61 protein-coding genes and 1 riboswitch (2 of these 62 running past the window's edge) are annotated in these 55540 nt (G+C 54.8%); of the genes, 33 read left to right on the forward strand and 28 right to left on the reverse strand.

Annotated elements, in window-relative coordinates; all coding sequences use genetic code 11:
- A protein-coding gene (locus tag OC597_RS07890; RefSeq protein ID WP_261284822.1) for a glycosylasparaginase crosses the window boundary here: on the forward strand, positions 1-369 show its final stretch. 558 nt of this gene lie to the left of the window's left edge; only the last 369 of its 927 coding nucleotides appear in the window; its start codon lies beyond the left edge, outside the window; the stop codon is at positions 367-369.
- Positions 370-378: 9 nt separating this feature from the next.
- On the opposite strand, the gene OC597_RS07895 is transcribed toward OC597_RS07890, so the two are convergent.
- From OC597_RS07895 to OC597_RS07920, 6 genes are all read right to left on the reverse strand, one after another.
- Positions 379-1371, reverse strand: coding sequence for a LacI family DNA-binding transcriptional regulator (locus OC597_RS07895; RefSeq protein ID WP_261424193.1), 993 nt, complete (start codon positions 1369-1371; stop codon positions 379-381).
- Positions 1372-1432: 61 nt separating this feature from the next.
- Positions 1433-2566: an ABC transporter ATP-binding protein gene (locus OC597_RS07900; RefSeq protein WP_262208288.1), complete on the reverse strand. Its 1134-nt coding sequence runs from the start codon at positions 2564-2566 to the stop codon at positions 1433-1435.
- Complete coding sequence (locus OC597_RS07905) at positions 2566-3975, reverse strand: leucyl aminopeptidase family protein (protein WP_261424191.1); 1410 nt, start codon at positions 3973-3975, stop codon at positions 2566-2568. Before OC597_RS07905 ends, OC597_RS07900 begins: the two co-directional genes overlap by 1 nt.
- Positions 3976-3978: 3 nt before the next feature.
- On the reverse strand, positions 3979-4812 hold the full coding sequence (locus tag OC597_RS07910; RefSeq protein ID WP_085117215.1) for a carbohydrate ABC transporter permease: 834 nt from the start codon (positions 4810-4812) through the stop codon (positions 3979-3981).
- The gene (locus OC597_RS07915; protein ID WP_099064317.1) at positions 4802-5743 is read right to left on the reverse strand and encodes a carbohydrate ABC transporter permease; all 942 of its coding nucleotides are present in this window, start codon (positions 5741-5743) and stop codon (positions 4802-4804) included. Before OC597_RS07915 ends, OC597_RS07910 begins: the two co-directional genes overlap by 11 nt.
- Before the next feature lie 60 nt (positions 5744-5803).
- Entirely contained in the window at positions 5804-7126 is a 1323-nt protein-coding gene (locus OC597_RS07920) for an ABC transporter substrate-binding protein (protein ID WP_262208291.1), read from the reverse strand.
- A 692-nt stretch (positions 7127-7818) separates the two neighbouring features.
- Here OC597_RS07920 and OC597_RS07925 point away from each other — a divergent pair.
- From OC597_RS07925 to ompC, 6 genes are all read left to right on the forward strand, one after another.
- Positions 7819-9033: an aspartate aminotransferase family protein gene (locus tag OC597_RS07925; RefSeq protein WP_207979064.1), complete on the forward strand. Its 1215-nt coding sequence runs from the start codon at positions 7819-7821 to the stop codon at positions 9031-9033.
- Positions 9034-9085: 52 nt separating this feature from the next.
- Positions 9086-10120 (forward strand): arginine N-succinyltransferase, encoded by a 1035-nt coding sequence (astA, locus tag OC597_RS07930; RefSeq protein WP_099064315.1) that lies wholly within the window; start codon positions 9086-9088, stop codon positions 10118-10120.
- Positions 10120-11592 (forward strand): succinylglutamate-semialdehyde dehydrogenase, encoded by a 1473-nt coding sequence (gene astD / locus OC597_RS07935; RefSeq protein WP_261424189.1) that lies wholly within the window; start codon positions 10120-10122, stop codon positions 11590-11592. The genes astA and astD overlap by 1 nt, the downstream gene beginning before the upstream one ends.
- Before the next feature lie 83 nt (positions 11593-11675).
- Positions 11676-13016, forward strand: coding sequence for an N-succinylarginine dihydrolase (gene astB / locus OC597_RS07940; RefSeq protein ID WP_262208296.1), 1341 nt, complete (start codon positions 11676-11678; stop codon positions 13014-13016).
- 11 nt (positions 13017-13027) lie between these two features.
- Positions 13028-14026, forward strand: coding sequence for a succinylglutamate desuccinylase (gene astE, locus OC597_RS07945; protein WP_261424188.1), 999 nt, complete (start codon positions 13028-13030; stop codon positions 14024-14026).
- Positions 14027-14663: 637 nt separating this feature from the next.
- Entirely contained in the window at positions 14664-15746 is a 1083-nt protein-coding gene (gene ompC, locus OC597_RS07950) for a porin OmpC (protein ID WP_314733046.1), read from the forward strand.
- An 88-nt stretch (positions 15747-15834) separates the two neighbouring features.
- On the opposite strand, the gene OC597_RS07955 is transcribed toward ompC, so the two are convergent.
- Together OC597_RS07955 and OC597_RS07960 are read right to left on the reverse strand one after the other, a co-directional pair.
- Positions 15835-16059 carry a biofilm development regulator YmgB/AriR family protein gene (locus OC597_RS07955; protein WP_261256455.1) on the reverse strand — a complete coding sequence of 75 codons (225 nt, stop codon included), beginning with the start codon at positions 16057-16059 and terminating at the stop codon, positions 15835-15837.
- 130 nt (positions 16060-16189) lie between these two features.
- On the reverse strand, positions 16190-16381 hold the full coding sequence (locus OC597_RS07960; protein WP_262208299.1) for a YdfD/YebW family protein: 192 nt from the start codon (positions 16379-16381) through the stop codon (positions 16190-16192).
- Between the two features lie 226 nt (positions 16382-16607).
- Here OC597_RS07960 and lysM point away from each other — a divergent pair, with 226 nt between their 5' ends.
- The 5 genes from lysM to OC597_RS07985 all read left to right on the forward strand — a co-directional run bounded on the left by lysM (position 16608) and on the right by OC597_RS07985 (position 19491).
- The gene (gene lysM, locus OC597_RS07965; protein WP_135316927.1) at positions 16608-17054 is read left to right on the forward strand and encodes a peptidoglycan-binding protein LysM; all 447 of its coding nucleotides are present in this window, start codon (positions 16608-16610) and stop codon (positions 17052-17054) included.
- A gap of 288 nt (positions 17055-17342) precedes the next feature.
- Complete coding sequence (locus OC597_RS07970) at positions 17343-17483, forward strand: hypothetical protein (protein WP_165366775.1); 141 nt, start codon at positions 17343-17345, stop codon at positions 17481-17483.
- A gap of 23 nt (positions 17484-17506) precedes the next feature.
- A complete protein-coding gene (locus OC597_RS07975; RefSeq protein WP_261256456.1) occupies positions 17507-17671 on the forward strand; it encodes a hypothetical protein in 165 nt (54 codons plus the stop codon).
- 97 nt (positions 17672-17768) lie between these two features.
- Positions 17769-18710, forward strand: coding sequence for a pirin family protein (locus OC597_RS07980; protein WP_261462898.1), 942 nt, complete (start codon positions 17769-17771; stop codon positions 18708-18710).
- A gap of 427 nt (positions 18711-19137) precedes the next feature.
- The gene (locus tag OC597_RS07985; RefSeq protein WP_409977058.1) at positions 19138-19491 is read left to right on the forward strand and encodes a DUF1304 domain-containing protein; all 354 of its coding nucleotides are present in this window, start codon (positions 19138-19140) and stop codon (positions 19489-19491) included.
- Positions 19492-19519: 28 nt separating this feature from the next.
- Here the strand turns inward: OC597_RS07985 and OC597_RS07990 are convergent, their stop codons facing one another.
- Together OC597_RS07990 and OC597_RS07995 are read right to left on the reverse strand one after the other, a co-directional pair.
- A complete protein-coding gene (locus OC597_RS07990) occupies positions 19520-19906 on the reverse strand; it encodes a helix-turn-helix domain-containing protein (RefSeq protein WP_262208304.1) in 387 nt (128 codons plus the stop codon).
- 457 nt (positions 19907-20363) lie between these two features.
- On the reverse strand, positions 20364-20576 hold the full coding sequence (locus tag OC597_RS07995) for a YccJ family protein (protein WP_012145555.1): 213 nt from the start codon (positions 20574-20576) through the stop codon (positions 20364-20366).
- Between the two features lie 199 nt (positions 20577-20775).
- Here OC597_RS07995 and OC597_RS08000 point away from each other — a divergent pair, with 199 nt between their 5' ends.
- A complete protein-coding gene (locus tag OC597_RS08000; RefSeq protein ID WP_261424186.1) occupies positions 20776-21015 on the forward strand; it encodes a DUF2766 family protein in 240 nt (79 codons plus the stop codon).
- 41 nt (positions 21016-21056) lie between these two features.
- Here the strand turns inward: OC597_RS08000 and OC597_RS08005 are convergent, their stop codons facing one another.
- The gene (locus OC597_RS08005) at positions 21057-21290 is read right to left on the reverse strand and encodes a YobH family protein (RefSeq protein WP_261256460.1); all 234 of its coding nucleotides are present in this window, start codon (positions 21288-21290) and stop codon (positions 21057-21059) included.
- A gap of 178 nt (positions 21291-21468) precedes the next feature.
- Between OC597_RS08005 and mgrB the strand changes: the two genes are divergently transcribed.
- The 5 genes from mgrB to OC597_RS08030 all read left to right on the forward strand — a co-directional run bounded on the left by mgrB (position 21469) and on the right by OC597_RS08030 (position 24292).
- A complete protein-coding gene (gene mgrB, locus OC597_RS08010; protein ID WP_085117253.1) occupies positions 21469-21612 on the forward strand; it encodes a PhoP/PhoQ regulatory lipoprotein MgrB in 144 nt (47 codons plus the stop codon).
- Positions 21613-21711: 99 nt separating this feature from the next.
- Positions 21712-21984: a YebO family protein gene (locus OC597_RS08015; RefSeq protein ID WP_012145551.1), complete on the forward strand. Its 273-nt coding sequence runs from the start codon at positions 21712-21714 to the stop codon at positions 21982-21984.
- Positions 21985-22129: 145 nt separating this feature from the next.
- Positions 22130-22444, forward strand: coding sequence for a phage protein NinX family protein (locus OC597_RS08020; protein ID WP_261256463.1), 315 nt, complete (start codon positions 22130-22132; stop codon positions 22442-22444).
- 67 nt (positions 22445-22511) lie between these two features.
- Positions 22512-22748 (forward strand): DUF4060 family protein, encoded by a 237-nt coding sequence (locus OC597_RS08025; RefSeq protein WP_262208306.1) that lies wholly within the window; start codon positions 22512-22514, stop codon positions 22746-22748.
- Between the two features lie 176 nt (positions 22749-22924).
- Entirely contained in the window at positions 22925-24292 is a 1368-nt protein-coding gene (locus OC597_RS08030; RefSeq protein ID WP_099064303.1) for an amino acid permease, read from the forward strand.
- A gap of 39 nt (positions 24293-24331) precedes the next feature.
- Here OC597_RS08030 and OC597_RS08035 read toward each other — a convergent pair whose 3' ends face one another.
- Positions 24332-24622, reverse strand: coding sequence for a hypothetical protein (locus OC597_RS08035; protein ID WP_085117196.1), 291 nt, complete (start codon positions 24620-24622; stop codon positions 24332-24334).
- 222 nt (positions 24623-24844) lie between these two features.
- Here OC597_RS08035 and OC597_RS08040 point away from each other — a divergent pair, with 222 nt between their 5' ends.
- The 3 genes from OC597_RS08040 (at position 24845) to cspE (ending at position 27087) form a co-directional block, all read left to right on the forward strand.
- Complete coding sequence (locus OC597_RS08040; protein ID WP_261424184.1) at positions 24845-25843, forward strand: MBL fold metallo-hydrolase; 999 nt, start codon at positions 24845-24847, stop codon at positions 25841-25843.
- 876 nt (positions 25844-26719) lie between these two features.
- The gene (locus OC597_RS08045) at positions 26720-26836 is read left to right on the forward strand and encodes a DUF2627 domain-containing protein (RefSeq protein ID WP_071593021.1); all 117 of its coding nucleotides are present in this window, start codon (positions 26720-26722) and stop codon (positions 26834-26836) included.
- Positions 26837-26877: 41 nt separating this feature from the next.
- Positions 26878-27087, forward strand: coding sequence for a transcription antiterminator/RNA stability regulator CspE (gene cspE / locus OC597_RS08050; RefSeq protein ID WP_002221949.1), 210 nt, complete (start codon positions 26878-26880; stop codon positions 27085-27087).
- A gap of 52 nt (positions 27088-27139) precedes the next feature.
- On the opposite strand, the gene pgeF is transcribed toward cspE, so the two are convergent.
- A complete protein-coding gene (pgeF, locus tag OC597_RS08055) occupies positions 27140-27856 on the reverse strand; it encodes a peptidoglycan editing factor PgeF (protein WP_262208311.1) in 717 nt (238 codons plus the stop codon).
- A gap of 144 nt (positions 27857-28000) precedes the next feature.
- Between pgeF and rlmA the strand changes: the two genes are divergently transcribed.
- Complete coding sequence (gene rlmA, locus OC597_RS08060) at positions 28001-28822, forward strand: 23S rRNA (guanine(745)-N(1))-methyltransferase (protein ID WP_261256476.1); 822 nt, start codon at positions 28001-28003, stop codon at positions 28820-28822.
- A 66-nt stretch (positions 28823-28888) separates the two neighbouring features.
- On the opposite strand, the gene mntP is transcribed toward rlmA, so the two are convergent.
- From mntP to manX, 5 genes are all read right to left on the reverse strand, one after another.
- Positions 28889-29458 (reverse strand): manganese efflux pump MntP, encoded by a 570-nt coding sequence (gene mntP, locus OC597_RS08065; protein WP_085117194.1) that lies wholly within the window; start codon positions 29456-29458, stop codon positions 28889-28891.
- A gap of 11 nt (positions 29459-29469) precedes the next feature.
- Positions 29470-29653, reverse strand: a riboswitch (yybP-ykoY riboswitch).
- Positions 29654-29874: 221 nt separating this feature from the next.
- Positions 29875-30333, reverse strand: coding sequence for a DUF986 family protein (locus OC597_RS08070; protein ID WP_261462901.1), 459 nt, complete (start codon positions 30331-30333; stop codon positions 29875-29877).
- A 54-nt stretch (positions 30334-30387) separates the two neighbouring features.
- Positions 30388-31230, reverse strand: a complete 843-nt coding sequence (locus OC597_RS08075) for a PTS mannose transporter subunit IID (protein ID WP_085117192.1) — start codon at positions 31228-31230, stop codon at positions 30388-30390.
- A 15-nt stretch (positions 31231-31245) separates the two neighbouring features.
- Positions 31246-32046, reverse strand: coding sequence for a PTS mannose/fructose/sorbose transporter subunit IIC (locus tag OC597_RS08080; protein WP_085117191.1), 801 nt, complete (start codon positions 32044-32046; stop codon positions 31246-31248).
- A 55-nt stretch (positions 32047-32101) separates the two neighbouring features.
- Positions 32102-33073, reverse strand: a complete 972-nt coding sequence (manX, locus tag OC597_RS08085; protein WP_262208313.1) for a PTS mannose transporter subunit IIAB — start codon at positions 33071-33073, stop codon at positions 32102-32104.
- Positions 33074-33648: 575 nt separating this feature from the next.
- On the opposite strand from manX, the gene OC597_RS08090 reads away from it, so the two are divergent.
- A complete protein-coding gene (locus OC597_RS08090; protein WP_262208314.1) occupies positions 33649-35193 on the forward strand; it encodes a TerC family protein in 1545 nt (514 codons plus the stop codon).
- Between the two features lie 17 nt (positions 35194-35210).
- On the opposite strand, the gene OC597_RS08095 is transcribed toward OC597_RS08090, so the two are convergent.
- The 4 genes from OC597_RS08095 to pabB form a co-directional block, all read right to left on the reverse strand.
- Entirely contained in the window at positions 35211-36827 is a 1617-nt protein-coding gene (locus OC597_RS08095; protein ID WP_262208315.1) for an EAL domain-containing protein, read from the reverse strand.
- Positions 36828-37107: 280 nt separating this feature from the next.
- A complete protein-coding gene (gene sdaA, locus OC597_RS08100) occupies positions 37108-38472 on the reverse strand; it encodes an L-serine ammonia-lyase (RefSeq protein WP_261256486.1) in 1365 nt (454 codons plus the stop codon).
- Positions 38473-38917: 445 nt separating this feature from the next.
- A complete protein-coding gene (locus OC597_RS08105) occupies positions 38918-39496 on the reverse strand; it encodes a CoA pyrophosphatase (protein ID WP_261284815.1) in 579 nt (192 codons plus the stop codon).
- The gene (gene pabB, locus OC597_RS08110; protein ID WP_262208318.1) at positions 39493-40866 is read right to left on the reverse strand and encodes an aminodeoxychorismate synthase component 1; all 1374 of its coding nucleotides are present in this window, start codon (positions 40864-40866) and stop codon (positions 39493-39495) included. The genes OC597_RS08105 and pabB overlap by 4 nt, the downstream gene beginning before the upstream one ends.
- 432 nt (positions 40867-41298) lie before the next feature.
- On the opposite strand from pabB, the gene OC597_RS08115 reads away from it, so the two are divergent.
- On the forward strand, positions 41299-42306 hold the full coding sequence (locus tag OC597_RS08115) for a glycosyltransferase (RefSeq protein ID WP_261256492.1): 1008 nt from the start codon (positions 41299-41301) through the stop codon (positions 42304-42306).
- Between the two features lie 63 nt (positions 42307-42369).
- Positions 42370-42615 carry a YoaH family protein gene (locus OC597_RS08120; protein WP_085117181.1) on the forward strand — a complete coding sequence of 82 codons (246 nt, stop codon included), beginning with the start codon at positions 42370-42372 and terminating at the stop codon, positions 42613-42615.
- 33 nt (positions 42616-42648) lie between these two features.
- Here OC597_RS08120 and purT read toward each other — a convergent pair whose 3' ends face one another.
- Entirely contained in the window at positions 42649-43827 is a 1179-nt protein-coding gene (purT, locus tag OC597_RS08125; protein ID WP_262208320.1) for a formate-dependent phosphoribosylglycinamide formyltransferase, read from the reverse strand.
- 242 nt (positions 43828-44069) lie between these two features.
- Here purT and dbpA point away from each other — a divergent pair, with 242 nt between their 5' ends.
- The 4 genes from dbpA to yebF all read left to right on the forward strand — a co-directional run bounded on the left by dbpA (position 44070) and on the right by yebF (position 46642).
- Positions 44070-45452 carry an ATP-dependent RNA helicase DbpA gene (gene dbpA / locus OC597_RS08130; protein ID WP_262208322.1) on the forward strand — a complete coding sequence of 461 codons (1383 nt, stop codon included), beginning with the start codon at positions 44070-44072 and terminating at the stop codon, positions 45450-45452.
- A gap of 88 nt (positions 45453-45540) precedes the next feature.
- A complete protein-coding gene (locus OC597_RS08135) occupies positions 45541-45864 on the forward strand; it encodes a YebG family protein (protein ID WP_099064290.1) in 324 nt (107 codons plus the stop codon).
- A gap of 39 nt (positions 45865-45903) precedes the next feature.
- Positions 45904-46212: a N(4)-acetylcytidine aminohydrolase gene (gene yqfB, locus OC597_RS08140; protein ID WP_085117177.1), complete on the forward strand. Its 309-nt coding sequence runs from the start codon at positions 45904-45906 to the stop codon at positions 46210-46212.
- A 70-nt stretch (positions 46213-46282) separates the two neighbouring features.
- Complete coding sequence (yebF, locus tag OC597_RS08145) at positions 46283-46642, forward strand: protein YebF (protein ID WP_261256496.1); 360 nt, start codon at positions 46283-46285, stop codon at positions 46640-46642.
- A 94-nt stretch (positions 46643-46736) separates the two neighbouring features.
- Here yebF and OC597_RS08150 read toward each other — a convergent pair whose 3' ends face one another.
- The 5 genes from OC597_RS08150 to mdtH all read right to left on the reverse strand — a co-directional run bounded on the left by OC597_RS08150 (position 46737) and on the right by mdtH (position 51433).
- Positions 46737-47300, reverse strand: a complete 564-nt coding sequence (locus tag OC597_RS08150) for a lipoprotein (protein ID WP_012145524.1) — start codon at positions 47298-47300, stop codon at positions 46737-46739.
- Between the two features lie 146 nt (positions 47301-47446).
- Positions 47447-49087 (reverse strand): ABC1 kinase family protein, encoded by a 1641-nt coding sequence (locus tag OC597_RS08155; RefSeq protein WP_261284812.1) that lies wholly within the window; start codon positions 49085-49087, stop codon positions 47447-47449.
- A gap of 29 nt (positions 49088-49116) precedes the next feature.
- A complete protein-coding gene (grxB, locus tag OC597_RS08160; RefSeq protein WP_261256499.1) occupies positions 49117-49764 on the reverse strand; it encodes a glutaredoxin 2 in 648 nt (215 codons plus the stop codon).
- 128 nt (positions 49765-49892) lie between these two features.
- Entirely contained in the window at positions 49893-50141 is a 249-nt protein-coding gene (locus OC597_RS08165) for a hypothetical protein (protein WP_085117173.1), read from the reverse strand.
- Between the two features lie 86 nt (positions 50142-50227).
- Complete coding sequence (mdtH, locus tag OC597_RS08170; protein ID WP_262208325.1) at positions 50228-51433, reverse strand: multidrug efflux MFS transporter MdtH; 1206 nt, start codon at positions 51431-51433, stop codon at positions 50228-50230.
- A gap of 345 nt (positions 51434-51778) precedes the next feature.
- Here mdtH and rimJ point away from each other — a divergent pair, with 345 nt between their 5' ends.
- The 4 genes from rimJ to murJ all read left to right on the forward strand — a co-directional run.
- Complete coding sequence (gene rimJ / locus OC597_RS08175) at positions 51779-52363, forward strand: ribosomal protein S5-alanine N-acetyltransferase (protein WP_085117187.1); 585 nt, start codon at positions 51779-51781, stop codon at positions 52361-52363.
- A gap of 9 nt (positions 52364-52372) precedes the next feature.
- Positions 52373-53017: a YceH family protein gene (locus OC597_RS08180; protein ID WP_261256501.1), complete on the forward strand. Its 645-nt coding sequence runs from the start codon at positions 52373-52375 to the stop codon at positions 53015-53017.
- Complete coding sequence (locus OC597_RS08185) at positions 53010-53930, forward strand: Gfo/Idh/MocA family protein (RefSeq protein ID WP_261284811.1); 921 nt, start codon at positions 53010-53012, stop codon at positions 53928-53930. Before OC597_RS08180 ends, OC597_RS08185 begins: the two co-directional genes overlap by 8 nt.
- A 122-nt stretch (positions 53931-54052) precedes the next feature.
- Positions 54053-55540, forward strand: the 5' portion of a protein-coding gene (gene murJ / locus OC597_RS08190; protein WP_261256504.1) for a murein biosynthesis integral membrane protein MurJ. It continues 48 nt past the right edge of the window; only the first 1488 of its 1536 coding nucleotides appear in the window; it begins with the start codon at positions 54053-54055; its stop codon lies off the right edge, out of view.

The raw sequence follows: 55540 nt of genomic DNA on the forward strand, positions 1-55540 counted from the left end.
GCATGGAAATACCCGGGCCGCTTGGGGGACAGTCCAATCATCGGTAGCGGCTCTTATGCCGACAGCCGCTATGGGGCCTGCGCCTGTACCCACACCGGGGAAATGACCATCCGTTGCGGTACCAGCCGTGCTGTGGTGTTGTACATGAAGATGGGCATGACGCTGGATCAGGCGGTGTATGAAGCGATAGAGGATTTGAACTACCTGAAGGACGGTTACACCGAAGGGGTGACGATCCATGCCGTCGATAAACACGGTAACCACAAGGTGGTGAGCCTCAACTGCCCCGGACCGATCCAATACTGGCTGTGGCAAAGCGGCATGGCGGCACCGGAATTGCGCGATGCCGAGATCATTACCACCCGCTGAAAAGCGGGGTTAACAGGAGGCGCGAACCACCAGTTCGGTGGGGATGCTCACCTGCTGCGGCGCGGCCTGCGGGCTGCTGCTGCGTAATTCTATCAGTTGCACAATGGCGGCGATCATCGCGCTGATATCCCGCCGCACCGAGGTCAGTTGATAGCTCGGCCAGGCGGCCATCGGGATATCGTCAAAGCCGTAGACCGCGACGTCCTGCGGGATCTGCAACGGCGTATGCAAACGAATATAATCCATCACCCCCATTGCCATGGAATCTGCGGTGCAGAAGATTGCCTGTGGGGCCGGCTGCGCCGCCAGTAACTGAGGAGCCAGTTTGAAACCACTCTGGTAGCTGTAATCCCCGCTGAGTTGGGCCACGATCTGCAACTGCTGCTCCGCCGCCTCGGCTAAGAAGGTCTGCTGGCGTAGCTGTTCCCCTTTGGCGCTGCTGCGCCCACCAAGCATCGCCACCCGCCGCTGACCCTTTTGCGCCATCAGCGCCGCCAGTTGTTGCAGGCTGGGGGCCTCGTCGGCGTTGAGTGCATCGCACAGGGCGTCACCCGCCAGGCCGTTGAGCATAATCGGCGTGGCGATGCGGAACAAATCCTTCGCGGCGCGGGCGCTGATGTTGTCGGCGAACACCACGGCAGAATCCACGTGATAGGAAATGGTTTGTTTCAGGTAGCCGGCCGGATCTGCGATGCCTTCCAGCCGGATCATCACCGCCTGTCGGTTGCTGTTTTGCAACTGCTCCACCAAACGGTCGAAAAACTCCAGATCAGACAGGTCGTGAAAGTGGTTAACCACCACCGCGACAAAGCCGGTTTTGCCGGTGTGCAGGCTCTGGGCGATGGCGTCCGGCGCATAGCCCAGTTGGCTGGCGACGCGCATCACCAACTCACGGTTCTTCTGCGATACCCGGCCCTGATTGGAGAAGGCGCGGGAAACCACGGTGCGTGAAACACCGGCAACGCGGGCGACATCGTGAGAGGTGACTTTTTTTATCGGCATGGGGCGAATACTCAACGGAAAACAGGGCGCTGCGGTAGGGACACGCAGTGGTGATAGGGTCTCACAGAATGCCGGTGGGTAACACCGTTTCCCCGCGCGGCGCCAGCCGTTCGCCCGTTTGCGGATCAAAAAAGTGCAACGCGGTGGTATCCAGCGTCACTGCCAGCGGTTGCCCTTGTGAGTGTTGCAGTTGAGTATGCTGTTTCACGATGTACTGCGCGCCGTTGTCACCCTGCACGAACAGATTGCTCTCTGCCCCCAGATTTTCGCTGTATACCAGCGTTCCGCTCAGATGCGGCTCCGCCAGCGGTGCACTGATGCTACAGGCCTCCGGACGACAGCCCAGCGTCAGCCAGGCACCGTGTAGAGGGCTCAGTGCCGGGAAGTCGGCCGCCGCCAGCGGCAACACCAATCCCGAATCGCCCTGCAGCACAATTTGCTCGCCCTGAACCTGGACCTGCACCTCAAACAGGTTCATCTGCGGTGAGCCGATAAACTCGGCGACAAAACGATTAACCGGCCGGTGATAAAGATCCAGCGGCGTGCCGATTTGCTGCACTTTGCCCTGGTTCATAATCACTACTTTGTCCGCCATGGTCATCGCCTCCACCTGATCGTGGGTGACATAGATGATGGTGGCACCGATCGCCTTGTGCAGCGCCGACAGCTCCTGACGCATGCGGTTGCGCAGTTTGGCATCGAGGTTGGACAGCGGCTCATCGAACAGGAACACCTTGGGGCGCCGGACAATCGCCCGACCGAGCGCCACCCGCTGGCGTTGGCCACCGGACAACTGACCGGGTTTGACCTGCAGAAACTCGCTCAGGTGCAGCATTTCGGCGACCGCGGCAATCTGGCTGGCGATCTCCGCTTTGGCCATCCCTTTGATTTTTAGCGACAGCGCCATATTCTCGTACACCGTCATGTGCGGGTAGAGCGCATAGCTCTGGAACACCATGGCGATATCACGGTATTTGGGCAGCACCTCGTTCATGCGTTCGCCGTCAATCCGTAATTCGCCGGAGGACAGGGTTTCCAGCCCGGCGATCATCCGCAGGGTGGTGGATTTGCCGCAGCCCGATGGGCCGAGCAGCACCACAAACTCGCCTTTCTCCACCTGCAGATTCACGTTGCTGGCGGCCTGATAGCCATTGTCATAACGTTTGTTGATATCAAGCAGTTCTACGTAAGCCATCAGTGCTCCGTTTCGGCAAGCAGGGAACTCAGCCGTGCCAGCAGCAGCACGCCGAATGAGGATGCGCCGTTGGCGTACAGCTTGCGGTGCGGCATATCGGTCGACATGGCGGCGATGTCCAGGTGTGCCCAGCGTTGGCCCGGTTGCACGAACTCGCTGATAAAGGTTGCCGCCACGCACGGGCTGCCGTGCGGATCTTCGCCACCGTGGCGGTAGTCGGCAAATTCAGACTTCAGCACGCCGCGATACCAGCCGCCGTGCGGCATCGGCCAGACTGGTTCTGCGCTGACCTTGCCCGCCTGGCTGACCTGCGCCAGAAAAGCCTCGTCATTGCCCATCATGGCGGCATATTCCTTGCCCAGCGCCACGCCGGCACCGCCGGTCAGGGTGGCGATATCCAGCAGATAATCCGGCTGGAAGCGTTGCTGGGCATAGCTGATCACGTCGGCCAGCACCATGCGACCTTCGGCGTCGGTTGAAATGATCTCTACCGATTTGCCGTTGTGCATGGTGACGACGTCACCGGGGCGCTGGGCGCGTGAGGAGGGCATGTTTTCCACCAGTCCGCACAGGCCAATGACGCGGATCGGCAATTGCAGTGCGTCGATGATTCGCATCGCGCCCACCACCGCCGCCGCGCCGCCCATATCGAACTTCATGGTGCTCATGCGAGCCGCACCTTTGATGCTGATACCGCCGCTGTCGAAGGTGACGCCTTTGCCGACCAGCGCCAGCGTGTGGCGGGCGTTGGCCGGATGGTGATCGAGGATCAGCAACTGCGATGCACGGGCGCTGCCCTGGCCCACCCCGAGCAGGCCGCCAAAGCCCAGTGCTGCCATTTTTTCATCCCCCAGCACTTCCTGGTGCAGGTGGCTGAACGGCAGTTGGGCTACCGCTTCGACAAAGCTTTCCGGGTAGAGAATATTGGCCGGTTTGTTCATCAGCTCGCGGCCAATGATCACCCCCTCGGCATGCAGATTAGCCCAGTCGCACAGGGCTTGGGTGGCCGCATCCTGGCTGCCCAGTGGCAAGGTCGTATCGGTCAGCGTCGCGCTGTCGTGATGCTGATAACGATAAGCCCCCAATCGCAGGCCGAACAGCAGCCAGCGCCAGCTCTCGGCATCTGCCGGTAGCTCTGGCGTTAGCGTCAGGCGCAGCTGTTGCAAGCCGAAATCTTTTTGCCCGGCGGCGATAATGGCCCCGGCATCCTGCAACGCGGCGGGCGTCAGCGGCGTGCCAATATTGAGCGCAAAACGACTGTCGCCCAGCGGATAAAGCCTGCCGACCGTTGCTCGTTGCAGACCGGCATTTTGCAAGGTGGCGGGCAGTGCGTCCTCCGCAGTGGCAAACAGGATCACTTGCTGGCGCTCAGCGCTGCTGTGAGCGCGGTAAATATCGATTGATTGCATAAGTTACCCTTTGACCGCCCCACGGGTGAGGCTCTCCATCATTTGTTTGGACGAGAAGATAAAGGCGATCAGCAGTGGCACGATCGCCAGGAAGCTGCCGGTCATCACCAGGTTCCACGGCGTGGCGGTGGCACCGCTCAGGCTGCGCAGCACCAACTGTAGAATTTGTTTGTCCGGCGACTGTAACGCCACCAGCGGCAGCATAAAGTTGTTCCAGGTATCGACCACCACCACGATCGCCACCGTCAGCAGCGCTGGGCGCATCAGCGGCAGGCCGATACGCAGGAAGATCTGCAGTTCGTTCAGGCCATCCATACGCGCGCTGTCGAGGATTTCGCTGGGCAGCGAGGAGCTGACGTACTGGCGTACCAGGAAAATACCAAAGATGTTGACCCCGGCCGGTAGCCAGACGGCGGCGAACTGATCCAGCAGGCCGACGCTTTTGATCACGAAGAAATAGGGCACCAGGTTGACCACGCTGGGCACCATCATGGTCAGCATCAGGGTGGTGAACAGCACCTTCTTGCCCTTGAACTGATAAACACTGAAGGCGTAGCCCGCGGCGGCGGACACCAGCACGCTGGTCAGGGTCGCCATAGCGGTGACATACAGGGTATTGAGCAGTGAGCGGGTGAAGGGCACCTGTTGTTCCAGCCCACGGTAGTTTTCCAGCAGGTGGCTGCCAAAGCGCAGCGACATGCCCATGATGCTGCGGGTGTCCTGCGTCGCCAGCAAGGCCGACCAGTAGAACGGGAACAGTGACAGTGAAGCAAACAGCGAGACCAGCAGGTAGATCACCAGCTTGCCGGTGTCAAAACGGCGTCCGTTAGCGTTCATCTTTTAATCCCCCGCGGTTGCCAAAGCCCCAAAACACCAGTGCGCTGACCACGGCTATCAACAGGAACAGGATCCAGGAAATTGCCGAAGCGGTACCCATATCCAGATAGGACCAGCCGGTCTTATACACGTACATCGATACCGTCAGGCCGCTGTTGTCGACGCCGCCGGTCCCTTGCGTCAGGATCATCGGTTCATTGAACAGCTGCATATTGCCGATCAACGTCATCAGCGTGGCGAAGAAGATAAAGGGTGCCAACAGCGGCAGGGCGATATAGCGGAATTTCTGCCAGCGGCCGGCGCCGTCCAGTTCAATCGCTTCGTACAGGTCCGGTGAGATCGACGCCAGGCCAGTCATGTAGATCACCGTATTGATACCGGTAAACTTCCAGGTCACCTGATTGGCGATGGTGAAACGGATCCAGTCACTGTCAAAGAAGTTGATCGGCAAGGCGGCCGCCAGTGCGCCAAGGTGCAGTCGGGTCGCCAGCCCGCTGAGCAGTTCGTTGACCATGCCGACCGGCGAGAACAGGTTGAACACTATCAGGCTGACGGCGACGGAAGAGGTGATGTAGGGCAGGAAGATCGCCGCCTTCAAAAAGCGTCGGCCCCGCACGATGATGTGCAGCAATGAGTAGGCCAGAGTGATGGCGAACAAATGCTGGCACAGACCAGACACCAGCGTAATTTTGATGGTGTTGACCAGCGACACCCAGAAGGCATCGTCGGTGAAGGCATAGTAAAAATTATCCAGCCCGACAAACTTCATCGAGCTGAGGCCCTTGACCGGGTTCCACGACTGGAATGACAGAAACGCCGAGAAGAAGATCGGGAAGGCGTTGAATACCGCGAACAGCAGCATAAACGGCAGCAGCAGCAGGTAGGCGGTGCGGTGATCGTGCAGCAGCCCTTTGAAAAATCGCTTACGCATAGACTCCCCGAACCGACGGAAATATAAAGTCGGCGGCCGACTGACCGTCGTATCTGATGATTACAAAGCGCGCATCCGACGTTCCAGCAGCTTGTTGGCATCGCGCAGGGTGCTGTCGATGTCCTGATGCTGCACCAGAATTTTCTTCGCCGCTTCGTTAAGGATCTCGTTAGCGATGTTGTCCTCCGGCGATGAGGCGACCGGTTTCAGATCCGGCACCAGGCTGGCGTAGTAGCGCATCGAATGCTGACCGCCGAGAATGCTGCTCGGGGTGTCAAAGTAGGGCGCGTTATATACGTCGAGACGGGCTGGCAGAGTACCGGCGGTTTTCGCGGCGTCGATCACCACGTCACGCTGCATAAAGTACTGAATGAACTGCCAGGCCGCCTGAGCGTTTTTGCTCTGCTTCGGGATCACCAGCGTGGTGCCGCCGGCGTTGACCTTGATATTGCCCGGCACGCCGGTCACGCGCCACAGTCCGGCTTTGGCACCGTCCGGATCCAGCTCCTGCTCAATCCGGCCTTCGTCCCACGGGCCGTCGATATCCGCGAACAGTTTCCCCTGACGGTACAGCTTGATGTATTCCTGTGAGTTGGTTGAGCCGTCGAGCGAGGCCGCCAGCCCTTTGTCATACAGCGTTTTGATCACCGTCATCAGCTGTTTGATTTGCGGGGAATCGAGATTGGGTTTGCCGTCTTTGGTGTACACCGGCTTGCCCGGTTCACTGTTCATGCCCACCACCAACGGGTTGATCAGGCTGGTGGCGGCCGGGAGCAGGTAAGCGCCTTGCTCTTTTTTCAGCTTTTCACCAAAGGCAATAAAGCTGTCCCAGCTTTTGGTGATGTCTTCAATCTTCACGCCTGCCTTCTGCACCATGTCGTTACGGTAGATCATGATCACCGGGCCGGTGTCATAGGGCACGCCATAGATATTGCCATCGTTGCCTTTCGCCAGGCTGATCATCGAGGGATCAAACTGCCAGCCCTGGCTATCGATGCTGAACGGTGGGGCGCTCAGGTTGTTCAGCCCGCCGGAGTTGGCAAAGCTGCCCAGCTTGATGGTGCTGACGCTGAAGATATCGGCGGCGCCCTGACCAACGGCCAGGGCGGTGGTCAGCTTTTGGTGGCAGTCGGCGAAGCCGCATTTGATCGACTGCACCTGGATGTCCGGATGCGCCGCCTCAAAGTCTTTAATCACCTTGTTGATGTAATCATTCGGCAAATAGTTGGCGAAGGTAATGCTGGTGTTGGCGCTGGCAGAAACCGGCAGGCCAAGCAGCACGGCCAGTGCGGCCCCGGTAATCCTCTGGTTAGTACGCAAGCAGAAATGAGCCATGATAACCCCGATGCTGTGCAGTCGATGTGGTGTGTGTTTTTCCATCATGGAACACGTGTTCCATTGAAATTAACCTATTATCGTGCCCTCAGACTGTCAACAATTTGTTCGGTAAGTTAACAAATATGAGATCTGGCGCGGAGGTTGCCCACGGAGGCGCCCGATTCGGGGCGGCTGTTTGTCGCGCAGAGCCTGAATTGACGCGGCTTTGCCCGTATCTGGTGCATTCTCTGCACCGATGTGGGGCAAAAGTGTGATCGGACGCAAATCAGGCCAAATTATTTTTGCGAGCGCGATCAGAATTATTGAAGTTTTTTGTAATTGAATAGGATTTCGCAGCCAACGATGATTTTTAGCCTTATTTTTTCAATTATTCATTACCAATGCATATTTATTGAATAAGTATGCATTGTAAGCCGTTGTTTTAGCGTAAAAAAACGCAAAAATTGCCGAAAATACCAGTTTGGCACGATAGCTGCTCTACACTCTTTATCAAACGGCATGTATTTTAACTGCTCGTTAACATTTATTCCCCGTTCCAGGACCCGATACCCGGCATAAATAGCGAAAAACGCGTTTGATGTAACAGATTTGTTTCTGAATAGACGGTGAAAGGCAGAGTTATCACCGGTCGAAAAGTGGCAGCGACGGCGTGGTTTTTGTTGTTTTGTGGCGGGACATCCGGGCAGGAGCGGCCCTTACAGTCAAAATTCAGTCTTTGCTGAAGTTATGAGGTCATTATGGAACAGCCAATCGCAGTTACCCGCCAGTCTTTCGACGACTGGATGGTCCCGGTTTACGCCCCCGCTGATTTTATTCTGGTACGGGGAGAAGGCTCGCAGGTCTGGGATCAACAGGGTAAGTCGTACATCGATTTCGCCGGCGGCATCGCGGTCAACGCGTTGGGCCATGCTCACCCGGTGGTGACGGCGGCGCTGGTGGAGCAGGCGGGCAAACTGTGGCATCTGGGCAATGGCTACACCAATGAGCCGGTACTGCGTTTGGCCAAGCAGCTGATTGACGCCACCTTTGCCGACAAAGTGTTTTTCTGTAACTCCGGGGCGGAAGCCAACGAAGCGGCGCTGAAGCTGGCACGTAAACGTGCGCTGGACAAGGGCAACAGCAGCAAGAACCAGATTGTGGCGTTCAACAACGCCTTCCACGGTCGCACGCTGTTTACCGTTTCTGCTGGCGGCCAGCCGAAGTATTCCAAGGATTTTGCCCCGCTGCCGGGTGGCATCACCCACACGCCGTTCAACGATCTGGCCGCCGCTGCCGAAGTGATCAACGACCAGACCTGTGCGGTGATCGTCGAGCCGATTCAGGGCGAAGGCGGCGTGTTGCCAGCCGATCCCGCTTTCCTGCAGGGCCTGCGTGAGCTGTGCGATCGTCACGATGCGGTGCTGATTTTCGATGAAGTGCAAACCGGCATGGGCCGTACCGGCGAGCTGTATGCCTATACGCAATACGGCGTGGTCCCGGACGTGCTGACCACCGCGAAAGCGCTGGGTTGTGGCTTCCCTATCGGCGCCATGCTGACCACGGACGAACTGGCTAAAACCCTGGGCGTCGGTACTCACGGCACCACCTACGGCGGTAACCCACTGGCAACGGCGGTGGCAGGTGCAGTGTTCTCGATCATCAACACGCCAGAAGTGCTGGAAGGGGTTAAACAGCGTCACCAGTGGTTCCTCGACGGTTTGAACAAGATTAACCAGCAGTACCCGATTTTCTCTGAGATCCGCGGTGGTGGCCTGTTGATTGGCTGCCAACTGACCCAGGATTATGCCGGCAAGGCAAAACAGATCACCCAACTGGCCAATGAAGAGGGCGTGATTGCCCTGATCGCCGGGCCGGATGTGGTGCGCTTCACCCCTTCACTGATTATTCCTGAGCAGGATGTGAAAGAGGGGCTGGCGCGATTCGCGCGAGCTGTGGCGCGGATTTGCAGCTAACACAGGGGCTGCGCCTTCACCGGCGCAGCCTGATTAAGAAGAGGTTCGCATTATGATGATTATTCGCCCTATAGAGCGTCGCGATTTGGCTGATTTATTGACGCTGGCCGGTAAGTCCGGCATCGGTCTCACTTCCCTGCCGCAAGATGAAGATACCTTGTCGGCACGCATTGAGCGGGCGTTAAAAACCTGGCAAGGCGAACTTCCGCAAAGTGACCAGTGTTATCTGTTTGTTCTGGAAGACAGCGAGCGCCAGCAGGTGGTCGGGGTTTGTGCCATTGAAGTGGCCGTGGGGCTCACTGAACCCTGGTACAGCTTCCGCGTTGGCACTCAGGTGCATGCGTCCAAACAGCTGAATGTGTATAAATCGGTGCCGACGCTGTTCCTCAGCAACGATCACACCGGCCATTCCGAACTCTGTACGCTGTTCCTCGATCCGGACTACCGCCACGGTGAAAACGGCAAGTTGCTGTCGAAGGTGCGTTTCCTGTTTATCGCCGCTTTCCGTGAGCGTTTCTCCGCCCGGCTGATTGCCGAAATGCGCGGTTTCTCCGATGAGAACGGCCGTTCGCCGTTCTGGGAGAGCGTCGGCAACCATTTCTTCTCTATCGAGTTTGCCAAGGCGGACTACCTGAGCGGCACCGGCCAGAAGGCGTTCATCGCCGAGCTGATGCCGAAACACCCGCTGTATGTCGATTTCCTGGCCGAAGACGCGCAAAAAGTGATTGGCGAAGTGCACCCGCAGACGGTACCGGCGCGCCGGGTACTGGAGTCGGAAGGCCTGCGTTATCAGGGCTATGTCGATATCTTCGACGGCGGCCCGACGCTGGAAGCGGAAATCGACCAGATCCGTGCGGTCAAACAAAGCCGTCTGGTGAAAGTGGTGCTGGATGAAACGCCGATGCGCGCCGATGCGCCGGTTCATCTGGTGGCTAACGATCATTATCAAAATTACCGCGCACTGCTGGTCAATGCCGACCTTTATGACGACCGTCTGCATATCAATGCGGCCACCGCTGCGGCGCTGGGCGTTGAGCAAGGCAGCCCGGTGCGGGTTATCCCCCTTATTGCACAGGAGAAAGCGTAATGTCCCATCCTGCACTGTTTATTAATGGCACCTGGCAGCAGGGCCATGGCGCTGAATTCAGCAAAACCGATCCGGTCGACAACCAGCCGCTGTGGCAGGCTAACGCCGCCGACGGCAGTGATGTCGCCGCCGCCTGTGAAGCGGCTCGTGCTGCTTTCCCGGCCTGGGCGCGCACGCCGTTTGAACAACGTGAGCAACTGGTGAAGCGTTTTGCCGCGCTGTTGGAAGAGCACAAGGCGCATTTGGCGGCGACCATCAGCCGTGAAACCAGCAAACCCCGTTGGGAGACGCTGACCGAAGTTCAGGCGATGATCGGCAAAGTGGCAATTTCCCTGCAGGCTTATCAGGCGCGTACCGGCGTAAGCCAGACCGCGATGGCGGATGGCGCTTCGGTGCTGCGTCACCGGCCGCACGGCGTACTGGCGGTGTTTGGGCCTTATAACTTCCCCGGTCATTTGCCTAATGGGCACATCGTACCGGCGCTGCTGGCGGGTAACACGGTGGTGTTTAAGCCGAGTGAACTGACGCCGCAAACCGCCGAGGAAACCCTGAAGCTGTGGCAGCAGGCCGGTTTGCCTGCCGGGGTGATCAATATGGTGCAGGGCGGACGTGAAACCGGCGAAGCCTTGGCCGCTAGTAGCGATATCGACGGCCTGCTGTTTACCGGCAGTGCCGGCACGGGTTATCACCTGCATCGTCAGTTGGCGGGGCAGCCTGAGAAGATCCTGGCGCTGGAAATGGGCGGCAACAACGCGCTGATTGTCGATCAGATTGAAGACTGCGATGCGGTGGTCAACCTGGCGATCCAATCGGCCTTTATTTCCGCCGGCCAGCGCTGTACCTGTTCGCGTCGTATTCTGGTGAAACGCGGCAGCGAGGGCGATGCCTTTATTGAGCGTTTGGTGCAGGTGGCGAGCGCCTTGCATATTGGCCGTTGGGACGCTGAACCTCAGCCGTTTATGGGCGGGGTGATCTCTTCGGCGGCGGCAGAAAAAATGCTGGCGGCGCAACATCACCTGCTGTCACTGGGCGGCAAAGCCTTGCTGACCATGCAACGTCTGGAAAGCGGCAGCGCGTTGCTCAGCCCGGGCATTATTGACGTGACCGGCGTGCAGAATGTGCCGGACGAAGAATACTTTGGTCCGCTGACCACCATCATTCGCTATAACGACTTCGATGAAGCGGTGCGTATCGCCAACCAGACGCGCTATGGCCTGTCAGTCGGCCTGGTTTCGCCGCAGCGTGAGCGTTTTGATCACCTGCTGTTGGAGGCGCGTGCCGGTATCGTCAACTGGAACAAACCCTTGACCGGGGCTTCCAGTGCAGCACCGTTCGGCGGTGTAGGGGCCTCCGGCAACCATCGCCCAAGTGCCTACTACGCAGCGGATTACTGCGCCTGGCCAATGGCATCGCTGGAGAGCGAAAGCCTGACGCTGCCGGCCAGTCTGTCGCCGGGACTGTCATTTAATTAAGTTTTACCCGTCGCCTTTCAAGCCGCAGCGTTATTACTGTAGGGGCGCAGCATGCAGCGCCCCTACACTACCAGGAGAACAGCATGTCAGGATATGAAGTCAATTTTGATGGTCTGGTGGGCCTGACGCATCACTACGCCGGATTGTCATTTGGGAATGAGGCCTCGACCCAGCACCAAAATAGCGTGTCGAACCCGAAATTGGCGGCCAAGCAGGGTTTGCTGAAGATGAAGACATTGGCGGACCTCGGTTTCCAGCAGGGGGTATTGCCGCCGCAGGAACGCCCGCATGTGCCGATGTTGCGTAAATTGGGTTTCAGCGGCAGCGATGAGAGTGTTTTGGCACAGGCGATGCAGCAGTCGCCACGTCTGCTGTCTGCGCTCAGTTCGGCCTCTTGCATGTGGACCGCCAATGCAGCCACGGTGTCGCCTTCGGCGGACAGCGCCGATGGCAAGGTGCATTTCACCGCCGCTAATCTGAACAATAAATTCCATCGCGCGATTGAGGCTGAGACGACTTCCGGCGTACTGCGAGCTATGTTTAACGATCCCCGCCATTTCGCCCACCATGAGGCCTTGCCGCAGGTGGCGCTGTTTGGTGACGAAGGTGCGGCTAACCACAACCGACTGGGCGGCGACTACGGCAAACGCAGCGTACAGATGTTTGTCTACGGTCGTCAGGAGTTTGGGGGTGAAATTGCCCCAGCGCGTTATCCAGCACGTCAGACGCGTGAGGCCGGGGAGGCGATAGCCCGTCTGCACGAGTTGGACGAACAGCATACGGTGTTTGTGCAGCAGAACCCGGAGGTGATCGATCAGGGTGTGTTCCATAACGACGTGATTGCCGTCAGCAACCAGAACGTGCTGTTCCATCATCAGCAGGCTTTTTATCGCCAGCAGCAGTCGTTGGATGAAGTGCGCCGCAAGATGGCAACGCTGGACACCGAACTGGTAGCGATTGAAGTGCCGACGACGCGGGTATCCGTGGCGGATGCGGTGGCAACCTATCTGTTCAACAGCCAAATCCTGACCAAACCCAACGGCAAAATGATGATCGTGGTGCCGGAAGAGTCGCGTCAGCACAGCGGCGTCTGGAGCTATCTGAGCGAGATGGTGTCCGGCGGTGGGCCAATCGATGAAATCAAGGTATTCGATCTGCGTGAAAGCATGCGTAATGGCGGCGGGCCGGCCTGTTTGCGGCTGCGAGTAGCGTTGAATGAGCAAGAGCTGCGGGCGGTTAATCCGCGTGTGATGATGAACGATAGCCTGTTCGTCACGCTGAATGAATGGGTCGATCGCTATTACCGCGATCGTCTGACGCAAAATGATTTGGCCGATCCGCAGCTGCTGCGCGAAGGGCGTGATGCGCTGGATGCCCTGACGACCATCCTCGGGCTGGGTTCGGTTTATCCTTTCCAACAATAAGCGGAGCCACCATGTTTGATTTGTTGGCCCTGACGCTGGCGGGACAGGTCCCGGCTGAGCAACAGGGCGAGAACGCGAATTTGCACTGGCACTGGCTGGGGGAAGGCCTGCTGGAGATCACCCCACGGCAGGATTACCGCCAGGCGGTAGTGCTGTCAGCGGGTATTCACGGTAATGAAACTGCCCCCATTGAGCTGCTGAATCAGTTGGTCAATGATCTGCTCAGCGGTAGCCGAACCTTAGCCGTTCGGTTGCTGGTGGTGCTGGGTAACCCGGCGGCGATGCGCGCCGGTAAGCGTTATCTGCACAGTGACATGAACCGGATGTTTGGCGGCCGCTATCACGATTTTGACCACAGTGGTGAAACCGCGCGGGCACAGCAACTGGAGCAGGCGATCGCGGAGTTTTTCGCCGATGAGGGCGCTGCTCGTTTCCACTATGATCTGCATACGGCGATCCGTGATTCACGCCTGCCGCGCTTTGGTATTTTGCCTTTCCAGACGCGGCCTTACAGTGCCGAGATGTTGGCCTTGCTGGATGCCGCCGATCTGGATGCCCTGGTGATCCACAGCGCGCCGGGCGGCACTTTCAGCCATTTCTCCAGTGAGCATGCCGGCGCTGCCAGCTGCACGCTGGAACTGGGTAAGGCGAGGCCGTTTGGCAGCAACGATCTGCAGCAGTTTGCTGCCATTAACCGTGCGTTGCAGACAGCGGTGAGTGCTGAACCTTTGCCGCAACGAGCGGGGGATGCCTTGCGGCTATTCCGCGTTGAGCGATCGCTGATCAAGCGTAGTGAAGACTTCAGGTTGCATCTCAGTGATGATACTGCCAACTTTACCGAGCTGAAGCAGGGCACGCTGCTGTGTGAGCAACCGGGAGAAGAGTACCGGGTACAGCATGCCAGTGAGTGGATATTGTTCCCTAACCCTGGTGTTGCACTTGGGTTGCGTGCCGGTATGGTGCTGATCGAAGCGCCACGCAGCACGCTGTATTGCCCCGTTCTTCCTTAATACGCTTTTATACTTGCCGTGTTTAAGGTGGTAGCGATGTTGGCTGCCACCTTAAATAACGGCGGTATATCATGCTGGTTATTCCTCTTGTTTCCCCTGCTTTATATTCCGCTATTCAATATTTTTTATTTTTCACCTTCCATCTTTGCTAAACCTCTTTTTGATGGCTTGAATTCAATTAATTACTCGAAGCGGTAAAAGCTTGGCTTAAAACGTGGCTAAGTGATCTTAATTACCCATGCGACTTTACTCAGATAAAAATGTGAAATAAGTAACGTTATTAATAACCCTGCTAAGTTTCATGATATTTATGAAACGTGCGGAAAGCATACAAAAAGAAACTAAATTGCACCAATATGGTGCATTGCACCAGTTTGGTTATAACTTATGTGGCAAAATATAATAAGAATCAATGGTTTGATTTGTCTTGATTGTGAAATATTTGGTTACAAATAAACATGCTTTATCCACGGTGTTTTATGAACTTTTTTATTTGAAGTTACGATTCATGATGCTAATGTCACATGGCTCCTTTATTAGGGGCGCTCATAAAACGCTAAATGATAAAGATCACAGCCCAAACCATAAATTGGGCGTGATGGGCAGGAATTAAAAATTATAATATCTAGGAAAATAAATGATGAAACGCAGTGTATTAGCCTTAGCTATTGCCCTCGGGGCAATGACCTCCTTTGCCAACGCGGCTGAAATTTATAATAAAGATGGCAATAAACTCGACCTGTACGGTCGCGTAGCGGCCAAACATGTTTTCAGCAAAGATAAATCCGAAGACGGCGACAAAACTTATGTCCGTTTTGGTTTTAAAGGCGAAACGCAAATCAACGACCAGCTGACCGGCTACGGTCAGTGGGAATACAACGTTCAGGCCAACCACGACGAAGCGCAAGGTACTGCGGGCACCAAAACCCGTCTGGGCTTTGCCGGTCTGAAATTCGCCAACTACGGTTCATTCGATTACGGCCGTAACTACGGCGTAGTGTACGATGCGGAAGCCTATACCGACATGCTGCCGGAATTCGGCGGTGATACTTACAGCTACACCGATAACTTCATGACCGCACGTTCCAACGGCCTGGCAACCTACCGTAACCGCGATTTCTTCGGTCTGGTAGAAGGCTTGAACCTGGCGTTGCAGTACCAGGGTAAAAACGACGGTGATGGCCGTGGCGTGACCAAACAAAACGGTGACGGTTACGGTATGTCCCTGGATTATCAGGACATCGGCGGCTCGGGTGTTGGTGTAGCGGCAGCCTTCTCTGACTCCAACCGTACCAGCAAGCAGAAAGAACTGGCTTACGGCAAAGGTGACAGCGCGACGGCCTGGACCACGGCAATCAAGTATGACGCCAACCAGGTTTACCTGGCTGCCATGTATGCCGATACACGTAACATGACGCCAATCAGCGGCAACGGCGTGTCTGGCTTCGCCAACAAAACGCAAAACTTCGAAGTTGTGGCCCAGTACCAGTTTGAGAACGGTCTGCGTCCTTCTCTGGCCTACGTGCAGTCCAAAGGCAAGGATATCGAAGGGATTGGTGATGTCGATCTGGTGAAATACGTGGAAGTGGGTGCGACTTACTACTTCAACAAAAACATGTACACCTATGTTGACTACAAAATCAACCAGTTGAACGACGATAACAAGCTGAAACTGAGCACCGACGATATCGTGGCAGTGAACTTGACCTACCGTTTCTAAGTTTCAACGCTATTACCTTCTTCCTGTGTCGGGAACCAAAAGGTAATCAGGCAGAGCGCGAGCTCTGCCTTTTCTATTATTGGGGCGGCTATCCTTTCGGGGCTTGCCCCATCACTTCAATTGCTGAGCGCAAGGTGGCAAAACGTTGTTGATTGGTCTCATGCTCAATCTCGTTAACCAAATGGGCCAGAATATTATTGCCGGAAACTTTTTTATTAAGATTGATCAGTTGGATCACTGCGCCGCCGACCACCAGGCTGACGTCGCGTAACAGGGTTTCATAATGTTCGTTTGAGAGGGTAGATACGGGCATCACGCCGTCTCCATATCGTTCGGGTGAAGCAATTTAGCAAACTGGCGGCATAAAGCATTGTAGGCATACCTGTTTTCCGGTGAATTCAGATATTCCTCAGAGGAAAGTAGCGGAAAATTTGTCCTAAATCTTACATCGGCGCATATTCGTTGGCTGGCAACCAGAAGCCGTCGATAAAATCCTCAAACGGAAAACAACCGGCATGGCGCAGATTCTGTTCTTTCATGCTGATCAGACATTGGCGTTCATCGCGCAGCACGTCAACCACGATATCGGCACAGTCGCCATCCAGATAACAGACAAACATCACCAAGGCGTACATTGCGTCTCATGTCCTTCACCCAATTCTTCCATACCCTTATTGTAGGTAAAGTCGGCGATTGTTTCATGCCGGGCAGCCGCGACTGGACAGTTTGGCCACTAAATGTGGCACTTTCGGATTACTCTAACCGCTTAATACCTCAGGGCCAATTGAATATCCCTCTTGCAGTGCTAAGCTTAACAAGCCTTAAGTCAACGCAACATTGTAACCATCGAAAGGAGTGAATATGGGTTTGTTTAACTTCGTCAAAGAAGCGGGCGAAAAACTGTGGGACACAGTGACCGGCAATGCCACTGCCGAAGATCAAAGCGCCAAACTGAAGGACCACCTCAATAAAACCGGTCTGCCGGGTATCGATAAGGTTGATGTGCAGGTGGTTGACGGTAAAGCCGTAGTGACCGGTGACGCAGTCAGCCAGGAGCTGAAAGAGAAGATCCTGGTGGCCGTAGGGAACGTAGCCGGCATCAGCGGTGTGGAAGACAAGGTGTCAGTTGAACAAGCTGCCGCAGAAAGTCGTTTCTATACCGTGAAGAAGGGCGATACCCTGAGCGCCGTTTCGAAAGAAGTGTATGGTAATGCCAATCTGTACAATAAGATTTTCGAAGCGAACAAGCCAATGTTGTCCAGCCCGGACAAAATCTACCCGGGGCAGGTACTGCGTATTCCACAGTAACCGCGACACATTATGCCTGGCCGGATCTCTGGTCGGGCTTTTTTATGCCATTTGGTATAAGTTGGTCTAATTATTTTATTGTTTTAATAAGAGTTGAGAATGCTTCATGTTCTTCGCCGTCTCAGTCAGGAGGGAATATTGACCCTGGCGAGGAAAGTTGATAGCGTCTTGCCACTCTAGAGGTCTGAGCGGCATTGGGCGCGGAATCTGACAAACCTGCCATGGCGGGCTTTATTATCAATCACCCCTCACAAAAACGTTAACGCGTGATGAGTTAAGATAGATTCTGTGAAACAACAACGTAATACCTCACAAGATAAAAACTACCGTGAAACTTTGGGAGACGCGCAATTTGCTGTCATTGTGCTGGCGATAGCGTCCTGCTCCCTGATTATCTTTACGCTGTCGGTCACGCTGTGGCTGACATGACGTCTTTCAATACAGGGGATAAAATGGAGCACAATCTCCACGATGAAACCAAGCTGTTGGCCGTTATTGGCTTACTGGTTTCCGTGTTGTTAGTGGTATCAATACTCTTTGGTGTGACTTACTTCTCCGATCTGAAGCATGCTCACGATGAAGTCGATATTAAGGGCTGCTACATCAAGGCATCCTAGCGCTCAGACCCCCCAGGTTGCGTTTTGGCCGCCGGCTCATGGTAAGCTGGCATCCGGCTACTCATTCACCTGTGTGACGTTCTGGAGGCGTTTTATCATGAGCAATTCCCGCCCAACTCATTCTTCATCTTCCCGTGATTGTCCTGTGGTTGACGGCATCCGTCAGATCCAACGCATTGCCGTACGCAACGCCGAAGTCGGCGGCATTGAGATCAACCGTGCCTTGCCGACCCGCGAACGCCGCACCGTCGGGGCCTGGTGCTTTCTCGACCATGCCGGTCCGTCGGTATTCAGCGGCACCTCGCAGGGGATGGATGTCGGGCCGCATCCGCATATCGGCCTGCAAACCTTTACCTGGATGATTGAAGGTGAAGTGCTACACCGTGACAGCCTGGGCAGTGAACAGGTGATACGCCCCGGGCAGGTTAATCTGATGACCGCAGGCCAGGGTATCGCGCATACCGAGCAGTCAACGGGCGAACAGCGGCGTTTGCATGCCGCGCAATTGTGGATCGCGTTACCTGCCGAACATGCCAATATGGCACCACGCTTTGATCATTATCCTGATTTGCCGTGCTGGCAGCGCGACGGGGTCCGGCACACTTTGTTGGTGGGCGAGTTTGAACAATATCGTTCCCCGGTATTCACGCTTTCGCCTTTAATCGCCATTGATTTGGAATGGCAGGCCGATGGCTATTTGCAATTACCACTGCGAGAAGATTTTGAAATAGGCTTCTTGCCCCTTATTGGTGCATTTGAGGTTAATGGTGAAAAATTTTCACCTGATGAGTTTGCCTATTTAGGTAAAAATCTTAACCGTATCGGGTTACATGGCAGGAAGGGCAGCCGCGCATTATTAATCGGCGGGCTACCTTTAAATGAAGAGATTCTCATTTGGTGGAACTTTGTCGGCCACAACAAGCAGGAGATTACCCAGGCGCAGCGTGATTGGGAGCAGGGGAATACACGCTTCCCCGAAGTCAGCGGCTATTATGGTCCGCGCATGACCGCGCCGCGCCTGCCCTGGAGCGATGTTTGATATCTGAAGGCTATAACGACGGGAGAGTTTTATTCATTTCGCTCTATTAACGTTAAATTAATGTGATCGAAATTCCATGTTTGGGCGTAAATATAGTTTATCTGGTAAATAGTGATCTGGCGCAAATAAAAGGTCGGAGCAGTGGATTAAGATAAATCTCAAGAATTGATGTTGTCCACCGCTAGTCAGAAGCCTGTGAGGTCATTATGAGCCAAGTACTCTATCGTGCAAGATTATCCCATGTTGTTATTGCAACGGCGGCGTTTTGGATCTCAATCGCAGCCATGTTGGTTGTCGCGCTAAACTAACTCTGAATGATTATGCAATAAACCCGCTACGGCGGGTTTTTTTATGCCGGATTATTCGCAATATTCTGAGGGCGGTTATACTGGTTAAACCTAATCCCAGATTAACCCCGTAAAACAAAATGATAATTCTTTCTAATATAATCGTGTTGTTAATTGCCGCGATCCATTTGTATATCCTGATCCTGGAAATGTTCTTGTGGCAGAAACCGACCGGCAGGCGAGTGTTTGCTACCACCGCAGAATTTGCCGCGGCAACGCGGGTGCTGGCGGCCAATCAGGGGTTGTACAACGGTTTTCTGGCGGCAGGGCTGGCCTGGGGTGTCTGGCGCAACGATCCGACGGTGCAACTGTTCTTCCTCGGCTGTGTGCTGGTGGCGGGCGTGTTTGGCGGACTGACGGCCAGCCGTAAAATCCTCGGGGTGCAAGCACTGCCCGCGTTGGTGGGGTTGGTGGTGGTTCTTTGGGCGCATTAGCCGCCGTTAACGGCGGTGGGAAAAGCGGTCAGGCAGTCTTCTGATGGATGACGTGCAGCGGCGGGGCAATGTGTAGGTCCACGCTTAAATCCTGACGAAAATCATATGGCGTGATAGCAAACCGTTTTCTGAACATATACGTGAAATGTGACTGTGAGCCGAAACCAAAATCGAGGGCGATGTCGAAAATAGAAGCGTCACTGCTGCGCAACTGGTAAACCGCGCCGGCCAGTCTGCGTTCGCGGATGTACTTGCCCAGCGAAATCCCGGTCGCTTCTTTGAACAGCTTCTGCATGTGCCACAGAGAGTAGCCGGAGTATTCGGCCAGCTCTTCGAGATGGATCACTCTTCCAAGGTGAGTTTCGACCCATTTACTGAGGGCGCAGACTAATGAGAGGTGATGTTCTTGTATCATCAGTGCGTCTGTGTGAGATCTACATAGCGCTGAAGTATACACAACTTGCCGCCACGGACAAAAAAGCCACCGTCACCGAGACGAAATTATTCGGAAAAACCATCGTCAAGTGGCTTGTCAGCCGGAAGCAAAAACGGCTAATCTGAGATAGCCCGCTACTGCCGATACCAAAGTGGGGCAGATCGCAACACATGACAACCCAAGCAGATCCAGCCGTGACAATTCAGCGTTGATGGGGTGATCGCATGTTAATGACAGTGATTATTACTCTGGTTGTAATTGTAGGTGTAGCCGCGTTTATGGTGACACCGGTGATGAGAATGAATAATGCGGAAGGTGTGGGAGGTGAAGAGCCGTGATATCAGGACAGAATATGACTCCCAATGGGGTTTGACAGACTACCGAAAAAGCCTGGGCACAGAGTGACCCGGGCTTTTTATTGTTGAGCGTTAGCCGATCAGACGTTTTTCCGTTCCACGGTTTCTTCACCCCAGTACAGTTGGTCGGCGCTGGTTTTGGCAAAGGCCATTTGCAACGCTTCGTCACTGCCTTCCTCCCAGATTTTTTGTGCCAGAACCTCATCGTTTTTTGCCAGTTCAAAAATTGCCTCGGCGATCTCAACCGAAGTTTCACGCACGGTAGCCCAGGATTTCACATTGTGGTTTGCCATAACTTTCTCCTGTTGGGTTGTAGCTGAGGGGGCGCCGAAAAGCGAGCCGCTCAAGGCTCAAGTATAGGTCAATTCAATCGGGCGTTTTGACACCCAATGCGCACAACGTTGAAAATTCAGCGGCGAACGGCCAGGGGGCGGCAAAGCGTCATGCGGCATGCTATTCTGTGCGGCGTCTGAATTAAGAAGGAAAGGTATTATGTCCGACATGCTGAGCAACGATCAGGAATTGGCTTCCGACCTGGTGGCCTGCCAATTGGTGATCAAACAGATCCTGGATGTTATCGACGTTATCGCCCCTACCGAGGTACGGGACAAGATGGCAAGCCAGTTGAAGAGCATTGATTTTACCACTCATCCGGCCGGGGCCGATCCCGTGACCCGGCGGGCGATTGAAAAAGCGATTGCGCTGATTGAGATGAAGTTTACCCGCGGTTAATGGGGGAACCGCCGCTGAGCGACGGTTTTGAGCGGTGGTGATTAATCCACCACCGTTTCGACTTTCTTGAACAGCGGGCAATCGGCCACGCCAATCACGCCGTTATCACCATGCAGATACTGGGCGATCACCAGATTGCGTGCCGTCATGTACTTACACTGCAATCCCAGCCCACCGACGTTTTTATTGCTGCCGACCAACACACCGTAGCCCGAGAACAAAAACACCCCATACACTACTGCCAGCAGCACTGCCCATTTCACCAACTTAGCCATTGTGACTCCTTGTTATTTATCGTCGTTGCGATATAGCCACGCTCCGGAGAAGGGGGCAATGGTAACAATCTGAAAAGTGGCCCTCAAGCCGGTTTCTAAACGACAGGTTAAACTTCGTTTAAGTTGGCTGTGATAGCATGCCCAACAAATTATCAAGATAACAATGAGGCTGCTAAATTTGTTACGAAAAAAAATCCTCGTGATAATGGCGTTCCTCGCCGCCTGCCTGTTCTTTTATCTGCTGGCGCTGGATAGCTATTGCGATGAGGGGGGGACATTTGCGTTGGGGCTTTGCTCTGTTACCCGTTGGATCCCCTGGTGAGATGCGTAGTGGTGCGTAACAATTTTCTATCAAGATGTCCGTGCCGGTGCCCGGGGTGCTAAGATGTCTGCCTGTTTTTAGCAGTAGATAGGGTTGTCCATGTACGATTTAGGTTTTGGTCCGAATAGCCTGGTGTCGCTGGTTGTCGCCGTGCTGGCACTGCTGGTGGGATTGTGGATCTGGTTCCTGGTGAATCGCGCCAGTGTGCGTGCCAATGAGCAGATCCGCCTGCTGCAGGAAATTGCCGAGCAGCAGCGTCAGCAAACTGCATTATTGAAAAGCCTGGCGCAAAGCGCGCGTGGCGATAGCGTGACGGACGATGACGATCTCAGCCCGACGCTGGATTTTAAAGGTTTTATCCCCGAGCGTTAATCAAGATGCCTGTCGGGTGGCTTTGCCACCCGCGCTGCGCCGAAAAACATTAGTGTAGATAATATAAAAACCCATCCCATTGTCATAAATCTGTCGTATTAGCATCGTAATGTAGCGCCAACTCTACGAAAGATGGATAAAGCCGATGATTAAATGGTATGAAGAAAGCGACGCCGAGGTGAACCGCAGCATTGCGTTGATCACCGGAGAAAACCCGGATAAATGGTATCCTTACGGCGGTGTGAAAGGTAAAGATTATTGCAAGAATCCCTCCGATGCCTGGCCGATTATCTGCGCCAATAAAATCAGTCTGAATGCCGATACTCAAAGCGACAGTACGCAGTGGCAAGCGCGCATGAGCACTCAGCTTGGTGAGTGGCAGGCGGACTGCAGCAGCCCACTGCGCGCCGCGATGATCTGTTTCCTGCTGAGCCAGCAAACTAACGAAATGGTCCGTTGAAACACCAGAATTACTGATGACTTTCCCTTTTTATGACAACAGAACTTGTCTCTGGCGGAGCCTGTTTATGAAGCGCACTATTAAAGGTGATAAAAACTTGTCTCATCTGGTGGTTGCCCATGCGGCAATCGATCGTCACGCCGAAAGCTTTGGTCAGCGCCGACAGGGCTGGCCGTCGACCTATCTGATAAAATATCAAAACGATCGCGTGGCGGTAGAGGTGGTAACACGCCGCCAGTCCTACGTCGCAACGCTGATGATTGGCGCACGCAATCTGACCAAGTTGTGTGGCCTGTCCGGTTAAAAACTTCCCCCTTCTACGGTTATTCCCAGTATAAAATAGCGCCCTGACCATCGTCGTCGGGGCGCTACTCCTTGATGCTCACGGGGTTAAGTGTTAAAAAGCCGCCCGCAGATACATTTATTGATTGGCGAAATCTTGCGCAAAAGCGGCAGGATCCCACGCCATATGAGGGTAATATGGGCGGTCAGCAGCAGGACACTCCGCTAAAACGCGGTTTAAAAAACAGACACATACAACTCATCGCCCTGGGCGGTGCCATCGGTACCGGCCTGTTTCTCGGCATTGCACAGACCATTAAAATGGCCGGCCCCTCGGTGTTGCTGGGTTATGCCATCGGCGGTTTTATCGCTTTTCTGATCATGCGTCAGTTGGGGGAGATGGTGGTTGAAGAGCCGGTCGCCGGGTCGTTTAGCCACTTCGCCTATAAATACTGGGGTGATTTCGCCGGTTTTCTTTCCGGCTGGAACTACTGGGCGATGTTCATTTTGGTCGGCATGGCCGAATTGACCGCGGTCGGTATTTATATTCAGTATTGGTGGCCGGACATCCCTACCTGGGTTTCCGCCGCGGTATTCTTTGTGCTGATCAATCTGATCAACCTGGTTAACGTGCGGCTGTACGGCGAAACCGAGTTCTGGTTTGCCATCATCAAGGTGGTGGCGATTGTCGGCATGATCGTTTTCGGTGCCTGGCTGTTGGCCAGCGGCAACGGCGGTCCGCAAGCCAGTATCGGCAACCTGTGGGAGCAGGGCGGCTTTATGCCACACGGCATTGAAGGGCTGGTGATGGCGATGGCGGTGATCATGTTTTCATTCGGTGGGCTGGAGATGGTGGGCATTACGGCCGCCGAAGCCGCCGACCCACGTCGCAGTATTCCCAAGGCCACCAATCAGGTGGTGTACCGCATTCTGATTTTTTACATAGGCTCGTTGACGGTACTGCTTTCGCTTTATCCGTGGGACAAAGTGGTGGAAGGCGGCAGTCCGTTCGTGATGATTTTCCATGCGCTGAACAGTAACCTGGTGGCGACCCTGCTTAACGTGGTGGTGCTGACCGCGGCGCTGTCGGTCTACAACAGTGGGGTCTATGCCAACAGTCGCATGCTGTTCGGGCTGGCGACGCAGGGGAATGCACCCAAGGCGTTGACCCGGGTGAACAAGCGTGGGGTCCCGGTATTGTCGATCGCGCTGTCGGCGTTGGTGACCTCGGTCGGCGTGCTGATCAACTATGTGATGCCGGGGAAAGCCTTTGAGTTGCTGATGGCGTTGGTGGTCTCTACCCTGGTGATTAACTGGGTGATGATTTGTCTGGCTCACCTGCGGTTCCGCGCGGCGAAAAACCGTCAGGGCGTGATCCCAATCTTCAAGGCGTTGTGGTACCCGTTTGGCAACTACCTGTGCCTGGTGTTCCTCAGCCTGATTCTGGTGATCATGTATTTCAGCGAGGGGATCCGTATCTCGGTATTGCTGATGCCGGTATGGATCTTGCTGTTGTGGACCGGCTTTATGCTGACGCGCCGCAAAGGCGCTAAAGTTCGGCGGTAATCTTTAACGGAGGCGCTGTCTGCGCCTCCGGTTCATCCTTTAGCTGCGTGGCATAAAGGCATTGCCTGGGGTGGCGCGGCCCAATCCCAACAGCTTCCTGCACAGCAGGAACAGGGTGGTGATGACATCGATAGCGACCACGCTCAGCATCAACACGCCCAGCATGAAGAAACTCACCAGCGCGCCAACCAACAGCACCAGTGGTGCCGGTACGCGTACCCGGCGCAGTTTCATCGCGGCATACATTTTCCAATACTGCATCTGTGCCAGCATCGCACTACGGATACGGCCCAGTCGAACACGTGATTTGCGTGATGTAGAACGGCTCATAACTTCTCCTTTTCTAAATGTCCTAATAAGTAAATCACAAGGATCTTAAGAGATGCTTAACAGGCTCTAGTCGGCCCTGGCATTCTTACAGGGACTGTGACAACACAATACCCGAAAAGGTCCCCCTGAGGTGAGCACGGTTCACAAAGCACGTGGATCGCGTATCTTGTTATGTTATTGAACCTGCCCGTGCAGGGTGTCCGCAATGGTCGGGAGAGCAACTTGAAGATAACCAATCGTTACTATGATGCTGGCAAAGCGCACCATACCCCGCAGGGGTTTCGCAATCCGGAGCCTTCGCAACGTCAGGAGGGGGATTTAAAGCGCTGGCAGGATGAGCGCAAACAGCAGGGGTTGCCCAAACCGCCGCAGATGGGCTATCCGCAGTTTACCCAGCGCTGGTGGCAACGTGCCGACCTCAGCGGCAGCGATAACAGTATCTGGTGGCTGGGGCATGCCTCGATGCTGCTGCGTCTCGATGGCCGTTATATCCTGATTGACCCGGTATTGTCGGAACGCGCATCGCCGTTCAGTTTTTATGGCCCGAAGCGCAAGACACCGCCGCCGTTGACGGTTCAACAGTTGCCGACGGTGGACGTAGTATTAATTTCACATAATCATTATGACCATCTCGATCGACGCACCGTTAGGCAACTGGCGCGGCGATTTCCGCAGGCGACCTTTATTGTGCCGCTGGGGCTGAAGAACTGGTTCCGACGTTACCGCCTGCAGCGGGTAGAAGAGCTGGACTGGTGGGATAGCCTGCAGTTGGGGGATTTGACGTTTCACAGCACGCCGGCGCGTCACTGGAGCATGCGTACCCTGTGGGACCGCAATCGCTCTCTGTGGTGCGGCTGGGTGATCCATCATCCGGCGCTGCGCTTCTATTTTTCCGGTGACAGTGGCTATACGGATCGGCTGGCGGACATTGGCGCCCGTTTAGGACCATTTGATGTGGCGGCGTTGCCGATTGGCGCTTATGCACCACGCTGGTTCATGCAGGAACAGCATATGGATCCCCAGCAGTCGGTGACGCTGTATCAACAATTAAATGCGCCGCGGGTCATTCCGATCCATTGGGGCGTTTTTGAGTTGGCCGATGAGTCGTTGGATGAACCGCCACAGCAATTAAATCTGGCTCTGAGCGCGGCAGGAATTGAGCAACACCAGTTCCTGCCTATCAAAATTGGCGAGCGCATTGCACTTGATGCTAACTCTTAAGAGTTAATTCTGGGCCTGTGTGGCGGGCGGGGTGGTTACCATCGCCTGCAGGCCAGAGCTGATGCGGGGTGTGGCCATTCTTAGGTATGGGGACCTGGCGATCCCGTGCCTGAGGTTACGCATTGGCATGAATAGGGGCAACGCGGATAAAAAGATAAAATAAATACGTCCGTTTGGCATTGTTATTGACAGAGTAAATACCTGCACGTTTTTTAAGATTTAATTTCGCTATAGATTCCCACTCTCTTCAAGGTTATTGCCGTTATTTAACCCTCGCAATAAGTAATGTATTTATCGGCTACTGCACGACAAGAGTGCGTAAATTCTGATTTTGCATGCTTATGCACCCTAAAGTGGCACGCTATTTGATTTTTGTCGTCTGTTTCCGGCTGCACAAATTGTGGTCACCCTGATTGAGAGCAATAATGAGCCTCGGTATTATTTCGTTGCCGAGGGCAGGCGAGGTAGCTGATGGGAGGCGGTGCCTGCGTCGGGCCGTCCAGATGGCAACCCAAGGGCGGAACATCCGATATCAAATGTGCCCGTTCATCGATATTCAAAAGATGTATAAGAAATTCCATAAAGATTCAAATTTTTTAACGTTCTAAGCGCCTGCCTGGGGTTATATGTTGCAACATACATGGGTCAATCGGATGAAAGAATTGTTAAAATTCAGTCAGGGTGCGGAGTGTAGCGAGGTATCACTGTTAAGCAGAAAATAGCTAAGGCTTCAACATCTTTTAGTCTATTTAAGCTTATGTTGCTCTCGACCGTTTCAAATATGTGCGACAGCTCCACCAGTGATTAAAAATGGCTTGCCATCGAATACAGAGTATGTGATAACGCATCTGGGTAAAACGAGGTACAGTTCTGTATATGTGTGGCATTTTCAGTAAAGAAGTTCTGAGTAAAAACGTTAGCGTTGAATACCGCTTCTCTGCCGATCCTTATCTTAGTGCCTCAAGCAGTAACGACTCTAGTTTGTCTATGTAACGCCTCCGGGCGGTTTAAACAATCCAAAGGAAATACTCAAGATGGCAAAGATCAAAGGTCAAGTTAAGTGGTTCAACGAATCTAAAGGTTTCGGTTTCATCACTCCAGCTGACGGCAGCAAAGACGTGTTCGTACACTTCTCTGCAATCCAGGGTAACGGCTTCAAAACCCTGGCTGAAGGCCAGAACGTTGAGTTCGAAATCCAAGATGGCCAGAAAGGCCCATCTGCAGTAAACGTTACTGCAATCTAATCAGCGTCAGCTGTACAAAAAACCCGCCTTAGTGCGGGTTTTTTCGTTTCTGTTATCCGCCGGCAATAATAATCCCTGCGTACTGATTTCGCCCGCGAATACCTGGATGCGCTGGATCTTGTTCGCGTCGGTGACTGTTGCGGCGGTAGCTGGTGTATTTAAAGCGCTGTGGCTGGTGCGGGTCAGTATTGGGGGTACAGATAGTACAGCTTCCGGCATGGTCAACGGCGGCAAACCCCAGTTCACGCAGTTTGGATTCGGCAATGGCGGCCAGATCCAGGTGGCGATAGTGGGGGCTGATCAAGGCCGCAGGCAGTGGCAACTGTTGCTTGAACCGTGCGACCAGCTCTTCGTTAACCTCGTAACAGCAGGGGCCGGCAGCAGGGCCGATGGAAGCCACCCAATGAGCCGTTGAGTCATCACGGCTGATACGCGCCGCCAGTTGCTCCAGAATGCCGTCCAACAGGCCACGCCAGCCGGCATGTACGGCAGCAATGGCCGAGCCGTCTTTGCGGCTGAAAATCACCGGCAGACAGTCTGCCGTTAACACGCTGAGTAGAATGCCGGGTTGGGTGGTATAGAAGCCATCGGCTTCACCACACAGTTGCATCGTCTGCGTTACGTCAACAATACGAGTGCCATGCACCTGTTTTTTTTCCGGCAGGGTGGCGCGGTAGGGCAGCAGGTGGCCGGGAAGCAGCGCACTCTTGTTGCCGAAACCGTGCTGAATGGCCGGAATGGCGTTGAGCAGTGGAGAGTAATCGGTCATATAAGGTCTTTGCCTGCGTCAGAAAACTTAACGTCAGTGTAGCCAGTTTTTTTCCTGCTTGGCTAGGCCTTCGCGGGATGCGCCTTGCATCGCACCAGCGCCTTCTTTAGACTAGCCGCGCCGTATCTCTCTGGAATCCAAGCCATGTCTTATCAGTGCCCTCTGTGCCATCAACCGCTTCATTTTTCTCATCTGCAATGGCGTTGCGACGCTAACCATCAGTTTGACTGCGCCAAAGAAGGCTATGTCAATCTGCTGCCGGTACAGCACAAGCGTTCAAAGCAGCCCGGCGATAGTGTGGAAATGATGCAGGCGCGGCGCGCTTTCCTGGATGCGGGTTTCTATCAACCCTTGCAGCAGCGGGTGGCTGAGCTGTTGGATCAGGCGCTGGCGACTGATGCGCAGGCGTTACTGGATATCGGCTGTGGCGAAGGCTACTACACGGCAGAAGTGGCTGCACGGTTGGCGCAGCAGCGTAATATTACGGTGTATGGCCTGGATGTTGCCAAAGTGGCGATCCGCTATGCCGCCAAGCGTTATCCGGCAGTGTCATTCTGTGTGGCGTCGAGCCACCGCCTGCCGTTTGCCGACGGCTCTCTGGACGCGATACTGCGTATCTATGCGCCTTGCAAAGCTGAAGAGTTGGCTCGGGTGGTGAAACCCGGTGGTGTAGTGGTCACGGTATCGCCTGGCCCACGTCACCTGTATCAGTTGAAAGAACAGGTCTATCAGCAGGTACAACTGCATGTCGAACAGGATGAGCAGTTCGCCGGTTTTGACTGTGAACGCGTTGAGTCGTTAGCCTATCCGATGACGTTACCGGGTGAGCAGGCGGCCAACCTGCTGCAGATGACGCCGTTTGCCTGGCGGGCCTCTCCTGAGGTTCAGCAGCATCTGATGGGCTGTGAGGCTTTCGCCTGCGAAACCGATTTTGTCATCGCGCTGTACCGCCGCCAGCCTGATTAAGCCTGAATCACGCTCCACAAACAAAAAAACCTGCCATTGGCAGGTTTTTCTTTGCGTTCAGCAGGATCAGGCGAGATAACCCAAATGCTCCAGCAGGATATTGAAACCGATACCGATCAACACCACGCCGCCGAGGATCTCCGCGCGTTTGCCTAGCAATGGCCCAATAAAGCGGCCAATCATCATGCCCAGGGTGGCCATAATCATGGTGGCGCAGCCGATGGCCATGGCAGTGTGCACAATGTTCACCTGCAGGAAGGCCAGACCGACACCGATGGCCATGGCATCGAGGCTGGTGGCAATGGCGGTGGCGACCAACAGCCAGAACCCGTGACGTTTCACTTTTTCCACTTCGTCCGGCCGGTTTCTGACGCCTTCGACGATCATGCGCATGCCGAGGATAAACAGCAGTGAGAAGGCGACCCAGTGATCCCATTCCATAATGTATTGGCTGGCGAACAAGCCGATGCCCCAACCGATAATCGGCGTAATGGCTTCGACCACCCCGAAGATGAGTCCGGTGCGTAGTGCTTCACGAAAACGGGGTTGATGCAGGCTGGCACCTTTGCCGATCGATGCGGCGAATGCATCCATAGACATGCCAAAAGCGAGAATGAGTGTAGCTGACAAGTTCATGTTAAGTAACCTCGGCCGGGCGGCTCCATATACACGTAACCCACCCCCAACCATACGACGGAGTTACGTGTCTATGGTCTCGCCAACCTTACCTGGCTGCCCGCACCACGTTTTAATGTATAAAACGAGTATGTTGATACGGGCGTTTCTGGTGTTTTATTGTCCAGAAACCGGCTACTCCCCAATGACGGCGCAACCATACCATATTAATTCCGTTACCAACAACCCTTATTCCCGATGGACATTTGTTTGGCGTTGATAATTGTTTTCATTAATGGGATGTACAGAAAGGAATATAATGTAGGCGAGTGCAACAATATTGCGTAAATAATCATCAGGTAGCCTCGTGCGCTGGTGAATTATTATCCACATACAGCGCAGGGCGAGGTGGGGGGAGAGTTAAGGTTGTCGTTTACTCACTGATTTTCTACAAAAAAGTGATAAATTTTTTCCAGGTCGTCTAATTGAGTGACCTGAATCAGCAAGCGACGCTGCTCCAGCTCTATCACCAGGATGCCATCCTCGGATAAATTCATGGCTTTAATCCGGTTATATTCAATAAAGGCGTTGGCATAAAAGAAACCCTGGGCTTTAAACAACATCTTGGGCCAGCGGATATAAGAAATATAAATGGCGATCAGTGCTAAAGAAATAAGCAGATAGGTGGTTATTAACGCACCCTGAGTGGTGACATTTCGATAGAGCAGAATGGCGATCAGGCCGATAAAAATCAGGCCATCTATCCGATTACGGCGTTTTAACTGCACCTTGAGCAAGGTTTTGCCTTTCAGCAGGTTCATGCCGAACTCGTCGTAAATCGCATACACCAGCATCAGCGCGGTGAAAATCAGTAATACGCCATCGGTCAGCGACATCTTTCAACTCCAGAAATAAAAAAACCGGGGGTTTCCCCCCGGCGATTAAAACGCTTACAGACCCAGCAGACCTATCCAGTAACCGAAGATACCGATGGCAAAGAAGCCAATGATGATCCACAGCGCATTCACTTTTCTGCGCAGTAGCCACATACAGCCGAAGGTCAGCAGCAGCGGCACCAGACCTGGCATCAACTGGTCGAGGATGGTTTGCACCGTGGTCACCGTGGTATGCCCGGTCTGGTCGGTGATCTTCGACACCACCAGCGGGATATTCACGTGCGTCCACTTGTTAACCAGTGCCCCCATGACAAACAGGCCAAGAATGGACGCTCCTTCCGTCAGTTTTTGCAGGAAGCCGCCGCCCATATCATTAACGATATCCACCCCTTTGCGGTAACCGTAGGCCACGCCGTAATAGCGGGTCATCAGGCGCACCAGGTTGAACAGAACGAAGAACAAGAGCGGACCCAGCAGGCTGCCACTCATGGCAATACCGGCGCCGAGTGCGGCGAATACCGGCCGTACGGTACCCCAGAAAATCGGGTCACCGACACCGGCCAGTGGCCCCATCAAACCAACCTTGATGCCGTTGATAGCCGCATCGTCGATCGGTGCCCCGTTAGCGCGCTGTTCTTCCATCGCCATGGTAACGCCAAGCACCGGCGCTGCCACGTAAGGGTGGGTGTTAAAGAACTCCAGATGGCGTTTGATCGCCTGTTTGCGGTCGTCGTTATTTTCCGGGTACAGGCGACGGATCACCGGCACCATTGAGAAGCAAAAACCCAGCGCCTGCATACGTTCGAAGTTCCATGAACCCTGGAACAGATTCGAGCGCATAAACACACCGCGAATATCGGCTGGCGTGAGTTTCTTTTGAGCTGTTGTATCAACCATTTCTCTCACCTATTCCTAGTCGAGTTCGTTATCGAGGTCGTTGGCATTAGCCGGACCAGCCTGGACTACCTGAGACTTGTTGTATTTCGGGCTGAGCTGGATATAAAGCACCGCCATCACCACGCCGATCACGCCGAGGGCGACCAGGTTAAAGTTGGTGAAGGCCGCGGTAACGAAACCGAGGTAGAAGAATGGCATCAGGTAGCCGGCACGCATCATGTTGATCACCATGGCGTAACCCACCACCACGATCATCCCACCGGCGATGTTCAGGCCGCTGGTGACGACTTCCGGGATCGAGTTAAGCAGCGCGTGAACGCCTGAGGTGCCCACCGAGACCGCAACGATAACCGCCGGGATGGCGATACGCATTGCCTGCAGCAGCAGGGCGGAGATATGCAGCCAGGTAATGGCACGCAAACTGCCTCGCTCCGCCGCGCTGTCTGCCGCGTGCTGGAAGGCTACGGTCAGGGTACGCACGATGATGGTCAGCACTTGCCCAGCGGCTGCCAGCGGAATAGCCAGGGCGATACCGGCCCCGACGCTTTGTCCACCGGCAATAACCAGAATGGTGGAAATGATTGACGCCAACGCCGCATCTGGCGCTACCGCCGCACCGATGTTCATCCAGCCCAGGGCGATCATCTCCAGCGTACCGCCGATGATGATACCGCTTTTCATATCACCGAGAATAAAGCCGATCAGGGTACAGGCGACCAGCGGACGGTGGAACTGAAACTCGTCGAGGACGGAACCCATCCCGGCGATACAGGCAACGATAAATATCAGTACAATCTGAAGAGTGGTAATCTCCATTGCACTTCTCCTATGACCAAAGATCTCTGAGTAAAATAATTATTGGCTGTCGCCATTAATTGAGTTTGTTAATCAGGTCCATCATTTTTAACCGACTGTCGGACGAGACTTTACGAACTTCCAATTCAATACCGCGCTCGTTTAATTTCTTAAACGCTTCGATATCTTTTTCATCAACCGAAACGGCGTTGTTCACCTGGGTTTTGCCCTGACGGAACGCCATGCCACCGATATTCACCGACTTGATATCCACACCGGCCTCCACCAAACGCCAGACGTCGGTCGGGTTGGTGAACAGAAACATCACGCGATCGCCGGCGTATTTCGGGTTATTCCAGACGCGGATGGCTTTCGCCACGTCAACCACATGTGCGGTGACGCCCGGCGGGGCAACCTGAGTCAGTAAGGTTTTGCGAACGTGATCGGCGGCAACTTCGTCACTGATCACAATGATGCGGGTGACGTCGGTTTCCTTGGTCCAGCGAGTCGCTACCTGACCGTGAATCAAACGGTCATCAATGCGGGCCAGGCCGATTTTCATATGGTCATTGGGACCCAGCGGCGCCTGAGGAGCGGCGGGTTTCGCGGCGGGAGCACTCCGTGGTGCCGCGGGCTTAACACTCTCTTCGGCCGGTTTTTTCAGCGCTTTCACGCCCTCACGGCCGGTTTCCAACGCCAGCGCGACCAGATCGTCGAAGCCAGGGTTGTCATCTCGCGCCATGAACGTTTCCACCAGCATCGGAATGTTAACCCCGGTGACGACCTCATAGTTTTCTTTATCGACGGCGATGCGGCTGGCCGCATTGAACGGGCTGCCGCCCCAGGTATCGACCAGGAACAGGACGCCACCGCTGGTGTCGAGCCCGCTGATTTTCCCGTTGTATTTCTCGATTAACGTTTCGGCATTTTCACCGGGGACGAAATCTATAAAAGCGACGTTGTCCTGTTCGCCCAATAGCATTTCCGTCGTCTTCAGCAATTGTTCTGCTGCGGTCCCGTGTGTGCCGATGATAATAGCTATTGCCACTCGCTACCTCCTCATTGAACTTCATGCACGGATTGTGTCGTTGTTTAGTTCATTTTCTTGCTGGCAGTCACCTGCGTGGTTCAGATACATTATGGTAGAAATTTGGAAACCCGCCGTTAACATTTCCCGCGCAGTTTCAAAAGCCTGTGCGCAATGAACCCCATCAGCGCTATTTATTTTAGTGAGTGAAAAAATAAATTTTGTGACATTGCTCTGTTATTGAACGCTCGGACAAGTCCTAACCCGGTGTTTGCGGAATTAAACACCAGAGCTGTTACAAGACGATGCAGAAGGTAAAAAAGCTTCTTTGCCGGCAAAAAATTTCCTGCTAGAGTATTTCTTCTTTCATATTTAGGAGTGAAGGGCCTCAGCCCACCCTATGGACTGTCACCGAAGTTACTGTTTTTCAAGGTTCCACCCGCCACCTGCTGGCGTTTTACAAGTCACACGGCCGTTCGGCCATCCCCCGGTACTGCAATCCCGATATCTTGCTGTTTCTGTCCGCGCCCTTGCTGCGTCGGCATTGTCACGTCTGAGCACCGCTCGGCCATCCTGTCTTTTTTTCGGAGTCTGATATGGAATTTTTAATGGACCCCTCAATTTGGGCTGGGTTACTGACACTGGTGGTATTGGAAATTGTACTGGGTATCGACAACCTGGTGTTTATCGCCATTCTGGCCGATAAGCTGCCGCCGAAGCAGCGTGACAAAGCGCGCATCCTCGGCCTGTCGCTGGCGCTGTTTATGCGTCTGGGCCTGTTGTCGGTCATTTCCTGGATGGTGACGCTGACCACGCCGCTGTTTAGCGTCGGGGAGTTCAGCTTCTCCGGCCGTGACCTGATCCTGCTGTTCGGTGGGGTGTTCCTGTTGTTCAAGGCCACCATGGAGCTGCACGAACGGTTGGAAGGGCAAACGCACCAGGATGGCGCCAACCGCGGTTATGCCAAGTTCTGGGCGGTGGTGGTGCAGATTGTGATCCTTGACGCCGTGTTCTCACTCGACGCGGTAATTACCGCCGTGGGCATGGTGAACGACCTGCCGGTTATGATGACCGCCGTTGTCATCGCCATGGTGGTGATGCTGGTGGCTTCAAAACCGCTGACTAACTTCGTCAATGCACATCCTACTATTGTGGTGCTGTGCCTGAGCTTCCTGTTGATGATCGGCCTGAGCCTGATCGCCGAAGGCTTTGGCTTGCATATCCCTAAAGGTTACCTGTACGCCGCGATTGGTTTCTCAATTCTGATTGAGCTGTTTAACCAAATCGCCCGCCGAAACTTTATCAAGCATCAGGCTCATCGTCCGATGCGTGAACGCACCGCAGAGGCGATCATGCGCCTTATGGGGCAACAGCGGGCACAGCAGACGGACGAAACGGCACCGCAGCCGGTGAATGAAACCTTCGCCGAGGAAGAACGTTATATGATCAGCGGCGTGTTAACGCTGGCCTCACGTTCACTGCGTAGCGTGATGACGCCTCGCACCGAGATTTCATGGGTGGATTGCGATCGTTCCCGTGAAGAGGTGCGTGAGCAACTGCTGGATACGCCGCACAGCCTGTTCCCGGTTTGCCGTGACTCGCTGGATGAAATTATCGGCGTGGTTCGTGCCAAGGATCTGCTGGTGGCGGTAGAACGGGGTGATGATATTGCCGAGTTTGCCGCGCGCACGCCACCGATTGTGGTGCCGGACACCATGGACGTGATTAACCTGCTGGCGGTATTGCGCCGTGCCAAGGGGCGATTGGTGGTAGTCACCAACGAATTTGGCGTAGTGCAGGGGCTGGTCACGCCACTGGATGTGCTGGAGGCGATTGCCGGTGAATTCCCGGACGAGGATGAAACGCCCGATATCGTGGTGGAAGATGCCGCCTGGCTGGTGAAGGGCGGAGCCGATCTGCACTCACTGGAACAGGCGCTGAATTGCGAGGATCTGGTCAGTCCGACGGCGGATTTCGCCACCCTGGCGGGGTTCCTGCTATCCCACTACGGCCAGATGCCGGCGGTGGGCGAAACGGTAGAACTTAACCGACTGCGTTTTGAAGTCGTTGCCGTGTCCGAGTACCGCATTGAGTTGGTGCGTATTACCAAGGTGGAACCTCACGACGAGCAACACCAGTAACACCGGAGCCGGGGGCATCACGCCTCCGGCTTGCTTGCTTGTTCCTTCTGCCATTCCTCCCGCTGATTCACCGTCCGCAATCTTGATTCGTACTGCTGTAACCACAGCGGGAATACATTGATCGGCATCGGCTTGGCAAAATAGAAGCCCTGCAGCGCGTTTACCTCGCGAGAACGAAGATATTCCGCCTGTTCGGCGGTTTCCACGCCCTCAGCCACCAGCCTTAATTTGAGGCGCTGTGCCAGCGTGATGATGGTATCGGTGACGGTAGCGTTAATCGCATCGGTCCCGATGGCAGCGGTAAACCCACGGTCGATCTTCAATACGTCAGGGCTGAGTTTTTTCAGATAGCTGAGCGAACTGTGCCCGGTGCCAAAATCGTCGATCGCCAGCATGATGCCCATTTCCTTGAGCGTTTTTATTTGCTCATACTGAATTTCCGATAGGGCGGTGCGCTCGGTCAACTCCAGCATCAGCGAAGGCATGGGATGGGCCGGCAGCCACAGGCGGCGGATATCATCGATAATGGTCACCCCGTTGAAATGCTCAGCCGCGACGTTAATGCTGATATAAAACGACGGGCGTGGCGGGAATAACTGCAGGTTTTCCACCACGGTGCCCATCAGGTAGCGGGTCAGGGCGATGATTAAGCCGTGCTGCTCCGCCAGTGGGATAAAGACGTCGGGGGAGATCCAGCCCTGGCGTTTGTTCTTCCAGCGCAGCAGCATCTCAACCCCGACGCAGCGGCCAGTTTCTGCATTGATGATCGGCTGACAGTAAACGCGGAATTCGCGATGGGAAATGGCGTGGCCAATATGGTACGACAGGCTCATGCGGTTTGCCGTTAGCAGATACACCACATAGGCCGCCAGCAGGCTGATCAACAATGACAGCGGGATATGGCGCGGCAGCGCCGCCAGCGCCAGCAGGCTGGCCTGAGGGCCGAACAGCGAAATCGAGAACGGATACTGAGTGGATTTTGCGGTATAGCGCAGGTCGGTTGTCAGAGTATCGCTGCGCAAGATCTCCCGGCGGCCATATTCCAGGCTGTAATCGCCGACGTTCAGTACCACCCGCTGTGCGTAGGGTTCCTGGGGTTCCAGCAGGAAGTTTGCCAACAACTCAATATTGAATACGTGTAATACACCGTTGCTGCGGTTATCTGGCTCGGCCGGGGTCCACATGATCAGGGTTGGCACGCCTTTGGCGACCGAGAGTGAGGGGCGCAGCGCCAATTTCGCGCCATCGTTTGCTATTGTGGGCAAAATAGCGGCAAAAACATAGGTACGGGCACCAAACAGACTGGAACAGTAGATAATGCCGTCTTTGACCAACAGCATGGCCCGTAAAGCCTGATTTTGTGCGGCGCGAAAACGCAATGTCGGCATCGCGGTATCACAGGATTGACTCAACATCGGCATACTGCGTTCGGCTTGCTGTTTGGCCGGCGTCAGTAAGTCGTTAATTTTGGCGACGGTGCGCGTGGCAAGCGCTTGCCGGCTTTGTTCAATGGAGCCAAGTTCCTGATAATAGCGGGTATACAGTGACAGCAGCAGAATAGCCAACCCGACCGCCCCGGCGAGTAGCCAACGGTAATAGCGGTATTTGGTCACGGCAAGTTGGGTCATCAACATCACTCAATCCTTGTTCGGGAAACCAGCCCCGGATCACCCTCAGGCCAAACTGCCCTCAATGATCCTCGGCTAATTCTAGCCTGTCGTTATACAAGAGTGATGGTAACCCAGTAAATTATTTAAATTTAGTGAAACAGAGGGCTAAATTGCAGGTTAACCGCAGGATAGGCGGAATATTCTTTGAAAATTTTGTGTGACGCTGTCACTAAGTGGCGCTAGTGATTTGATTAACCGAGGGTTGATGAAAGAAAAACCCCGCCATTACGGCGGGGTTAAAGGGTCAGTCACACTGCACTTTGATCGCCAGCCCACCGCGAGAGGTTTCGCGATATTTGGCGTTCATGTCTTTGCCAGTTTCGTACATGGTTTCGATCACCTTATCCAGAGACACACGTGGCTCACTGGTGCGGCGCAGGGCCATGCGCGCCGAGTTGATCGCCTTCACGGAAGCAATGGCATTACGTTCGATGCAAGGCACCTGAACCTGGCCGGCAACCGGGTCGCAGGTCAGACCCAGGTTGTGCTCCATGCCGATTTCCGCTGCGATGCAAACTTGCTCCGGACTCCCGCCCAGCAGTTCGGCCAGGCCGGCTGCCGCCATTGAACAGGCTACACCCACTTCCCCCTGACAGCCCACTTCGGCGCCGGAGATAGAGGCGTTCATCTTGTACAACGCACCGACTGCGCCCGCCGCCATAAAGTAACGGATATAAATATCCGGGCTGACGGATTCAATAAAGTGGTCATAGTAAGCCAACACGGCCGGAACGATACCGCAGGCACCGTTGGTTGGTGCGGTAACCACACGGCCGCCGGCGGCGTTCTCTTCGTTGACCGCCAGCGCAAACATGTTGACCCAGTCAATCACGTTCATTGGGTCGCTGGACAGCTTGTCGGAAGACACCAGCAGGCGGCGCAGCGCAGAGGCACGACGTGGCACACGCAGTGGCCCCGGCAGCACGCCTTCGGTATTCAGACCACGATCGATACAGGCACGCATGGTCTGCCAGATGTTACCGAAGTAGGTCTCGATATCCTGCTTGCTGTGCAGCGCCAATTCGTTCTGCATCACCAGACCGGAAAAGGACAGCCCGGTATCACGGCAGTGGGCGAGAATATCACGAGCAAAACTGAACGGATAAGGGACGCTCAACTCGTGCGCGTCGGCCTTGCCGAAGTTCTCTTCGTCGACGATAAAACCGCCGCCGAGTGAGTAGTAGGTCTTGCTGTAAACTTGCTTATCCCCGGCGAAGGCGTGGATCTGCATGCCGTTCTCATGCAGCGGCAAATTGTCGCTGCGGAAAACCATGCCGCCATCACGCGGGAAATCTACCTCATGCAGGCCGTTGGCCAGCATGAGGCGTTGACGTTGTTCTACATCGCGAATAAAGCCCGGGATGCTATCGATATCAACGGTATCTGGCATATTGCCCGCCAGGCCGAGGATGATAGCGATATCGGTATGGTGACCTTTACCGGTCAATGAGAGTGAGCCGTAAACATCTACGGCAACACGCGTGATAGAAGGCATCAGGCCTTTATTTACCAGATCGTCGACAAACTGTTTGCCGGCTTTCATCGGTCCAACCGTATGAGAGCTGGACGGGCCGATGCCGATCTTAAACATGTCGAAAACGCTAATCACGCTAAAACTCCTTAGAGGCATATTGTTATGGCTGCGGCGGTTAAAAACCGAGCAGGGAACAGCGATATTGTAAAAGGGCCACGCGGGTTTGGCTGCCTTTTTCGCATGAAATAAAATAATCCTTGGTGTTAGTCTTATTACTGATTGCCTCAGGCATTCGGGCGGCCGTGGAACCTCCGTTGCCTAAACTCGGTTAATGGCAATCGCGCCAGCTTCCACTGCTGAACGCGGCCGGCTTAAACCTTGCTTAAATAGTGGTTTATTCCGGACGACGGTATTTTACAGGTATTTCGTAAGGTTGAAGAGAGGGTTTACAGTTTTTTTAAAACTCTGATAGTCAGGAAGGTAGTTGAAAAAACAAACCAATGAAGTGATGACGATCGCTTTACCCACGCCTGTGGTGCAGGTAACCGTTTGGCTTGTGATGTATGTCACATTATTAACGCTAAATGCTGACTTGCTGCGCCAGTCTTCGAATGATAGCGGCAGTCAAACCCCAGACAAATTGGCTCTGATACCAGGACAAATAAATGCGGTGCGAATGACCGGCACGCTGGATATCCAGCGGATAATAGCGCGAAAGTGTCAGCGCTTCGTGTAGCGGCATTTCAAACACGTCGGCCACTTCGTCTTCATTGGCGAAAAATTGCACATCGGGTGAGATCAAGCCGACCACCGGCGTCACCTGAAAACCGGTACTGCTGTCGAGCGGTGCCAGTTGACCCAGAATGGTCACTGCCTGCGGGGGGATAGCCACTTCCTCCTGAGCTTCGCGCAGGGCGGTGATAATCGCCGAGCCGTCTTCAGCATCGGTTTTACCGCCCGGAAACGCCACCTGACCCGGGTGTTTGCGCAGTGAATCGGCACGGCGTGTCAGTAACAACGTGGGTTCGGGGCGACAGATAATCGGGATCAGCACCGCAGCCGGTCGAACGTTATGTGAGATCTGCGCTGCCTGTGGCAGTTGCAGTTGAAAGCGGCTGATAAAGGCCGCCAGCGAGGCCGGATAAGTCGGTGGGTTCACGAAGCGATAAACTCCCCCAGTTGCGGCAGAATGCGGCCGACTTTATCGAAGGTTTCCTGGTATTCCGCCTGTTCCTGGCTGTCGGCGACGATGCCGCCCCCGGCAGAACAATATATACGGCCGTTTTCGGTGATCAGGGTGCGGATAGTGATATTGGTGTCCATGGTGCCGCAGGCGCTGATATACCCGATGCTGCCGCAGTAGGCATTACGTCGCTGAGGCTCCAGTTCTTCAATGATTTCCATCGCTCGCACCTTGGGCGCACCGGTGATGGACCCCCCAGGGAAACAAGCGCGCAGCAGTTCGGTTGCCGGTGTGTGTTGCGGCAAGGTGGCGGTGATGGTGCTGACCAGATGATGTACCGCCGGGAAGGGCTCTACCACGAACAGTTCGGGAACCTGCACGCTGCCCGGTTCGGCGACGCGGCCGATATCATTACGCAGCAGATCGACAATCATCAGATTCTCCGCACGGTCTTTGGCGGAGTTCGCCAACCGTTGCGCCTGTTGTGCATCCTGCTTGGCATCGGCCAGCCGCGGCAGGGTACCTTTGATAGGACGGGTTTGAATCTGCTGATTTTCCAGCCACAGAAAACGCTCAGGCGAAACGCTGAGCACGGCGTTTTCCGGCAGGCGCAGGAAGGCGGAGAAGGGCGCGCGGTTGCTGGCGTTCAATTGCTGAAAGGCTTGCCATTCATCGCCCTGATAATCGGCAGAAAAACGCTGTGCCAGATTGATTTGATAACAATCCCCGCTGCGCAGGTAATGCTGAATACGCTGGAATTTATCACCGTACTGCTGCCGCGTCATATTGGCCTGCCAGGGGCTGGTCAAGGCAAATGCTGACCGGGGCGCGGGCTGTTGGCGATGGAGCCACTGCCAGCGCTGCTCCACATCAGCATGGCTGAGCAACGTCAGCGTTTGTTGGTGGTGATCGGCAATCACTGCCCAGTCATAAATACCGACGGCCATATCCGGTAACGCGATATCCGGCACAGCCCACTGCGGCAGTTTCTCTACCCGACGGCCTAAATCGTAACCAAACAGCCCGAGGGCGCCGCCCTGAAACGGCAGGCCGGCATCAACATCCGGATGCAGGTTCTGTTGTTCCAACTGCTGCTGTAACAGGCTGAAAGGATCTTCCGGCGACTGCCAACAGGCTTCACCACGACGGATCTCGGTTGAGGGGCCGCGAGTGGTCAGGGTGGTACAGGGCGCGGCGACCAGAATATCGAAACGGTTATGCGAGTGTTCGGCAAAACCGGAATGCAGCAACATCGCCCAAGGCTGTGAGGCCAGCGGGGCAAACAGCTCCAGCAGGGCGGTGCGGGTGTAGGGCAAAGACTTAATATTCGGTGCGGTTGCGCTCATGGGCCTCAATAAACCTGACTGACGGGGCGGCTGTTTCAGCAGGCTATTCTGCCATATTCAACCGGCTGGCGCATGCTCTGGCTGTATGCGCCACAGCACACTTCGTATAAACCGCGAGTAAACAATTTTGCAAATGAAGCATTTTTTGCGACTTTGGCTATAATCCAATATGTTAAAAACAACACCAGTGAACAGTTAAGATAATTCTCGGATACGTTGATTTGAATTTCAAACGCTAAATTTCGTTATTAGTTTCACTCGGTTATTGTTTTTGCTTGTTATCACCTCTCTGTGAGCACACAGAGCTTAAAATATAAATGGTAACAAGACGCATTTATGCCTACGACTTTGTCAGTGGCCCAATGCCTTATTTAATTGCACCCTGATATTTTTTAAAAAATATTCATTCGTTACCTTTGCGAAGAGCTGCCTATGCCCCTAATGTTGAGTGTCATTGTCCCGTTGCACAACGTGGGTGAATTGTTTGAGCCGTTTCTGGCCTCGTTGCTGGCGCAAGATGAGCAGCGGCTGGAGGTGATCATTGTTAATGATGGTTCTACCGACGGCTCTGGTGATATCGCCCACCGTTATGCCCGGCAACACCCACATATTACCGTGATTGACCAGCTTAATGCCGGCGTGTCCTGTGCGCGTAATGCCGGGTTGGCCGTCGCCAGGGGGAAATACGTGGCGTTCCCCGATGCCGATGATTTACTGGCGCCTGAAATGTATTCAACGTTGGTGGAATTGGCCGAAAAAAATCAATTGGATGTTATGCAGTGTAACGGTGAGCGCTATTTCACCGACGAAGATGAACTGCAACCGATTATTCCGCTGAAACGATTGGGCGACACCGGTGTTATTAGCGGCGCTCAATGGCTGGAACGTGCACTAAAATCAAGAAAGTTTATTCATGTGGTCTGGTTGGCGGTTTATCGTCTTGATTTTATTAAGCAGCACCGGTTGTATTTCGAACCGGGCTTACATCATCAGGATATTCCCTGGACGACCGAGGTGATGTTTAATGCGCAGCGGGTGAAATACCTCAGCAAAGCGCTGTATCGCCAGCGGGTGCACGATCAATCGATCAGTAATCGCCGCCGTACGGGTAAGGCAAACGTAGAGTATCAGCGCCACTATATGAAAATCGTGGCCATGCTGGTGGCGCTTAACCGGCGCTATGCCGACAAAATCGATATTCGCCCGGCTTTCCACTGGCAGATCACCCGCGAGGCATTGGGTATTTGCCACAGCATTCGCCGTGAACCTGAACTGGCGGCGCAGTGCCAGATCACCGATGAGTTCTATCAGAATGGTATCGATCGGGCGATGGTTGACAACGCACGTGGGCTCAAACAGAGTTGGCACGTCATTCTCTGGCTGCACCGCCTGAAGCAGTGGCGGCATGGCGATCCTCGTTCACTGCAGGCTACTGAATAACAGGCGTAGGGTTCTGCCGGTGAAAGGCGTATACTCAGCGTCCATTTTGCCGGAGAGAAACACATGCTTGCAGGTATGCCGTCACTGAGCCATCTAGAGCAGCAGGAAGCTGCGGACCGTATTCATCTGTTGATGGAACAAGGCATGAGCAGTGGTGAAGCCATCGCGCGTGTCGCGCAGGAAATCCGCGAAAAACATCAGGGTGACCAGGTTAGCGTCATGTTTGATGACGAAGACGACGAAGAAGAGTATCAGGAACGGCCGGACGACCAGGCTGACGATGACTCGGAAGAAGACGAAAACTATTGATGTTGCAGGGGCCGGCAAGCCGGCCCCAAAGCGTTAGCCTTCAATGACCACCGCAGCCGCGGCCAATTTGGCCGACTCCACCGCCAGCTCTACATTTTCAGCCGTAGCCAGCGCGACCCCCATCCGACGTTGACCGTCAATTTCCGGCTTGCCGAACAAACGCAGTTGATTGTGGCCGACCAGCGCGCGACCCAGACCGCTGAAACGCAGGTCACTGCTGGTCAGCTGTGGCAGGATCACCGCAGAGGCTGAAGGGCCGAACTGGCGAATGGCACCAATCGGCAGACCGAGGAAAGCACGCACGTGCAGCGCGAACTCTGACAGGTCTTGTGAAATCAGAGTCACCATGCCGGTATCATGTGGACGCGGTGAAACTTCGCTGAAGATCACCTCATCGCCACAGACAAACAACTCAACGCCGAACAGACCCAATCCCCCTAGCGCCTTCACTACGTTTTCTGCGATCGCCTGCGCCCGGCTCAGCGCCAGTTCGCTCATCTGCTGTGGTTGCCATGACTCGCGGTAATCGCCGTCTTCCTGACGATGGCCGATCGGTGCGCAGAAATGCACGCCGTCGACTGCGCTGATGGTCAGTAGGGTGATTTCAAAATCGAACTTCACCAGGCCTTCGACAATCACCCGACCGCCGCCGGCGCGACCCCCCTGCTGAGCATAATCCCAGGCGGTTTGCAGCTGTCCCGGGCTGCGGATCAGGCTTTGACCTTTGCCGGAGGAGCTCATCACCGGTTTGATAATGCACGGGTAGCCGATTTCGTCGACCGCCTGTCGGAAAGCGGGTTCGCCGTCGGCAAAGCGATAGCTGGAGGTGGGCAAACCGAGGGTTTCTGCCGCCAGGCGGCGAATGCCTTCGCGGTTCATGGTCAGACGCGTTGCCTCGGCACAGGGCACCACATGATGTCCTTGCTGCTCCAACTCAACCAGCATGCTGGTGGCGATAGCCTCGATTTCCGGCACGATGTAATCAGGGCGCTCCTGCTCAATCACGGCTTTCAGCGCGTTGCCGTCCAGCATGTTAATCACGTGGCTGCGATGTGCCACGTGCATGGCGGGGGCGTCGGCGTAGCGATCGACGGCAATCACTTCGAGTCCCAAACGTTGGCATTCGATAGCAACTTCTTTACCCAGCTCGCCGGAGCCGAGCAACATAACGCGGGTGGCGGACGGGCGCAGGGCGGTTCCAATAGTTAACATAGTCTGGTACCTGGATCTGTGGCGTGTAACGCGGTCTGATAATGGGCCAGTAGTATATACGAAAACGTTTGCGTGTGAAGTCGAAGGCCATCTGCCGACCGTTATGGCGGCCAAAAACCGCCTCAGGTGGCTTTTTTTATGCGTGAAATCCGTAATCCAGCCTATCTCTGTTATTATCTGCGGCTGATTCGGTGCTGCCGTGGGCGCGCCGCCATTCCATTTGCCATATAAGAGTTATCGCCGTGAGCACAGTATCTTTTTCTTCCCTGCCGCTGCCAGCCGAACAGTTGGCCAACCTCAACGAACTGGGGTATGCCGAAATGACACCGGTGCAGGCCGCCGCGCTGCCCGCCATCCTGAATGGGCAAGACGTACGTGCCAAAGCAAAAACCGGCAGCGGTAAAACGGCGGCGTTCGGTATCGGTTTGCTGGACAAAATTAACGTCGCCCAGGTAGCTGCGCAGGCGTTGATCCTGTGCCCGACGCGTGAGTTGGCTGACCAGGTGAGCAAAGAACTGCGCCGTCTGGCACGCTTCACCCAGAACATCAAAATTTTAACCCTGTGCGGTGGCCAGCCGATGGGGCCACAGCTCGATTCGCTGGTGCATGCCCCCCATATCGTGGTGGGGACGCCGGGGCGCATTCAGGAACACCTGCGCAAGAAAACGCTGGTATTGGATGAACTGAAAGTGCTGGTGTTGGATGAAGCCGACCGTATGTTGGACATGGGGTTCGCCGATGACATCGATGACGTGATCAGCTATACGCCACCACAGCGCCAAACGCTGCTGTTCTCGGCGACCTATCCGAGCGGCATTGAACGCATCAGCGCCCGCGTGCAGCGCAGCCCGTTAAATGTGGAAGTGGACGACGGTGAAGAACAAACTACCATCGAACAACGCTTCTATGAAACCACCCGCGATCAGCGTCCTGCGGTGCTGGTGTCGGCAATCCGCCATTACCAACCTTCTTCCTGCGTGGTGTTCTGTAACACCAAGCGTGATTGTCAGAGCGTGTATGAAGCGCTGGAAGCTCGCGGCATTAACGTGCTGGCGCTGCATGGCGATCTGGAACAGCGCGATCGTGACCAGGTGCTGGTGCGCTTTGCCAACCGCAGTTGCCGGGTGCTGGTGGCGACCGACGTCGCTGCGCGCGGTCTGGATATCAAAGAGCTGGAGCTGGTAGTCAACTACGAGCTGGCATTTGATCCGGAAATCCACGTGCACCGTATCGGTCGTACCGGCCGCGCCGGTTTGAGCGGCAAGGCGATCAGCCTGTGTACACCACAGGAAATGACGCGTGCGCATGCAATTGAAGACTATTTGCAGATAAAGGTTAAGTGGGCACCGGTATCTGAGCTGAGCGGCGCGGGTAATACCACGCTGGAAGCCGAAATGGTCACTCTGTGCATCGACGGCGGGCGTAAGGCTAAAATCCGTCCTGGTGATATTCTCGGCGCATTGACTGGCGACGCTGGCCTGACGGCGGCAGAAGTCGGCAAGATCGACATGTTCCCGGTGCATGCCTATGTGGCGATCCGCAAGGAAAGCGCGCGCAAGGCACTGCAACAGCTTCAGCAGGGCAAAATCAAGGGTAAGAACTGCAAGGTGCGGTTGTTGAAATAAGTCGCGTCAGGGGTGCGCTTGCATCCCTGCGTAATATCACCTTATACTGTATAAAAATACAGTATTCTAACCTTTGAGGAATGCACACATGGCAGTTGAAGTTAAATATGTGGTGGTGAGAAACGGTGAGGAAAAGATGACTTTCGCAACCAAGAAAGAAGCCGACGCTTACGACAAAATGCTGGATCTGGCGGATAGCCTCGGTGAATGGCTGCAGCAGTCACCTCTGACCCTGGATGATGAGCAGCGTGAAGGGCTGAGCTTCTTCCTGGCGGAGAATAAAGACGTGCTGGGGCAAATTCTGCGCGGCGCTGCGCCGGCAGAAGCACCGAAGAAACCCGCCAAAGTGAAAACGGAAAAACCTGTCGCTACCACTAAAGAGGGATCTGCGTCAGAAAAGCAGGCAGCATAATGACTTATGTTGCGGCAATGTGATGAAAAAGGATCTAGAATGAGCCGTGAAATAACTTTCTTCAGCCGCTTTGAGCAAGATATTTTGGCCGGGCGCAAAACCATTACCATTCGGGATGCCAGTGAATCCCACTTTCAACCCGGTGAGGTTTTACGCGTTAGCCGCAATGAAGACGACGTATTTTTCTGCCAGATTGAAGTGCTGTCAGTCACACCGGTGCGCCTGGAGGCGTTAACCGAACTGCATGCCCGGCAGGAGAACATGTCGCTCAGCGAACTGAAGCAGGTGATCAAGGAAATCTATCCGGGGCTGGATGAGCTGTTTGTCATCACCTTCGCCAAACGCTGATCTGTCGCTAGGCCAGTTGTGAGCCAAGGGCCAATGCCTGCGGATAGCGTTAATCACAACTGGAGGGAATATGAAAACAACGGGACTGAGTTTGGCCGTAGCGCTGTTGGCTTTGGCGGGTTTGACTACCACGGTGCAGGCGCAGGAGCAACGTAGCGCCAAAGTGGCGCAATGCCAGGGGTTGCAACCGGCTGATGTTGCCGCTCAGGTGAAACGCGATTTTCTGCAAAACCGTATCACGCGGTGGGAATCAGATAAAAAGCTGCTTGGCACGGCTACCCCGATAGCCTGGATTAGCCCGGAAGCCATTACCGGTAAGGACGCCGTCTGGCAGGTTCCCTTGACGGTTCGCGGTACCAAACAGGATAAAACCTATAATGTGATCCTGGACTGTAACGCCGGTAAGATTACCTACAGCGAGCCACAGTAATCACATAAGTTTCAGGCGGTGCTGCGCATAGCTTACCCAACTGAAAATACTCAGCCCGCCTTATCAGCGGGCTTTTTGTTGCAAACGGCTGGCCTTAGTCGGTGAACGGGATCACTAATTCGCCAGGTTTCACTTCCAGTCCTTTCGCCAGTTTCTTTGCCATCGCCTCGGTTTTGCTGTTATCCGGATTCAGCACGTAGGCCGGTTTTTGGTCGAAGTAGGATTTTAACGACTGATTCAGGTAAGGCGTCAGCGCTTTCATCACCGTCTGCATCTTCTCCGGCTGCACGCTATAGTCGGTCAACTCCATGTCCTTCAGGAATACCGCGCCTTGCTCACGGTCATAGACCGGCTGTGCCTTCAGGGTCAGCTTCAGATCCGCAGTCTGTGGGCCGAGGATCGAGGTGATATTCACTTTTGCATCGCCGGAAAGGGTGACCTTGCCCGGTTCACTACGGCCAATTTGGCTCTGCAACTGTGTCAGTACGATATTGGCGTCCAGCAATCCCGGCACGCCAATCTGCTTCTGGTAATCGTTATGCTTTTGCAGGTAGTCGTTGACCTCCTGCTCGCTGAGTGTGTACTGGGTCAGTTGGTTACAACCGACCAATGCGCCAACAAATGCCAGGGCTGCCACACCCATCAGAATCTTTTTCATTTTTGCCTCATAAATACTAACTGTGTAGCTAATTGATTTTTCATTATAAAGGGTAACCGGCGGCTAAATAAATCCGGATATCCGGCGGATAACACAGATAGTGCGCGTGAAACCCGCTATGACCTATCGGATAACGCTGAAACTGTTCAGCGCCGTAACCGCAGTGCCAGCAGCAATACGCCACCCAGACAGGCTAGCGCACCCAGTGCCGGAAACAGCGGAATGCCCCACAACCGTACCGAGGATTGCATCAGGTAGGGCGCCAGGCCCAGCGTGAAGGCGGCGGTGACAATGGCAATGGCCAGGGTGACGGCGGCCCGTTCCAGCGCTTTGCTTAACTGATCGAGGTTCTTGAGGTTGATATCGGCGCTGATTTGCCCGCGTTTAAGGCGGCGCATGAGCAGGCGGAGAGTTTGCGGAAGTTCTTCACCTGCGTCCAGCGCTTCACCGCCCAGCGCCAACATACGCCGACGCACCGCTTCAGGGGTGTAACGCTGTAGCATGACCTGTTGCAGCATCGGTTTCAGGGTGGCGATGATATCGAAGTTGGGATCCAGCCGGTGTAACACGCCATCTGCGGTGATTAACGCCTTGAACAGCAAGACCAGATCCGGCGGCAGCGCTAACTGATGTTCACGTGCCATCACCAGAAGATCGGTCAGTGCCTTGCCCAGGGTTAAGGTGGCGGAGGCCTGCTTGTCGAGAAAGTTTTGTGCCGCCAATTCCAGATCCAGCAGATCCAAAGGATCGCTGTCCGACCAGGCGATCAGGGTATTGACGATGCCGCCGGATTCCCGTTCAGCGATAGACTGCAACAACAGCAGCAACTGATTGCGTCGCCGCTCGGAGAGCTGGCCCACCATGCCGAAATCGATAAAGCCGACGCGATTATCTGACAAGGCCATCACGTTACCTGGGTGTGGGTCGGCGTGATAAAGACGGTGTTCCAGTACCATTTTCATAAAGGCCTGGGCGCCGCGCTGGGCGAGAAGCGGGCCATCAAAGCCAGCGGTGGCCAATTGCTGTGGGTTTTCCGGCGCGATGCCGGGCAGATATTCCTGCACCAGCAGACGTTTTGACGACCATTGCCAATAGATTTTCGGGATCACTACGTCGGGCTGTTGAGCAAATTGCTGGGCTACCCGTTCACAGTTATTGCCTTCGTGGGTCAGGTCCAGCTCGTGATTAAGCGCAGTCGCCAGCGCTCGCACCATCTGCCGTGGCCGATAGCGGGCCAGTGCTGGACTTTGCTGCTCCACGGTTTCTGCCAGATAGGCCAGCAGGCGCAAATCGGCGTGAATGGTTTTCGCCAGGCCGGGGCGTAATACTTTGATCACCACCGCCTCACCGCTGTGCAGTCGGGCACGGTAAATCTGAGCCATCGATGCGGCGGCCAGGGGTGTTTCATCAAACTCGGCAAACAGGCTGTGTGGTGAGGCACCTAAATCTGCGGTGATCTGCGGTGCCAATTCGCTCCAGGACAAGGTAGACGCCTGGCTGTGCAGGCGGTCCAGTTCGTCGGTCCAGCTGGGGTCTAGCAGGTCGGAGCGGGTCGCCAGGATCTGGCCGAATTTGACAAAGGTCGGCCCCAGCGCTTCCAGCGCAGCGCGCAGGCGTTGCGGTAAGGTTTGGCTATCTTGCGACTCACTGCCGCCTTCACCGCCGCTTAGCAGGGTACCCAGGCCCAGCAGGCGGATCACATCCTGCAATCCGTAGCGGATTAGCACTGCGGAGATTTCTTTCAGCCGCGCCCGATCGCGGGCGGTGACCAGCACCATTTTCAACATTTGCGCGCTATATCCTTATTGCGAGGAGATCACTGTTCCATATCGAACAGCAGCGGAATATCACTGCGCTGCGCCATACGGTTACGATAGGCTTCAACGTTATCCGGCAGCGTCAGCCCGGCGACGATCGACAGTGAACGCAGCAGGGGGAACAGGTGAATATCGTCCTCCGACAGGTTGCCATTGACGGCTTCAGGGGAAACCATCAGCCCGGAAAGCGTTTGAAGATCGGTCTCCAGTTGGGCAATCAGATCGGCGCTGTCGGCCAGGTGCGCGGAAAAGTCACCGATCGAAGCTTGTTTCTTGTCGGTAAAATACTGGCGAGCGCTGTCGGTGGCGAACTCCTCGAAGTCGGCGTTGGCGAAGCGCGGCAGCAGCAAGTTGAGGCTGTAGCTCCCGACCCGATGCAGCCAGTCGGCTATTGCCGGGTTGGTTTTACCGGTCAGCAGCGGTTTGCCGTCGAGGTTATCGATGTAATGCACGATATCCATGCTTTCCGGCAGGTAGCTGCCGTCGTCTTTTTGCAAGATAGGCGCCATTTTCTTGCCAATCATGCTGACCGGCGTTGCCTCATCATCGCTGAGCAGGGTGACCAGGCGGACGGGCAGGTTTTTCAGGCCAAAAATCATGCGGGCTTTAACGCAGAATGGGCAATGATCGTAGATAAACAGTTTCATGCTTGCTCCGGTTGTCAGGTTTTAACAGCAATAGTTATCACAGCATACTGAGGCTGTCGCGAAGAGTTCTTGCTGGAAGGTGCGTTATCGTTGTATTACCCGCGCATCTGCGCGGGACAAAGCAGAGGTTATTTTTTGGTTGGTACGGAATTGATCACTTCTATCAGGTGCATACGCGCCTCTTCCAGATCGATTTTATCCCGCTCGTTGGTGGCGTTAACGATCTGCAACTGTTTGATGATGTCACTCTTCAGGTCGGCATTCCCAGCGATGATATGGGCCAGCGCTTTTTCTACCAACGTTGAGCGTGCGTAGAGCATCCGCAGGTTCAGTACCATGTGTTCCAGCAGCTGCGGTAATTTTGATTCATCAGTCATCGCCAACTTCTCCTGTTTATGTTTTTACTATCAGGATAGCAGCTATGGGAAATTCGGCTGATTTTCTGGCAACTTAGAGAAAAACCTTAACCCCCGGGAGCAATTGCCGGTGCGCTACTGCGCGGATTGAACTGCCAATAAAGTGCGAACAGGGTAATAAAGCCCACGATACCGAGCAGGATCCACGGCAGTTCCGGCATGTTCATCGCATGGCCGGTGTCGTACATCCAGCCGCCGCCGGTATAACCCAGCGCGCCGCCCAATGCCAGGCCCAGGCGGCTGAATCCCATATAACTGCCGCGCGCGCGCGGATCGGCCAGGGAGGCGCTGAGGGTTTCACGGGCCGGTTCGGCGATGATCGAGCCGAGATAGAAACAGCAAATCAGGGTGAAGACGCTCTGCAGGCTGGTCGCCAGCCCAACCGGCATCAGGCTAAGGGTCATCAGCAGCAGGCCCGCCATTAACCGCTGTTCCAGTCGGAAACGTTTTTCACTCCAGCGTGCCAACGGGTAGAGCAATGACAGCGACAGCGCGGCCTCAATGGCATACATCCACTTTACTGCCGCGGGTGAACCGGCGATTTCATTAACCACGATCGGCAGCATCAGCATCACCTGCACCGACAGCATGTAGTAGCCGGTCAGGGTCAATACATAGGTCAGGAAACGCCGATCGTGCAAGACGCGCATCATGCCTTCTTTCATTGGGGTGCGAACGGTAGAAATACGGTAGGCCGGCAGCAGCCAGGCGTTCCAGCCCGCCGCCAGCACGAAAATACCCGCACCGACCCAACAGACAAAGTGGAAATCATATTGCAGCAGCCAACTGCCGATCAGAGCGCCAATCACCGCGCCGGCGCTGTCCTGCATCATCAACAGAGAATAGAAACGGCCGCGCTCATGTGGACGGGTAAGCTTAATCACCAGGGCGGTGCGAGGTGGATCAAACAGCGTGCCGCCGAGAGCAGAAAGGGCACAGGAGAACCACAGTAGCCAGGGCTGATCGGCCATGGCCATGGTGGCGAAACCAGCCGCACGCATCAGCATACCGGTGACAATCATCGGTTTAGCGCCGAACCGGTCGGCTATCGCCCCGCCGAAGATGCCCAATCCTTGCTGGATCAATTGCCGCAAACCCAGTGCGGCACCGACCACCACCGCCGCCCAGCCAAGCTGATCGACAAAGCGAATCGAAATAAGCGGAAAGACCACAAAAAAGCCTAAAACCACTAACAGGTTATCGAGTAATAAAAAATATTTACCCAAGCTCCGAGCTTGCGATACCAGAGACATGCTTCACCACGAGCAATTAAAGGGGGGAGGAGTGCGACTGGTCTAGTTTGTACCCAATCCGGGGTTGCCGATAGGGGCAAGGTAGATAATATTTTTTTATCGTCAATATGTTGGCTGAACAGCAAAACAGCACGAAAATAGCCGTAAAATGACTAATCGCTTATTTACTGAGCGGCCGGAGTTTTACCTGTGGGGCAGGCTGCGGTTATATTAAATGAGGGTAAGTGCGGTTCTGCGCCGGTGTTTGAGAAATAATGGCCCAGGATAGGTTCGTCGCAGGATGAATATCCGGACGTGCGCCCAATAAATACTTCTTATCGAACCGTTCTGACCGCGGGGGAAATGATGTTTGGCTATCGCTCTGCATCACCAAAAGTACGCCTCACCACCGACCGACTGGTTGTCCGTTTAGTCCATGAACGCGATGCCTATCGGCTGGCCGAATACTATGCCGAAAACCGCGCCTTCCTCAAGCCCTGGGAGCCGGTACGGGATGAAAGCCATTGTTATCCTTCCGGCTGGCAGGCGCGGCTGGGGATGATCACCGAAATGCAAAAGCAGGGCAGCGCCTATTACTTTATCCTGCTCGATCCGGAAGAACATGAAGTGCAGGGCGTGGCCAACTTCAGCAACGTGCTGCGCGGTTCGTTCCATGCCTGTTTCCTCGGCTATTCGCTGGCCGAAAAATGGCAGGGGCAAGGGTTGATGTATGAAGCCTTGCAGTCCGCTATCCGTTATATGGTGCGTCAGCAGCGAATGCACCGCATTATGGCCAACTATATGCCGCACAATCAGCGCAGCGGCGCATTGCTGACCCGCCTGGGATTTGAACGTGAAGGTTATGCCAAGGACTATCTGCTGATCGACGGGCAGTGGCAGGATCACGTACTGACGGCATTAACAAATAAAGAATGGCTACCGCCACGCTAAGGCCAAATAATGAAATATGAATTAAGCGCTAAAGAAGCCAGGGTGATTGGCTGCCTGCTGGAAAAACAGGTCACGACTCCGGACCAGTACCCCCTTTCCCTCAATGGTATTCAGCTTGCCTGCAACCAGAAAACCAACCGCGAGCCGGTGATGGAGCTGACGGAAAGCGAAGTTCAGCAGATCCTCGACCTGCTGCTGAAGAAGCATTTTCTACGCACCTTGAGCGGCTTCGGCAATCGGGTGGTCAAGTATGAGCACCGGTTCTGCAATTCGGAGTTTGGCCAGCTAAAGCTGTCTGCTGCCGAGTTGGCTGTGATTGCCACCTTGCTGCTGCGTGGCGCGCAAACGCCCGGTGAACTGCGTACCCGCACCAATCGCATGCATGAGTTTAATGATGTCACCGAGGTAGAGCAGGTGCTGGCGAATCTGAGTGCTCGAGAGGATGGGCCCTTTGTGGTGCGGCTGGCGCGGGAGCCAGGCAAGCGCGAAAGCCGATTTATGCATTTGTTCAGTGGCCAAATTGACGAGGCACCGGCAGAAGCACTGCCAGCCAATGACGCCGAATTGAACGATCGAGTGAGCGCACTGGAAAACGAAGTGGCACAGCTCAAGCAACAACTGCAGGCGCTATTGGCTCGGGGGACGGATGAGTAAATTACGCATTGGCGTGGTTGGCCTGGGTGGCATTGCGCAAAAAGCCTATTTACCGATCCTCAGCCAGGCGGCGGACTGGACGCTGGTCGGCGGCTTTTCGCCTAATCAGCAAAAGGCACAGCCGGTTTGCGACAGCTATCGCATGGCCTGTTTTTCACGGCTGGACAGCCTGGCACAGCAGTGCGATGCGGTATTTGTGCACAGCAGCACCGCCAGCCATTTTCAGGTGATCGAGGAGTTGCTACGCCTGGGTGTCCACGTTTATGTCGACAAGCCACTGGCGGAGACGGTAGAGCAGGGCGAACAGTTGATCGCGCTGGCGGAAAAACAGGGAAAAACGCTGATGGTGGGGTTTAACCGTCGTTTTGCGCCACTGTATCGTCAGTTAAAGCAACGGATTCAGCAACCGGCGTCGATTCGCATGGACAAACATCGCGCCGACAGCGTCGGGCCAAACGGCCTGCGTTTTACCCTGTTGGACGATTATCTGCACGTGGTGGATACCGCGCTGTGGCTGGGTGGCGACGCGGGGACATTGCTCAGTGGTAGCCTGCGAGCTACGGATGCCGGTGAGTTGATCTATGCCGAGCATCATTTTGCGTGCGGTGAAACGCTGGTCACCACCAGTATGCATCGCCGGGCCGGCAGTCAGCGTGAAAGCGTGCAGGCAGTAACCGAGGGGGCGGTCTATCAGTTGAACGATATGCGTCAGTGGTTGCGGGAAGATTCGCAAGGCGTACTGGAGCAACCGGCGCCAGGCTGGCAAACCACGTTGACACAGCGCGGTTTTGACGGCGCGATCCGCCATTTCATCGCCGCTGTCAGCAATCAGACGGTGCCGGAAACCGCCGGAGAGCAGGCAATTTCCGCTCAAAGGGTGATCGAAAAGCTGCTGCGTGATGCCGGTTTATAAGGTAACCCCATGTAACATATGGCAGTAGCTATTCTGCCGAGGACGGGTAAACTTAGCCGATAGTTTTACTGACGCCTGCTGATGCAGGCGTCGACATTTACAGGGCATATCAGAAAAACCACATGAACCTACTAAAATCATTGGCCGCCGTCAGCTCTATGACGATGTTTTCGCGGGTGCTGGGCTTTGCCCGTGACGCGATCGTGGCGCGGGTATTTGGCGCCGGTATGGCAACAGATGCCTTCTTCGTGGCGTTCAAGCTGCCCAATCTGCTGCGGCGTATTTTTGCCGAGGGGGCATTCTCGCAGGCATTTGTGCCGATCCTGGCTGAATATAAAAGCCAGCAGGGCGAAGAGGCGACGCGGACTTTCATCTCCTACGTCTCCGGTCTGCTGACGCTGATATTGGCGCTGGTGACGGTGTTGGGCATGTTGGCCGCCCCCTGGGTTATCTACATTACGGCTCCGGGTTTTGTTGATTCACCGGACAAGTTTGCTCTGACGTCGTCACTGCTGCGTGTCACCTTCCCCTATATTTTGCTGATTTCACTGGCCTCGCTGGTCGGCTCGATCCTCAATACCTGGAACCGTTTTTCGATCCCGGCGTTTGCGCCGACGTTGTTGAACGTCAGCATGATCGGTTTTGCGCTGTTTGCCGCCCCTTACTTCAATCCACCGGTGATGGCGCTGGCCTGGGCGGTGGTGGTTGGTGGGGTACTGCAGCTGGGTTACCAGCTTCCACACCTGAAGAAGATCGGCATGCTGGTGCTGCCGCGAGTCAAGCTTGGCGATGCCGGCGTATGGCGCGTGATGCGTCAGATGGGACCGGCAATTTTTGGCGTTTCGGTTAGCCAGATTTCACTGATTATCAATACCATTTTCGCCTCGTTCCTGGTCTCAGGTTCGGTTTCCTGGATGTATTATGCCGACCGTCTGATGGAGTTTCCTTCCGGCGTGTTGGGCGTGGCGTTGGGCACTATTCTGTTGCCTTCGTTGGCGAAAAGTTTCTCCAGTGGTAACCACGACGAGTATTCACGCCTGATGGATTGGGGTCTGCGCCTGTGCTTCTTGCTGGCGCTGCCGAGTGCGATTGCCCTGGGTATTTTGGCCAAGCCGTTAACCGTTTCACTGTTCCAATACGGTAAATTCAGCGCCTTTGATGCCGCCATGACTCAGCGAGCGCTGGTGGCCTATTCGGTCGGGCTGATGGGGTTGATCGTGGTCAAGGTGCTGGCGCCAGGGTTCTATTCGCGCCAGGACATCAAAACGCCGGTTAAAATTGCCATTATCACGTTGATTTTGACCCAGGTGATGAACCTGATGTTTATCGGGCCGTTGAAACATGCCGGGCTTTCGCTGTCGATCGGTCTCGGGGCCTGTATTAACGCCTCACTGCTTTACTGGCAGTTGCGTAAGCAGAAGATTTTCCACCCGCAGCCGGGTTGGGCGATGTTCCTGACCAAGCTGGTGATCGCGGTGATCGTGATGTCGGTGGTGCTGGTCGGTATAATGTGGCTGATGCCGGCCTGGGATCAGGGCAACATGCTGGAGCGTTTGCTGCGTCTGGCACTGGTGGTGGTTAGCGGCGTGGTGGCTTATTTTGGCGTGTTG

It is taken from the genome of Serratia proteamaculans (assembly GCF_946227095.1).
GTDB lineage: Bacteria > Pseudomonadota > Gammaproteobacteria > Enterobacterales > Enterobacteriaceae > Serratia > Serratia proteamaculans_E.

Excerpts from the sequence above, each read along its gene's own strand:
- OC597_RS07920 (WP_262208291.1), bottom strand. The coding sequence starts at position 7,126 with ATGATGGAAAAACACACACCACATCGACTGCACAGCATCGGGGTTATC.
- rlmA (WP_261256476.1), top strand. The coding sequence starts at position 28,001 with ATGTCTTATCAGTGCCCTCTGTGCCATCAACCGCTTCATTTTTCTCAT.
- yqfB (WP_085117177.1), top strand. The coding sequence starts at position 45,904 with ATGAGCCGTGAAATAACTTTCTTCAGCCGCTTTGAGCAAGATATTTTG.
- OC597_RS08115 (WP_261256492.1), top strand. The coding sequence starts at position 41,299 with ATGCCCCTAATGTTGAGTGTCATTGTCCCGTTGCACAACGTGGGTGAA.
- OC597_RS07990 (WP_262208304.1), bottom strand. The coding sequence starts at position 19,906 with ATGATACAAGAACATCACCTCTCATTAGTCTGCGCCCTCAGTAAATGG.
- OC597_RS07915 (WP_099064317.1), bottom strand. The coding sequence starts at position 5,743 with ATGCGTAAGCGATTTTTCAAAGGGCTGCTGCACGATCACCGCACCGCC.
- lysM (WP_135316927.1), top strand. The coding sequence starts at position 16,608 with ATGGGTTTGTTTAACTTCGTCAAAGAAGCGGGCGAAAAACTGTGGGAC.
- OC597_RS07895 (WP_261424193.1), bottom strand. The coding sequence starts at position 1,371 with ATGCCGATAAAAAAAGTCACCTCTCACGATGTCGCCCGCGTTGCCGGT.
- cspE (WP_002221949.1), top strand. The coding sequence starts at position 26,878 with ATGGCAAAGATCAAAGGTCAAGTTAAGTGGTTCAACGAATCTAAAGGT.
- pgeF (WP_262208311.1), bottom strand. The coding sequence starts at position 27,856 with ATGACCGATTACTCTCCACTGCTCAACGCCATTCCGGCCATTCAGCAC.
- OC597_RS08005 (WP_261256460.1), bottom strand. The coding sequence starts at position 21,290 with ATGGCTAAGTTGGTGAAATGGGCAGTGCTGCTGGCAGTAGTGTATGGG.
- OC597_RS08080 (WP_085117191.1), bottom strand. The coding sequence starts at position 32,046 with ATGGAGATTACCACTCTTCAGATTGTACTGATATTTATCGTTGCCTGT.
- OC597_RS08025 (WP_262208306.1), top strand. The coding sequence starts at position 22,512 with ATGAAGCGCACTATTAAAGGTGATAAAAACTTGTCTCATCTGGTGGTT.
- OC597_RS07980 (WP_261462898.1), top strand. The coding sequence starts at position 17,769 with ATGAGCAATTCCCGCCCAACTCATTCTTCATCTTCCCGTGATTGTCCT.
- OC597_RS08150 (WP_012145524.1), bottom strand. The coding sequence starts at position 47,300 with ATGAAAAAGATTCTGATGGGTGTGGCAGCCCTGGCATTTGTTGGCGCA.
- OC597_RS08180 (WP_261256501.1), top strand. The coding sequence starts at position 52,373 with ATGAAATATGAATTAAGCGCTAAAGAAGCCAGGGTGATTGGCTGCCTG.
- OC597_RS07905 (WP_261424191.1), bottom strand. The coding sequence starts at position 3,975 with ATGCAATCAATCGATATTTACCGCGCTCACAGCAGCGCTGAGCGCCAG.
- yebF (WP_261256496.1), top strand. The coding sequence starts at position 46,283 with ATGAAAACAACGGGACTGAGTTTGGCCGTAGCGCTGTTGGCTTTGGCG.
- OC597_RS07910 (WP_085117215.1), bottom strand. The coding sequence starts at position 4,812 with ATGAACGCTAACGGACGCCGTTTTGACACCGGCAAGCTGGTGATCTAC.
- OC597_RS07995 (WP_012145555.1), bottom strand. The coding sequence starts at position 20,576 with ATGGCAAACCACAATGTGAAATCCTGGGCTACCGTGCGTGAAACTTCG.
- OC597_RS07900 (WP_262208288.1), bottom strand. The coding sequence starts at position 2,566 with ATGGCTTACGTAGAACTGCTTGATATCAACAAACGTTATGACAATGGC.
- OC597_RS08000 (WP_261424186.1), top strand. The coding sequence starts at position 20,776 with ATGTCCGACATGCTGAGCAACGATCAGGAATTGGCTTCCGACCTGGTG.
- OC597_RS08075 (WP_085117192.1), bottom strand. The coding sequence starts at position 31,230 with ATGGTTGATACAACAGCTCAAAAGAAACTCACGCCAGCCGATATTCGC.
- astA (WP_099064315.1), top strand. The coding sequence starts at position 9,086 with ATGATGATTATTCGCCCTATAGAGCGTCGCGATTTGGCTGATTTATTG.
- mntP (WP_085117194.1), bottom strand. The coding sequence starts at position 29,458 with ATGAACTTGTCAGCTACACTCATTCTCGCTTTTGGCATGTCTATGGAT.
- mdtH (WP_262208325.1), bottom strand. The coding sequence starts at position 51,433 with ATGTCTCTGGTATCGCAAGCTCGGAGCTTGGGTAAATATTTTTTATTA.
- astE (WP_261424188.1), top strand. The coding sequence starts at position 13,028 with ATGTTTGATTTGTTGGCCCTGACGCTGGCGGGACAGGTCCCGGCTGAG.
- purT (WP_262208320.1), bottom strand. The coding sequence starts at position 43,827 with ATGTTAACTATTGGAACCGCCCTGCGCCCGTCCGCCACCCGCGTTATG.
- OC597_RS08035 (WP_085117196.1), bottom strand. The coding sequence starts at position 24,622 with ATGAGCCGTTCTACATCACGCAAATCACGTGTTCGACTGGGCCGTATC.
- OC597_RS08090 (WP_262208314.1), top strand. The coding sequence starts at position 33,649 with ATGGAATTTTTAATGGACCCCTCAATTTGGGCTGGGTTACTGACACTG.
- rimJ (WP_085117187.1), top strand. The coding sequence starts at position 51,779 with ATGTTTGGCTATCGCTCTGCATCACCAAAAGTACGCCTCACCACCGAC.
- OC597_RS08095 (WP_262208315.1), bottom strand. The coding sequence starts at position 36,827 with ATGTTGATGACCCAACTTGCCGTGACCAAATACCGCTATTACCGTTGG.
- OC597_RS08015 (WP_012145551.1), top strand. The coding sequence starts at position 21,712 with ATGTACGATTTAGGTTTTGGTCCGAATAGCCTGGTGTCGCTGGTTGTC.
- OC597_RS08070 (WP_261462901.1), bottom strand. The coding sequence starts at position 30,333 with ATGTCGCTGACCGATGGCGTATTACTGATTTTCACCGCGCTGATGCTG.
- OC597_RS07960 (WP_262208299.1), bottom strand. The coding sequence starts at position 16,381 with ATGTACGCCTTGGTGATGTTTGTCTGTTATCTGGATGGCGACTGTGCC.
- OC597_RS08030 (WP_099064303.1), top strand. The coding sequence starts at position 22,925 with ATGGGCGGTCAGCAGCAGGACACTCCGCTAAAACGCGGTTTAAAAAAC.
- ompC (WP_314733046.1), top strand. The coding sequence starts at position 14,664 with ATGATGAAACGCAGTGTATTAGCCTTAGCTATTGCCCTCGGGGCAATG.
- OC597_RS07925 (WP_207979064.1), top strand. The coding sequence starts at position 7,819 with ATGGAACAGCCAATCGCAGTTACCCGCCAGTCTTTCGACGACTGGATG.
- astD (WP_261424189.1), top strand. The coding sequence starts at position 10,120 with ATGTCCCATCCTGCACTGTTTATTAATGGCACCTGGCAGCAGGGCCAT.
- astB (WP_262208296.1), top strand. The coding sequence starts at position 11,676 with ATGTCAGGATATGAAGTCAATTTTGATGGTCTGGTGGGCCTGACGCAT.
- OC597_RS07975 (WP_261256456.1), top strand. The coding sequence starts at position 17,507 with ATGGAGCACAATCTCCACGATGAAACCAAGCTGTTGGCCGTTATTGGC.
- pabB (WP_262208318.1), bottom strand. The coding sequence starts at position 40,866 with ATGAGCGCAACCGCACCGAATATTAAGTCTTTGCCCTACACCCGCACC.
- OC597_RS07955 (WP_261256455.1), bottom strand. The coding sequence starts at position 16,059 with ATGCCCGTATCTACCCTCTCAAACGAACATTATGAAACCCTGTTACGC.
- grxB (WP_261256499.1), bottom strand. The coding sequence starts at position 49,764 with ATGAAACTGTTTATCTACGATCATTGCCCATTCTGCGTTAAAGCCCGC.
- OC597_RS08185 (WP_261284811.1), top strand. The coding sequence starts at position 53,010 with ATGAGTAAATTACGCATTGGCGTGGTTGGCCTGGGTGGCATTGCGCAA.
- OC597_RS08155 (WP_261284812.1), bottom strand. The coding sequence starts at position 49,087 with ATGTTGAAAATGGTGCTGGTCACCGCCCGCGATCGGGCGCGGCTGAAA.
- OC597_RS08020 (WP_261256463.1), top strand. The coding sequence starts at position 22,130 with ATGATTAAATGGTATGAAGAAAGCGACGCCGAGGTGAACCGCAGCATT.
- OC597_RS08045 (WP_071593021.1), top strand. The coding sequence starts at position 26,720 with ATGTGTGGCATTTTCAGTAAAGAAGTTCTGAGTAAAAACGTTAGCGTT.
- OC597_RS08135 (WP_099064290.1), top strand. The coding sequence starts at position 45,541 with ATGGCAGTTGAAGTTAAATATGTGGTGGTGAGAAACGGTGAGGAAAAG.
- OC597_RS08120 (WP_085117181.1), top strand. The coding sequence starts at position 42,370 with ATGCTTGCAGGTATGCCGTCACTGAGCCATCTAGAGCAGCAGGAAGCT.
- OC597_RS07985 (WP_409977058.1), top strand. The coding sequence starts at position 19,138 with ATGATAATTCTTTCTAATATAATCGTGTTGTTAATTGCCGCGATCCAT.
- OC597_RS08165 (WP_085117173.1), bottom strand. The coding sequence starts at position 50,141 with ATGACTGATGAATCAAAATTACCGCAGCTGCTGGAACACATGGTACTG.